Source organism: Phocaeicola coprocola DSM 17136 (genome assembly GCF_000154845.1).
GTDB lineage: Bacteria > Bacteroidota > Bacteroidia > Bacteroidales > Bacteroidaceae > Phocaeicola > Phocaeicola coprocola.
Genome location: NZ_DS981428.1, coordinates 1 through 57,671, shown reverse-complemented (window position 1 = coordinate 57,671; position 57,671 = coordinate 1). Strand labels below are relative to the sequence as shown.

General features: G+C 40.3%; 48 protein-coding genes and 2 pseudogenes (1 of these 50 running past the window's edge). 26 read left to right on the top strand and 24 right to left on the bottom strand.

Features of this window, described 5'->3' with window-relative positions; all coding sequences use genetic code 11:
• On the top strand, window positions 1–2,515 hold the 3' portion of the coding sequence (locus BACCOP_RS00255; protein WP_007564848.1) for a hybrid sensor histidine kinase/response regulator transcription factor. The gene continues 1,769 nt to the left of window position 1, outside the view; the window shows 2,515 of its 4,284 coding nt (coding positions 1,770–4,284); the start codon falls outside the window, past its left edge; it ends in the stop codon at window positions 2,513–2,515.
• Window positions 2,516–2,776: 261 nt separating this feature from the next.
• Here the strand turns inward: BACCOP_RS00255 and BACCOP_RS00250 are convergent, their stop codons facing one another.
• Window positions 2,777–3,907, bottom strand: a complete 1,131-nt coding sequence (locus tag BACCOP_RS00250; protein ID WP_007564846.1) for a glycoside hydrolase family 88/105 protein — start codon at window positions 3,905–3,907, stop codon at window positions 2,777–2,779.
• A 237-nt stretch (window positions 3,908–4,144) separates the two neighbouring features.
• Between BACCOP_RS00250 and BACCOP_RS00245 the strand changes: the two genes are divergently transcribed.
• The gene (locus tag BACCOP_RS00245) at window positions 4,145–5,500 is read left to right on the top strand and encodes a rhamnogalacturonidase (protein WP_050756930.1); all 1,356 of its coding nucleotides are present in this window, start codon (window positions 4,145–4,147) and stop codon (window positions 5,498–5,500) included.
• Between the two features lie 465 nt (window positions 5,501–5,965).
• Here the strand turns inward: BACCOP_RS00245 and rplS are convergent, their stop codons facing one another.
• The gene (gene rplS / locus BACCOP_RS00240) at window positions 5,966–6,319 is read right to left on the bottom strand and encodes a 50S ribosomal protein L19 (protein ID WP_007564838.1); all 354 of its coding nucleotides are present in this window, start codon (window positions 6,317–6,319) and stop codon (window positions 5,966–5,968) included.
• 199 nt (window positions 6,320–6,518) lie between these two features.
• Here rplS and BACCOP_RS00235 point away from each other — a divergent pair, with 199 nt between their 5' ends.
• The 5 genes from BACCOP_RS00235 to BACCOP_RS00220 all read left to right on the top strand — a co-directional run bounded on the left by BACCOP_RS00235 (window position 6,519) and on the right by BACCOP_RS00220 (window position 12,939).
• Window positions 6,519–7,274, top strand: coding sequence for a 5'-nucleotidase C-terminal domain-containing protein (locus BACCOP_RS00235; protein WP_007564835.1), 756 nt, complete (start codon window positions 6,519–6,521; stop codon window positions 7,272–7,274).
• Between the two features lie 13 nt (window positions 7,275–7,287).
• Complete coding sequence (locus BACCOP_RS00230; protein ID WP_007564833.1) at window positions 7,288–8,130, top strand: bifunctional metallophosphatase/5'-nucleotidase; 843 nt, start codon at window positions 7,288–7,290, stop codon at window positions 8,128–8,130.
• Between the two features lie 70 nt (window positions 8,131–8,200).
• The gene (locus tag BACCOP_RS00225) at window positions 8,201–11,173 is read left to right on the top strand and encodes a glycoside hydrolase family 3 N-terminal domain-containing protein (RefSeq protein ID WP_007564832.1); all 2,973 of its coding nucleotides are present in this window, start codon (window positions 8,201–8,203) and stop codon (window positions 11,171–11,173) included.
• A 119-nt stretch (window positions 11,174–11,292) separates the two neighbouring features.
• A complete protein-coding gene (locus BACCOP_RS19350) occupies window positions 11,293–11,460 on the top strand; it encodes a DUF362 domain-containing protein (protein ID WP_013618916.1) in 168 nt (55 codons plus the stop codon).
• Window positions 11,461–11,595: 135 nt separating this feature from the next.
• Complete coding sequence (locus tag BACCOP_RS00220; RefSeq protein ID WP_083779516.1) at window positions 11,596–12,939, top strand: PepSY-like domain-containing protein; 1,344 nt, start codon at window positions 11,596–11,598, stop codon at window positions 12,937–12,939.
• Window positions 12,940–13,028: 89 nt separating this feature from the next.
• Here the strand turns inward: BACCOP_RS00220 and BACCOP_RS00215 are convergent, their stop codons facing one another.
• Entirely contained in the window at window positions 13,029–14,231 is a 1,203-nt protein-coding gene (locus BACCOP_RS00215) for an ROK family transcriptional regulator (RefSeq protein WP_007564830.1), read from the bottom strand.
• Between the two features lie 169 nt (window positions 14,232–14,400).
• Here BACCOP_RS00215 and nagB point away from each other — a divergent pair, with 169 nt between their 5' ends.
• Both nagB and BACCOP_RS00205 read left to right on the top strand, forming a co-directional pair.
• The gene (nagB, locus tag BACCOP_RS00210) at window positions 14,401–15,192 is read left to right on the top strand and encodes a glucosamine-6-phosphate deaminase (RefSeq protein ID WP_007564828.1); all 792 of its coding nucleotides are present in this window, start codon (window positions 14,401–14,403) and stop codon (window positions 15,190–15,192) included.
• A gap of 31 nt (window positions 15,193–15,223) precedes the next feature.
• Window positions 15,224–17,209: a glucosamine-6-phosphate deaminase gene (locus BACCOP_RS00205; protein WP_007564826.1), complete on the top strand. Its 1,986-nt coding sequence runs from the start codon at window positions 15,224–15,226 to the stop codon at window positions 17,207–17,209.
• A gap of 106 nt (window positions 17,210–17,315) precedes the next feature.
• Here the strand turns inward: BACCOP_RS00205 and BACCOP_RS00200 are convergent, their stop codons facing one another.
• The gene (locus tag BACCOP_RS00200; RefSeq protein WP_007564824.1) at window positions 17,316–18,806 is read right to left on the bottom strand and encodes a PepSY-associated TM helix domain-containing protein; all 1,491 of its coding nucleotides are present in this window, start codon (window positions 18,804–18,806) and stop codon (window positions 17,316–17,318) included.
• A gap of 296 nt (window positions 18,807–19,102) precedes the next feature.
• On the opposite strand from BACCOP_RS00200, the gene BACCOP_RS00195 reads away from it, so the two are divergent.
• Entirely contained in the window at window positions 19,103–20,722 is a 1,620-nt protein-coding gene (locus BACCOP_RS00195; protein WP_007564822.1) for an ABC-F family ATP-binding cassette domain-containing protein, read from the top strand.
• 110 nt (window positions 20,723–20,832) lie between these two features.
• Here the strand turns inward: BACCOP_RS00195 and BACCOP_RS00190 are convergent, their stop codons facing one another.
• Complete coding sequence (locus tag BACCOP_RS00190) at window positions 20,833–21,315, bottom strand: cytidine deaminase (RefSeq protein ID WP_007564820.1); 483 nt, start codon at window positions 21,313–21,315, stop codon at window positions 20,833–20,835.
• A 121-nt stretch (window positions 21,316–21,436) separates the two neighbouring features.
• Between BACCOP_RS00190 and BACCOP_RS00185 the strand changes: the two genes are divergently transcribed.
• On the top strand, window positions 21,437–22,324 hold the full coding sequence (locus BACCOP_RS00185; protein ID WP_007564819.1) for a glucosaminidase domain-containing protein: 888 nt from the start codon (window positions 21,437–21,439) through the stop codon (window positions 22,322–22,324).
• A 152-nt stretch (window positions 22,325–22,476) separates the two neighbouring features.
• Here BACCOP_RS00185 and BACCOP_RS00180 read toward each other — a convergent pair whose 3' ends face one another.
• Genes BACCOP_RS00180 through BACCOP_RS00165 form a run of 4 tightly spaced genes read right to left on the bottom strand, consistent with a single transcriptional unit; the run spans window position 22,477 to window position 26,462 of the window.
• On the bottom strand, window positions 22,477–23,835 hold the full coding sequence (locus BACCOP_RS00180) for a dipeptidase (RefSeq protein WP_007564818.1): 1,359 nt from the start codon (window positions 23,833–23,835) through the stop codon (window positions 22,477–22,479).
• Window positions 23,836–23,844: 9 nt separating this feature from the next.
• Window positions 23,845–24,924: a chorismate synthase gene (gene aroC / locus BACCOP_RS00175; RefSeq protein ID WP_007564817.1), complete on the bottom strand. Its 1,080-nt coding sequence runs from the start codon at window positions 24,922–24,924 to the stop codon at window positions 23,845–23,847.
• 24 nt (window positions 24,925–24,948) lie between these two features.
• Window positions 24,949–25,875, bottom strand: a complete 927-nt coding sequence (locus BACCOP_RS00170) for a TPM domain-containing protein (protein ID WP_007564816.1) — start codon at window positions 25,873–25,875, stop codon at window positions 24,949–24,951.
• A 5-nt stretch (window positions 25,876–25,880) separates the two neighbouring features.
• Window positions 25,881–26,462, bottom strand: a complete 582-nt coding sequence (locus tag BACCOP_RS00165) for a LemA family protein (RefSeq protein ID WP_007564815.1) — start codon at window positions 26,460–26,462, stop codon at window positions 25,881–25,883.
• Between the two features lie 224 nt (window positions 26,463–26,686).
• Between BACCOP_RS00165 and BACCOP_RS00160 the strand changes: the two genes are divergently transcribed.
• Window positions 26,687–28,015, top strand: a complete 1,329-nt coding sequence (locus tag BACCOP_RS00160) for a leucine-rich repeat protein (RefSeq protein ID WP_007564813.1) — start codon at window positions 26,687–26,689, stop codon at window positions 28,013–28,015.
• A gap of 72 nt (window positions 28,016–28,087) precedes the next feature.
• On the opposite strand, the gene BACCOP_RS00155 is transcribed toward BACCOP_RS00160, so the two are convergent.
• The 5 genes from BACCOP_RS00155 to BACCOP_RS00135 all read right to left on the bottom strand — a co-directional run bounded on the left by BACCOP_RS00155 (window position 28,088) and on the right by BACCOP_RS00135 (window position 32,683).
• Complete coding sequence (locus BACCOP_RS00155; protein ID WP_007564812.1) at window positions 28,088–29,035, bottom strand: alpha/beta hydrolase; 948 nt, start codon at window positions 29,033–29,035, stop codon at window positions 28,088–28,090.
• Window positions 29,036–29,079: 44 nt separating this feature from the next.
• Window positions 29,080–29,823 (bottom strand): shikimate dehydrogenase family protein, encoded by a 744-nt coding sequence (locus BACCOP_RS00150; RefSeq protein ID WP_007564811.1) that lies wholly within the window; start codon window positions 29,821–29,823, stop codon window positions 29,080–29,082.
• A 23-nt stretch (window positions 29,824–29,846) separates the two neighbouring features.
• The gene (gene ubiE / locus BACCOP_RS00145; RefSeq protein WP_007564810.1) at window positions 29,847–30,587 is read right to left on the bottom strand and encodes a bifunctional demethylmenaquinone methyltransferase/2-methoxy-6-polyprenyl-1,4-benzoquinol methylase UbiE; all 741 of its coding nucleotides are present in this window, start codon (window positions 30,585–30,587) and stop codon (window positions 29,847–29,849) included.
• A 122-nt stretch (window positions 30,588–30,709) separates the two neighbouring features.
• On the bottom strand, window positions 30,710–31,654 hold the full coding sequence (locus BACCOP_RS00140; protein ID WP_007564809.1) for a phosphoribosylaminoimidazolesuccinocarboxamide synthase: 945 nt from the start codon (window positions 31,652–31,654) through the stop codon (window positions 30,710–30,712).
• 51 nt (window positions 31,655–31,705) lie between these two features.
• A complete protein-coding gene (locus tag BACCOP_RS00135; RefSeq protein WP_007564808.1) occupies window positions 31,706–32,683 on the bottom strand; it encodes a PhoH family protein in 978 nt (325 codons plus the stop codon).
• Between the two features lie 278 nt (window positions 32,684–32,961).
• On the opposite strand from BACCOP_RS00135, the gene BACCOP_RS00130 reads away from it, so the two are divergent.
• Complete coding sequence (locus tag BACCOP_RS00130; protein ID WP_007564805.1) at window positions 32,962–33,603, top strand: DUF5715 family protein; 642 nt, start codon at window positions 32,962–32,964, stop codon at window positions 33,601–33,603.
• Window positions 33,604–33,609: 6 nt separating this feature from the next.
• Window positions 33,610–34,368 carry a tRNA pseudouridine(38-40) synthase TruA gene (gene truA / locus BACCOP_RS00125; RefSeq protein WP_007564791.1) on the top strand — a complete coding sequence of 253 codons (759 nt, stop codon included), beginning with the start codon at window positions 33,610–33,612 and terminating at the stop codon, window positions 34,366–34,368.
• A 2-nt stretch (window positions 34,369–34,370) separates the two neighbouring features.
• Here the strand turns inward: truA and BACCOP_RS00120 are convergent, their stop codons facing one another.
• The 7 genes and pseudogenes from BACCOP_RS00120 to BACCOP_RS00090 form a co-directional block, all read right to left on the bottom strand.
• The gene (locus BACCOP_RS00120) at window positions 34,371–35,138 is read right to left on the bottom strand and encodes a TIGR03915 family putative DNA repair protein (protein WP_007564789.1); all 768 of its coding nucleotides are present in this window, start codon (window positions 35,136–35,138) and stop codon (window positions 34,371–34,373) included.
• Window positions 35,139–35,158: 20 nt separating this feature from the next.
• The gene (locus tag BACCOP_RS00115) at window positions 35,159–36,043 is read right to left on the bottom strand and encodes an aldose 1-epimerase family protein (protein WP_007564788.1); all 885 of its coding nucleotides are present in this window, start codon (window positions 36,041–36,043) and stop codon (window positions 35,159–35,161) included.
• 73 nt (window positions 36,044–36,116) lie between these two features.
• Window positions 36,117–37,092, bottom strand: a pseudogene (locus BACCOP_RS00110) (IS982 family transposase).
• A 147-nt stretch (window positions 37,093–37,239) separates the two neighbouring features.
• Window positions 37,240–37,779 carry a phosphodiesterase gene (gene yfcE, locus BACCOP_RS00105; RefSeq protein WP_007564784.1) on the bottom strand — a complete coding sequence of 180 codons (540 nt, stop codon included), beginning with the start codon at window positions 37,777–37,779 and terminating at the stop codon, window positions 37,240–37,242.
• 133 nt (window positions 37,780–37,912) lie between these two features.
• Window positions 37,913–39,076 (bottom strand): IS4 family transposase, encoded by a 1,164-nt coding sequence (locus BACCOP_RS00100; RefSeq protein ID WP_007564783.1) that lies wholly within the window; start codon window positions 39,074–39,076, stop codon window positions 37,913–37,915.
• Window positions 39,077–39,468: 392 nt separating this feature from the next.
• Window positions 39,469–43,017 carry a pyruvate:ferredoxin (flavodoxin) oxidoreductase gene (gene nifJ / locus BACCOP_RS00095; protein ID WP_007564781.1) on the bottom strand — a complete coding sequence of 1,183 codons (3,549 nt, stop codon included), beginning with the start codon at window positions 43,015–43,017 and terminating at the stop codon, window positions 39,469–39,471.
• 46 nt (window positions 43,018–43,063) lie between these two features.
• Window positions 43,064–44,242, bottom strand: a complete 1,179-nt coding sequence (locus BACCOP_RS00090) for an ATP-binding protein (protein ID WP_007564779.1) — start codon at window positions 44,240–44,242, stop codon at window positions 43,064–43,066.
• Between the two features lie 112 nt (window positions 44,243–44,354).
• Between BACCOP_RS00090 and BACCOP_RS00085 the strand changes: the two genes are divergently transcribed.
• The gene (locus BACCOP_RS00085; protein ID WP_007564777.1) at window positions 44,355–45,530 is read left to right on the top strand and encodes a hypothetical protein; all 1,176 of its coding nucleotides are present in this window, start codon (window positions 44,355–44,357) and stop codon (window positions 45,528–45,530) included.
• On the opposite strand, the gene BACCOP_RS00080 is transcribed toward BACCOP_RS00085, so the two are convergent.
• From BACCOP_RS00080 to BACCOP_RS00070, 3 genes are all read right to left on the bottom strand, one after another.
• Window positions 45,527–45,790 carry a hypothetical protein gene (locus BACCOP_RS00080; protein ID WP_007564770.1) on the bottom strand — a complete coding sequence of 88 codons (264 nt, stop codon included), beginning with the start codon at window positions 45,788–45,790 and terminating at the stop codon, window positions 45,527–45,529. The two genes, BACCOP_RS00085 and BACCOP_RS00080, sit on opposite strands and share 4 nt — an antisense overlap.
• Window positions 45,791–45,800: 10 nt before the next feature.
• On the bottom strand, window positions 45,801–46,172 hold the full coding sequence (locus BACCOP_RS00075) for a phage holin family protein (protein WP_040311657.1): 372 nt from the start codon (window positions 46,170–46,172) through the stop codon (window positions 45,801–45,803).
• 81 nt (window positions 46,173–46,253) lie between these two features.
• Window positions 46,254–46,457 (bottom strand): YtxH domain-containing protein, encoded by a 204-nt coding sequence (locus BACCOP_RS00070; RefSeq protein WP_007564760.1) that lies wholly within the window; start codon window positions 46,455–46,457, stop codon window positions 46,254–46,256.
• A 220-nt stretch (window positions 46,458–46,677) separates the two neighbouring features.
• Here BACCOP_RS00070 and BACCOP_RS00065 point away from each other — a divergent pair, with 220 nt between their 5' ends.
• The 11 genes and pseudogenes from BACCOP_RS00065 to BACCOP_RS00015 all read left to right on the top strand — a co-directional run.
• Window positions 46,678–47,178 carry an SPOR domain-containing protein gene (locus BACCOP_RS00065; protein WP_007564758.1) on the top strand — a complete coding sequence of 167 codons (501 nt, stop codon included), beginning with the start codon at window positions 46,678–46,680 and terminating at the stop codon, window positions 47,176–47,178.
• Window positions 47,179–47,296: 118 nt separating this feature from the next.
• A complete protein-coding gene (locus tag BACCOP_RS00060) occupies window positions 47,297–48,244 on the top strand; it encodes a PCMD domain-containing protein (RefSeq protein WP_083779518.1) in 948 nt (315 codons plus the stop codon).
• A 194-nt stretch (window positions 48,245–48,438) separates the two neighbouring features.
• Window positions 48,439–48,855 carry a Holliday junction resolvase RuvX gene (gene ruvX, locus BACCOP_RS00055; RefSeq protein ID WP_007564755.1) on the top strand — a complete coding sequence of 139 codons (417 nt, stop codon included), beginning with the start codon at window positions 48,439–48,441 and terminating at the stop codon, window positions 48,853–48,855.
• Between the two features lie 21 nt (window positions 48,856–48,876).
• The gene (def, locus tag BACCOP_RS00050) at window positions 48,877–49,431 is read left to right on the top strand and encodes a peptide deformylase (RefSeq protein ID WP_007564753.1); all 555 of its coding nucleotides are present in this window, start codon (window positions 48,877–48,879) and stop codon (window positions 49,429–49,431) included.
• Window positions 49,428–51,458, top strand: a complete 2,031-nt coding sequence (locus BACCOP_RS00045; RefSeq protein ID WP_007564751.1) for a tetratricopeptide repeat protein — start codon at window positions 49,428–49,430, stop codon at window positions 51,456–51,458. The genes def and BACCOP_RS00045 overlap by 4 nt, the downstream gene beginning before the upstream one ends.
• A gap of 122 nt (window positions 51,459–51,580) precedes the next feature.
• Window positions 51,581–53,521 carry a threonine--tRNA ligase gene (thrS, locus tag BACCOP_RS00040; RefSeq protein ID WP_007564749.1) on the top strand — a complete coding sequence of 647 codons (1,941 nt, stop codon included), beginning with the start codon at window positions 51,581–51,583 and terminating at the stop codon, window positions 53,519–53,521.
• A gap of 99 nt (window positions 53,522–53,620) precedes the next feature.
• Window positions 53,621–54,196 (top strand): translation initiation factor IF-3, encoded by a 576-nt coding sequence (infC, locus tag BACCOP_RS00035; protein WP_007564748.1) that lies wholly within the window; start codon window positions 53,621–53,623, stop codon window positions 54,194–54,196.
• Window positions 54,197–54,276: 80 nt separating this feature from the next.
• Window positions 54,277–54,474, top strand: a complete 198-nt coding sequence (gene rpmI, locus BACCOP_RS00030) for a 50S ribosomal protein L35 (RefSeq protein ID WP_007564747.1) — start codon at window positions 54,277–54,279, stop codon at window positions 54,472–54,474.
• A gap of 109 nt (window positions 54,475–54,583) precedes the next feature.
• Entirely contained in the window at window positions 54,584–54,934 is a 351-nt protein-coding gene (gene rplT / locus BACCOP_RS00025) for a 50S ribosomal protein L20 (RefSeq protein WP_007564746.1), read from the top strand.
• A gap of 484 nt (window positions 54,935–55,418) precedes the next feature.
• Window positions 55,419–56,827 (top strand): annotated as a pseudogene (gene ltrA, locus BACCOP_RS21270) (group II intron reverse transcriptase/maturase).
• Window positions 56,828–57,335: 508 nt separating this feature from the next.
• The coding region (locus BACCOP_RS00015; RefSeq protein ID WP_007564739.1) for an EFR1 family ferrodoxin at window positions 57,336–57,671 on the top strand (336 nt) is incomplete at its 3' end.

Sequence of the window (57,671 nt, the reverse complement as noted above, 5' to 3'; positions counted from 1 at the left end):
GGATAAACTTATTGCAGATCCGGAAGCCTATAAACATTATTCGTTGGAAAGTGGTGATTTGCAAAGTAATGATATCCGTGCGATAATACGTGACCGGAAAGGACATATGTGGCTGGCTGAGTCGGGAGCTGGATTTGGTATGTCTGTTGTCGGTCATAATTACGATAAGCTGGAGTTTACTCATTATACTTCACAAGATGGGCTGGTAAGCAGTATGGTACAGGCCCTAATTGAAGATGATAAGGGGATGATATGGGTTTCTACTGAATATGGCTTGTCTTGTTTTAATCCGGAAACTGTTACATTCGAAAATTATCTTTTTTCCGATTATATATTGGGTAATGTATATAGTGAAAACAGTGTTCTGAAGCTGCAAGACGGACGTCTGGCATTGGGTACAGGACAAGGTATTGTTATTGTAGACCCAAAGCATGTTTCGGTGAAAGATACTCCTATGCAAGTTACTTTTACGGATTTGAAACTGAATGGTATATCAGTCATTCCGGGAGATAAGGATTCTCCATTGGAAGCTTCATTGGCTTATGCAGAGTCTGTCCGGTTGAATTATGACCAAAATTCGTTTGTGATTGAATTTTCTACATTCAACTATTCAGATGCTGGATTGTCGAAGTTTGCTTACAAACTGGAAGGATATGACGATACTTGGAGTGCTCCTTCTTCTTTGAATTTTGCAGCTTACAAGAATCTGCCTCCAGGATCCTATCATCTTCATGTAAAGGCAAGGAATACAGCTGGTACATGGTCGGATGAGTCTGTCTTGAAAATCATAGTTGTTCCTCCATTCTGGAAAACGACATGGGCAATGCTGATTTATGTGCTATTGAGTATAGCTGTTTTATATGCGGCTTATCGAATAATATCGAAGATGAATACTCTACGTAATAAAATTAAGGTAGAAGAACAGCTGACAGAGTATAAACTGATGTTTTTTACCAATATATCGCATGAGTTCCGTACACCTCTGACTCTGATACAGGGGGCTTTGGAACGTATTCATCGTGCCAAGAAAATCCCTGCTGATATGGTAGGAGCTGTCCGTGTAATGGATAAAAGTACACAACGCATGCTGCGGCTTATTAATCAGTTGCTTGAGTTCCGCAAAATGCAGAATAACAAGTTAAGTTTATCGCTTGAAGAAACAGATGTGATAGCATTTCTGCGTGAAATTTATCTGATTTTCAAGGATGCTGCTGAGTCGAAAAATATGGAGTATGTGTTTTCTCCTTCTGTGTCAACGTATAAAATGTTTATCGATAAAAGTAATATTGATAAAGTAGCCTATAATTTATTGTCGAATGCATTTAAATACACTCCTTCTAATAAGAGAATTGAATTTAGTGTATCTGTTGACGAAGCGAATCATAAACTGATAATGAAAGTAATCGATACGGGAGTAGGTATTCCCGTAGAAAAGCGTGGAGAGCTGTTCAAACGTTTTATGCAGAGCAGTTTTTCAAGCAGCAGTATGGGGGTAGGTTTACACCTTACCCATGAACTGGTACAAGTACACAAAGGTACGATATCATATGCAGAAAATCCAGGTGGCGGTTCTGTGTTTACAGTTGTGCTTCCAACAGATGCTTCCGTATATGAGGGTAAGGATTTTCTTATACCTGACAATGCTTTGCTGAAAGAAGAGATAGAAGCTGAAAAAGCACACCAGGCAGAGGATAGTTGGGAGGTATCGGAAGATGAGAAAAACGAAAAGAACACCTCAACGGAGCCACTTAATAAGCGTAAGATTTTGATTGTAGAAGATGATAATGATGTACGTGAGTTTTTGAAAGAGGAGCTAAGCCCTTATTTTGAAGTGGTAGCAGAATCTGACGGAACTTCCGGACTGGAACGTGCGAAAGTTTATGATGCGGATTTGATAATAAGTGACGTTTTAATGCCCGGATGTTCAGGGTTTGAACTGACGCGTAAATTGAAAAATGATTTTAATACCAGTCATATACCTATTATTTTACTGACAGCTCTTAATTCTCAGGAAAAACATCTGGAAGGTGTTGAGGCTGGAGCCGATGCATATATAACGAAACCTTTCAGTAGCAGTCTGTTGCGCGCCCGGGTATTTAAACTGATAGAACAGCGCGACCGCTTGCGGGAAAAGTTCTCAAAAGATCCTCATGCTGTACGTCCGGCTATTTGTACAACAGACCGTGATAAGGAGTTTGCCGATAAATTGGCTGAAACTTTAGGAGAGCATTTGTCGGATCCGGATTTTACAATTGATGAATTTACTTCAATTATGGGACTTGGCCGAACTGTCTTTTATCGTAAGGTAAAAGGTGTGACAGGATATTCGCCGAATGAATACATACGAGTTATGCGTATGAAAAAAGCGGTTGAACTCTTGGCTGAAGGTAAATATACAGTTGCAGAAGTGACTTATCAGATAGGAATGAATGATCCGTTCTATTTCAGTAAGTGCTTTAAAGCTCAGTTTGGAGTACCTCCGTCATCTTATTTGAGAGGGGAGAAAGAGAAATAGTTTATTCTATCACTTTTTCTAGTATTAAGCTAAATTATTAAAACTGGAAAAGACTCTTTGGAGATGAGGCTCAAAATAAAAAACAGAGATAAGTTTACTTACAATCTATAAGCCGCAACATAAAAAATCTCCTGCCTTTAGTCCTATAATTGTAATAAATAAGGGTTAAAGCAGGAGTTTTTTATTGCGAAGTTTTAATCTATAAGATTTTTACTTTTGTACTTCATTTTGAGCCTCTTTTATAGAATGACGATTATCAACTTATTTCAATTTATAAATTTCGCTTCCAGCCAGAAGGAAACAACCTGTTCCAAAATCATCAAAATCAGGCTTGCTGTCGTAAGTTACGGGCTGTCCGTCTTTAGGCTCCTTTCCTGTTCCTTGTACATAACCTAAGAACCCATCAGGATGAACAGCGTCTTTCACCATTGCATTCCAGGCTTTGAGTACTATTGGCAGATATTCGTCGCGATCAAGCAATCCGTTGCGTATTCCCCATGCCATTCCATATACAAATAAAGAAGTTCCTGTCAGCTCTTTTCCGCCGAAGTGATTAGGATCGTGTAAGCTTACATTCCAGAATCCGTCTTCACGCTGGCAAGCTTTGATAGCCTTGCTCATAGTCAGAAAGTCGTTTATATAATCTTGGCGGTGAACTTCATTGGCAGGAATTTCATCGAGTACGCGGACTAGGGCAGCGTATACCCAACCGTTTCCACGGCTCCAATAACAGTCTTCTCCGTTAGGTTCTTTGTAAGGAGGGTCGAAGTCCTGATCTCTCCACCATAATCCGTCCTTTTGATTGAACATGCCATGTTCTCCATGCTGGTTGCGTGTGTATTCGTACATCTGCCACATCTTGTCGAAATACTTCTGCTCTCCGGTCAGTTTACCCATTTTGGCGAAACCAGGCATACCCATTTGTATGGCATCTATCCACCACCACTCATTGATTTGTGGAGTGTTGACCAACATGTTGAGGTTGGATTTTACATTTAGCAGGATTTCCGGTTTAGGGCAGAGGTTGTACATGTCGATATATACTTGTCCGCAGGCATAATTGTCGGCATGTCGGGTTGTTGTTCCTCTCCACATCCCCCACTTATGAAAATCCCCCCATTGATAAGCATATGCGTAATATTCAGTATCCGGATAAATGGAGTAAAGAGCCAGCAGTCCCTCGTAGTACACAGTGCGTGTCCAGATATTGCTGGGCCGCATCTTTCCTTTGACAAAACTGGGTAGTGTGCAGTCCGGATTATTCTTCATATAATGTTTGTTCACTTTGATTAAAGTGTTCAGAGTTTCTTTCTGGTCGGGCAAATTTTGTGCATGCAGAATATTTGTCCCTCCCAAAGCGAAAACTAAAGCTGCAATAAATAATTTTTTCATGGCCTTTGCTTGTTAGTTATTGTAATATAAGTTTGTTGACAAAAATAGTTGTCTGTCTTTATATATAGAATGGAAAATCATACAATAGTCTTTGATTTTATTCATTTAGCTCGTTTTAGGGTAAAAATGTATGAATTTATCAGGATAATGTATGATTTTCTATTTTGAGGTTATAGGCTTTTCTCTATTTTTGCCAATGTGAAAAGTAAAGATAATTTGTTTTATAAAAAATATACTATGAATAAAGTGTGGACAAGATGTGTTGTTTCTATTGCTTTAGCTTTGTTCGTTTTGCAGGCTTCAGCAAAAGAAGTTTTCCCGGACGGAACTCCTATACCCGACTGGTTTCGTCAGACAGAAATCGTTAAGTTGGAAGATTTAGGAAAAAGCTATCGTATTACAGATTATGGAGTATTGAATGACAGCACAATCATACAGACTCAGCAGATACAGGCCGTGATTGATAAAGCTTCTCAGGAAGGGGGAGGGGTGATTTATATTCCTCAGGGAACTTTTTTGAGTGGATCATTATTTTTTAAACCTAATACCCATCTTTATATAGAGAAAGAAGGAACACTGAAAGGTAGTGATGATATCAGCGATTTTGCAGTCATTGATACACGTATGGAAGGACAGAATCTGAAGTATTTTGCAGCGCTGGTCAATGCTATTGGTGTGGACGGATTTACGATTTCAGGAGAGGGACGTATAAACGGTAATGGTCTGCGTTACTGGAAGTCTTTCTGGTTGCGTCGTCAGGTGAATCCTAAGTGTACGAATCTGGAAGAACTGCGTCCTCGTTTAGTTCATATTGCCGATTCGAAAGATGTTCAGTTGTCTGGTGTTCGTCTGGAGAATTCTCCATTTTGGACTACCCATTTGTATCGTTGTGAAAATGTACAATTGTTGAATCTCCATATTTTTGCACCTCATTTCCCTGTAAAAGCTCCCAGTTCTGATGCTATCGACATTGATGTATGTACCAATGTCTTGGTGAAAAATTGCTATATGTCTGTCAATGATGATGCGGTTGCACTGAAGGGTGGAAAAGGTCCTTGGGCAGATCAAGATAAAGAAAATAATGGGGCTAACCGCAATATTATTATTGAAGATTGTGTATATGGTCTTTGCCATAGTGCGCTGACTTGTGGCAGTGAGTCAATACATAATCATAATATAATCCTTCGCCGTTGTCGGCTGGATAATGCGAAACGGTTGTTGTGGCTGAAAATGCGTCCCGATACACCGCAGAATTATGAATATATTACCGTAGAAGAGATTACGGGAACTGTTTCCAGTTTCTTGTTTGCAAAGCCATGGAAGCAGTTTTTCGACCTGAAAGGGCGTAAGGATACACCATACTCCTATTCTAGTCATGTGACAATGCAGAATATCACAATGGAATGTGATGTCTTGTTTGATGTGACCAAGGCGGACGATCAATATAAATTGTCTGATTTTACTTTTAAGAATTTGGATCTGAAGGTGAAAAAGAATGCGAAAATAGAAGTTGACTGTGTTGATAATTTTGTATTGGAAAATGTTAAAGTTAATGACAATATAATCAGGAAACAGGTTTTAGATTTTAAATAGGTATTAGTATTTTAAGGTTTAATTTTTTACTTTCTTCGGGCAGATTTCAGGCAGTCTGTCCGATTTTTTTGTTTCCCGACAAAGCTTTTTGCTGATATATATGGCTGTGTGTTTTGTGAAATTTGTACGAATTATCAGTGTGTTCATGGTTATAGTAAAGGATTTCTTTGGAAATATAAGGACGAATCATTCTTAAAAACTTGATTCATTCAAAAAATATGCTGTTGTTTTATGTATTTTTTGTACAAAAGGAACAGACATTCGTACAAATTTTTCGAAAAGAAGGTGATGTTTTTCCTGACTTTTCAAGATGTTTTTTGGGAAATACGACCAGCTGTGATGTTGAATTTCAATCAGATTGAGTGAGAAATTTGCAGTCTTCGATGAATAAAAGGGAGAAAAACAAAAAACCGACTCTCATAATGAGAATCGGTTTTCTGTATGTAAGGAATAATAGATTCAGTATTACAAGTTAACGCGTTTTTCCTGAATTCTAGCTTTCTTACCAGTAAGAGCACGCAAGTAGTACAATTTAGCACGACGTACTTTACCAACTTTGTTGACAGTAATGCTGTCGATAGCCGGAGATTCCAGAGGGAAGATACGTTCTACACCTACAGTTCCTGACATCTTACGTACAGTGAAACGTTTCTTTTCACCGTGACCTGAGATTTTGATAACAACACCGCGATACAACTGAACGCGTTCCTTGCTACCTTCAACGATACGGTATGCTACTGTAATTGTATCACCAGCTTTGAATGAAGGATGCTGTTTGCCAGTAGCAAATGCTTCTTCTGCAATTTTAATTAAATCCATTTTTTCTTTTTAAATTAAATTGTTTATCGTTACAACGTAACATATCAAGTAACTCTTCTTGACAGCGATTACGCGAAAGCGGTGCAAAGTAAGTAATTTTCTGTGATATAGGCAAATCTTTTTCGTGTATTTTAATACGAAATCTTGTGTTGCTTGGCTTTTTTCCCTATATTTGAACACTAAATATGAATAATTTTGTATGAAAAAGCATGTATTTTATACTCTCTTGGCAGGTTCTTTTATATTTACGGCCTGCAACTCCAGTTATTCTTTAGTATCGGTAGAAGGAGGAAGAGTACCCATTACCAGTGTTTATGACGAACAGCAGGATCAGGCTGCATGGAGAATTTTGCAACCTTATCGGGCTAAAATAGATAGTTTGATGACTCCAGTAATCGGACATTCTGCCCGTAAGCTCGAAGCGTATCGTCCGGAGTCGCCTTTGTCGAACCTGATGGCAGATATTCTTTGCGAGGGAGCAAAGAGTAAATTGGGAATAAGTGTTGACGTTGGGGTTATGAATGTAGGTGGTATCCGTAATATTCTTAATGAAGGAGATATTACATTCGGTTCTATTTATGAAATCAGTCCTTTCCAGAATGCTCTTTCTGTTGTTGTATTAAAAGGTGAAGATTTGTTGGAACTCTTTCAACAGATTGCGGCCGTACATGGTGAAGGCTTGAGCGGGGCCCGACTGGTTATCTCGAAAGACGGACGTCTGCTACGTGCGGAGGTAGGTGGAAAGCCTGTTGATCCGGCAAAAGAATATCGGGTAGCTACGATTGACTATCTGGCTGAAGGAAATGATCGTATGGAGGCTTTTAAGAAAGCAACATCGAGAACTGAACCACAGGATGCTGTGTTGCGTGATTTGTTTATCGATTATGTAAAGCAGTGTGAGGCCAAAGGTGTTTTTGTAAACGCTGAGATAGAGGGACGTATTGTAGAACAATGATAAAGAAACTGATATGAAAAGAATATATTTCGTTTTATGGGTCTGCCTCTTTGCAGGAGTATTGTTTGCCCAGTCTACCAAAGAATTGTATTTGTTCCATACAAATGATATGCACAGCCGTGTAGAACCTTTCCCGGAGGATTTTCAGGATACGATGCTGGCTGATAAGGCTGGACTTTTACGCCGTGCAACTTTTATCAAGCAGCAACGCAAAATACATGAGGATTTGCTGTTGTTCGATTCAGGAGATTTTTCGCAGGGTACTCCTTATTATAATATGTTTAAAGGGGAAGTGGAAATAAAGCTGATGAACGAAATGGGCTATGATGCAGGAACCATCGGCAATCATGAGTTCGATTTCGGGCTGGATAATATGGCAAGGTTGTTTAAAATGGCGAATTATCCGATAGTATGTGCAAATTATGACGTGACGGGCACTGTGCTCGAAGGACTGGTTAAAGAATACACTATCATTCAGCGTAACGGCATAAAGATTGGAGTTTTTGGTTTGGGAGCGCAACTGGAAGGATTGGTTGCTTCCGAATGTTATGGGAATGTAAAGTTTGAAGATCCGGTTTCGGAGGCTCAGCGTGTCACGGATTTGCTGAAAAATCAGGAACATTGCGATTTGGTGATTTGTCTTTCTCATCTGGGATGGGAGGGAGAACCTTATTCCGATATTGAACTGATAGAAAATACGCGTGATATTGATGTCGTATTGGGTGGACATTCTCATTCGTATTTTGATGCGCCGAAGTATTATAAGAATTTAGACGGAATAGAGGTTCCTGTACAGCAGATGGGAAAGAACGGAGCCTTTGTTGGACAGATGATTTTGAAACTTCAGAAGAATTGATTGTTAGAAAACACTTGCTTGTATAAAGATAAAATTTACGGCAAAGGTTTATAAAAATAAAGAAAAGATTATGAATAGACGTGTTACGGGATTATTGGTTTGTATATCGTTATGGATAGGTGCATATGCTTCGTCTGTAAGAATATTGGAGCAGGCAGATGATTCTGTGGCGTGTCGCCGTTGGGTTGACGGGCAGCTTGCCCGAATGACATTGAAGCAGAAAATCGGTCAGTTGTTTATTCATACGGTTGCACCGATAACCATACAGAAGAATAAAGATAACATAGAAAGAGCTGTTAAAGAGTATGGAGTCGGAGGCTTGCTTTTCTCCAAAGGAGAACTGAAGAAGCAGGTGCAGCTTACCAATCAGGCTCAGCAGTGGGCAGATATACCTTTGATGATTACATTCGATGGTGAGTGGGGATTGGGCATGCGTCTGGAAGATACTCCGGAGTTTCCCCGAAATAGAGTATTGGGATGTGTGCAGAATGATACATTAATATACCAGTACGGACGTGAGGTTGCAAGGCAGTTGCGTGAAATAGGTGTGCATGTAAATTTTGCTCCTGTAGCCGATGTTGATAATAATCCCAATAATCCGGTTATCAATGTCCGCTCTTTCGGAAGTGATCCGAAAGTGGTAGCCGATAAGGTTGTAGCTTATTCTCGCGGGCTGGAAGACGGGGGAGTAATGGCGGTATGTAAACATTTTCCGGGACATGGTGATACGGATACGGATTCTCATCATGTGTTGCCGGTGCTTGATTTTGACCGTACCCGTTTGGATAGCGTAGAGTTATATCCTTTCAAAAAGGCAGTCGAAGCAGGAGTCGGAGGCGTAATGATTGGTCATTTGCATGTCTCGGAACTTGATGAGAAACCAGCCTCGATATCTTCGGAGGTCATTACTTCGTTATTGCGTAAAGAACTGCACTTTTCGGGACTGGTGTTTACAGATGCACTGGAGATGAAAGGTATTTCAAAAAATGCCGATGATCTTTGTGTACAGGCCTTGATGGCTGGAAACTATATGTTACTGGTTCCAAGAAACTTGAAAAAGAGTCTTGAAAGTGTAATGCGTGCCGTAAAAAGCGGCAAGCTTACAGAAGATGTCATTACGGAAAAATGCCGGAAAGTGCTTACTTATAAATATGCCTTAGGCTTGAGTCATAAGCAACAGGTAGCGGCCGAAGGAATTGAAAACCGTATTTGCTCTGCTAAAAGCGACAGTCTGATGATTGCTTTGGAGAAGGCTGCTGTTACAGTTCTAAAAGATTCTGTAGATGTGTTGCCTCTCGATCTGTCTTTATCTGAAAATATCCTGTTGAGTTTATCCTCTTCATTGTCGGAAGCATATCCTTTTTATAAAGAGTTGAAAGAATCGGTTTCGCTGAGTTGGTTGCATGGCAATGCTGATTCTCTGCAACAAATTCAGGAACGTGTAGCTCCAGCTCATCAGGTTATTGTAGCTGTTCACCAAACAAAAGATTTGTCTGCTTTTCTTCCTTTTTTAGAAAAGGTGGCGGCCGATAAACCTCTTGTCGTTGTTTGTTTTGCGTCGCAAAAAGTTTTGCAGGAGATGTCTTCTGTATTGAAGAAGGCTTCGGCTGTGATCTTGGCACATACAGATAAAGCCGAAATTCAACGTTATGTAGCAGATGTTATGACTGGGCAGGATCTTGTTGATGGCCGTCTTTCTGTTGATATGAACGGTTTATGGAAAAGCGGCACAGGTCTTACTATCGATCCGGATAAACCTCGTTCTTACAGTCCTGAAGAGCTGGGCATGGATTCTAAGATTCTTCTGGCTATCGATACCATTGCAGAAGAAGGTATTCGCCAGCAAGCATATCCGGGATGTCATGTACTGATAACCAAAGGTGGTTATCCTGTCTATAATAAATGTTTCGGTACATTGACTTATGATGGAAAAGAAGAAGTGAAAGAGCATACAATATACGATCTGGCTTCACTCTCTAAGGCTGCGGGAACTTTGCTGGCAATAATGAAATTATACGATGAAGGTAAATTCGGCTTGACGGATAAAGTCAGCATTTATTTGCCGGAATTGAGAAAAACGAATAAGCAAAATATAACCATACAGGATTTGCTGTTTCATGAGTCGGGACTTCCTTCGTATCTTCCATTCTATGAGGAGGCTATTGACCTGAAAACGTGCAAAGGAGGATTGTTCCGTAAGAAACCTGATGCGGGACATAAATTGCAGATTGCTTCGAATTTATATGCATGTACCGATTTCTCTTTTAAAAAAGAATGGATGTCTTCTACTCCTTCTGAAATCTATTCATTGCAACTTGCTGACAGCATGTATCTGAATAAGGAATATCAACGCGTCGTTATGCAACAAATCATTAATGCACCGCTGAAGGGACATTCATATCGGTATAGTTGCTTGAACTTTATGCTGCTGAAAGAGGTTGTTGAGAGAATTTCGAAAGTACCTATGGATGTATATCTGGACAGTGTTTTCTTTAAACCTATGGGGCTGAAGCATACTGCATACAATCCGTTGAAACGTTTCCCTAAAGAGGAAATTGCCCCTAGTGCGAAGATTGATTTCCTGCGTGGCGGTCCGTTGCAGGGCTATGTTCATGATGAGGCTGCTGCATTTGTGGGAGGTGTATCGGGTAATGCAGGACTTTTTTCTACAACACATGATCTTGCTGTGATTTTCCAGATGTTGCTTGATCGGGGTATATGTGGTGACCGTCGTTATCTGAGCCGTGCTACTTGCGGTTTGTTTATGGGTATGAAAGCCAAAAGCAGTCGTCGGGGATTGGGTTTTGATAAACCTGATATTGAGAGTGATGATAATAGTCCTTGTGCTCCTGAAGCTCCTGCCTCTGTTTTTGGGCATACTGGGTTTACCGGAACTTGTGTCTGGGTTGATCCGGATAATGAATTGGTGTTTGTCTTTTTGAGTAATCGTACTTATCCTGTTGTATTTGGTCATGATAACTTGATGAAGCTGGATATTCGTTCTCGTATTCAACAAGCAATGTATCAATCTATAATGTATTAATACTATTTAGACATAATACAAATTAGGGAAATATTGTAATGTAGATATTACAAATCTCACCAAAAAGATTACCTTTGCATCATCAAATTAGTACTAATAATAATTTAACTTTTACTACAATGGCTTACGTAATTAGTGACGATTGTATCGCTTGCGGTACTTGTATCGATGAATGCCCAGTTGGCGCAATCTCTGAAGGTGATAAGTATTCTATCAACCCGGATATGTGTACAGAATGTGGAACATGCGCAGATGTATGTCCTTCTGAAGCAATCCACCAGGGATAATCGAATCGTCTTATGACAAAATTCATAATAGGTCATCTTTAAAAAGATGGCCTATTTTTTTATATTTTTCCTTGTTTTCAGATTCTTTTCAGTTTTGTTCCTTTATTTTGTACTGTAACAATAAAATGATTTCTTATGATAAAGCCCCGATTATTATTTGGAGTATGTATGGTTGCAGGTACATTACTTTTTGCATCATGTAGTAACGATGAAAATAATCCTTTGCCCGATGGTACTTCGGGAGAGGTTCCTGCTCTAGTCTTGGATGAGTTTAATAGCTTATTTCCTGGTGCTACCAATGTTGTTTGGAGTACTAAGGGAGAATATGCTGTAGCCAGTTTCTATTGGGATGGCTCTCGTGCAGATAATGTCGTTCGTAACCATACTGCTTGGTTTGCATTGGCAAATGGAGTATGGGGTATGACAGAGAAAGAGATCAGATTTGCAGATTTACCGGAGGCTGTGAAAAATGCTTTTGGAGCAAGTGAGTATGGACAGGCTCCGTGGCGTGCGGATGATGAAGTTGATGTGCTGAAAAGAAACGGTGACTCTGAAATCTTATATGTTATTGATGTCGAAAAAAATGAAGGAGGAAAAGAAACGGATGTTGATTTGTATTACACGGCAGAAGGTGTTCTGGTAAAAGAAGTCATTGATGCGGAAGATGAAAAGGATTATCAGGATTATTTGCCGCAGACACCTTCAGGAACAGTGGAAAGCTGGTTGAAAGAAAAATATCCGGATGCCAGGATTATAGATGTGGATAATGAAGATGGAGGAACAGAAGTAGAGTTTATTTCCGGTAATATGAAGCATGAGGCTTTCTTCGATCGTTCTCAAAACTGGGTGTATACCAAGACTGAGTATCGATTCAGAAATATAGATGAGGTAACCGATATTCCTTCTCAAGTTCTCGCTGCCTTAAAAGCAACTCCCGAATATCTGGAAGCTGGATGGGTAGAAGATGCTGAAAAGTATGAAACAGAGAAAGCAGGAACCTTTTATTGCTTTGAACTGGAGAATCGTTTCGACGATGATGTGAAAGTATATATAGGTAGTGATGGAACTGTTTTACAGGGGTGTCCTGGTTTTGGAGGAGAAAGCTCCGGAGGTGTTGCCGTTGCTACTGATATAGAAAAATTCATTCAGGAAAATTATTCGGGTGCAGTTATTATTGAACGTGGATATGATGATGGTTATATAGAAGTGGATATCCGTCACGATGGAAAGGAAAAAGAACTATTATTCAATGGAAAGAATGAATGGATACGCACTTCTTGGGAGATCAGATATAATGAACTGCCTTCGGTTGTAACTTCTGCTTTAGGGGCTGAAGGATATCAAAGAGATGATGACGAAGTGGAAGTAGTTCAAACTCCCGATGCTTCATGGTATGAGGTAGAAGTTCGTCGTCAGGGAAAAGAATACAAAGTCTTTATAGATGAGTCTGGTAAGATAATTAAAGTCGTAGAAGATTGAAATCAATATACTATAAGCAGAAAGCTTGGGTGAGTCACAACATCCAAGTTTTCTGCTTAATTGTTTTTTATTATATCTCATAAATACTTCTATGCTTCAAACAGTTTACTTCTTGACAACAGACATGAACCTATGACGCATGCCTGATCTTTCAGTTTCGATAGTACAATTTCAGAATCACGGCTCATCAGGCTGAGGGTATATTTTCTGATTGCAGAGATAACCGGTTGTAAAAGAAAATCTCCCGCACGTGACATCTCTCCACCGATAATGACCATATCCGGATTGAATGTGTTGATCAGACTTCCGATATGGAAACCTAACTGCTGGCCTATTTGTTCTACCAGTTCTATGGCGAGTAAGTCTTCACGGTTTATTGCACTGAAGATATCATCGAGTGTTATTTCTTCTATATCCTTTTCTGAAAGAATGATTGAAGTTTCTCCTGCTTGTAGATGTTCGATAAACTTACGGTAGAGCGCAGAACATGAAACTTCCGTTTCTACGCATCCTTTTTTTCCGCAATGACAGATAATCTGGTTGTCGTAGCCGTATGTGTGACCGATTTCTCCTGAGAATCCTGATTTTCCTTTGTAAAGTTTCCCGTCTATCATAATTCCCATTCCCAGTCCCCATCCGATATTGATGAAAAGAACGTTTTTGACTCCCTTGACAACACCCTTTATGTTTTCACCATAAAGCATGGTCCGGCTGTCATTGTCAATAGATGTTTCTATCTTCAAGCGTTCGGTCAGGATTTCTGCAAGTGGGCGTTCGCCGAAATTGAAGAAACTGTGGATATAGCCCAGTTCCGGATTGACTCTTCCGCAAAGAGTTACATTGATATGTAATATCTTTTTTTCGTCTATTGTTAATCCCGCAATGAAATGTTCGATGTGGTTACATAGTTCATCGATGCATTCTAATGTGTCTCTTCGTTCAAAAGGAATTCCCATTTGTAGTTTCAAAACCTCACCTTTAAAATTGATAATTCCTATATTGATACTGTTCCACGTTACATCTACTCCAACAAAATATCCTGAATCTGTATTCAGTCCATATAAAATAGGATGACGCCCACCGTTGGTTTCCAGCTTTCCATACTCATCTATATACCCCTGTTCATGCATTTCGTCGATGATTTTTGTTACGGTAGGAATACTTAAATCCATATCTTTTGCTAAATCGGTAATGGTTGAATTCTCATTATATATCAAATATGTAATGATATGTTTCTTCATTACCGCCCCTTTTGACCCCTTTTGTATTTCCTCTAATAATCGTTCTTTCATGCGGATGTGGTTTTAAAAATATACAATTACTTAATTAAAAACTTTAAAAATCGGATGTAATTACTTATTGTTATAGTTGCTTTTATCTATAAATACAGATATCTTTGTAGCGAAAACAATAAGAATATCAATTCTTGTTACAAATATATTAATTAAATCTGGAAAAACTATGAGAGTAATTATCGAATCTGACTACCAAGCTCTTTCACAATGGGCAGCAAACTATGTAGCTAAGAGAATCAATCAGGCAAAACCTACAGCCGAAAAACCGTTTATTTTGGGCTTGCCTACCGGTTCTTCCCCTCTGGGTATGTATAAAGCGCTGATTGAACTGAACAAAAAAGGTGTAGTATCATTCGAGCATGTAGTGACATTCAATATGGATGAATACGTAGGATTGCCGGAATCACATCCTGAAAGCTATCATTCGTTCATGCATAATAATTTTTTCAACCACATTGATATCCGTAAGGAAAATATTCACATTCTGAACGGAAATGCTGAGGATTTGGAAGCAGAATGTGCTAATTATGAGAAACAGATCGAGTCATTTGGTGGAATCGATCTCTTCTTGGGAGGTATTGGTCCTGACGGACATATTGCTTTCAATGAACCGGGATCATCATTGACTTCACGCACTCGTGTCAAGACTTTGACAACTGATACTATTATTGCAAACTCTCGTTTCTTTGAAAACGACGTGAACAAAGTTCCTAAAACAGCGTTAACTGTAGGAGTAGGTACTGTAATGGCAGCAAAGGAAGTACTTATTCTGTGCAACGGCCATAACAAGGCACGTGCTTTGCAGCATGCTGTAGAAGGTGGCATTACACAAATGTGGACTATCAGCGCTTTGCAGTTGCATCCTCATGGAATCATCGTTTGTGATGAGGCTGCTACCGATGAATTGAAAGTAGGTACTTACAAATACTTCAAGGACATCGAGCGCAATAATCTGTAATTAACATCTATATTATTAAGGAGAATTACCTATGAGAACTAACCTTAGTTCACAGATATCTCTGAACAGAGTATCTACCAGATATTATAAACCAGAAAATACGATTGAACGTTCTGTACTGACACGTTTCGAGAAGATTCCTACCAATATCTATGAAACAGTAGATGAAGGAGTGTCATGCATTGCCGATGAAATCATCCGCAAGGTACAGGAACGTCAGCGTGACGGTAAGTTTTGCACTATTGCCGCAGGTACTGGTGCATCACTTCGCCCGCTGTTTGCGGAACTGGTTCGCAGACATAAGGAAGAAGGTGTGAGCTTCCGCAATGTTGTAGTATTCAACTTGTATGAATACTATCCATTGACAGAGCCTAATAACAGCAGCTTCAACCAGTTGAACGAACTGTTCCTGAAACAAGTTGATATTGATCCGCAGAATGTATTTACATTGAACGGCACTATTCCTCAAGAAGGTGTAATAGATCATTGTCACTTATACGAGCAGCGCATTAAGACTTATGGTGGTATCGATATTGCTGTAATGGGAATAGGTCGTGAAGGAAATATCGGAATGAATGAACCAGGATCGGCTGCTACTTCTCAGACAAGACTGATTTTGATAGACGCTACTTCACGTTCTGAAGCTGCTCATAATCTGGGAGTAGACAATCTGCCTCCATGTTCTATCACAATGGGTATCGGTTCTATCATGGAAGCCCGTAAGGTATTCTTGTTGGCATGGGGAGAAGAAAAAGCTGACATCATCAAGAAAGCAGTAGAAGACAAAATCTCTGATTCACTTCCTGCTTCTTATTTGCAGATGCATCAGAATGCAACCGTTTGTGTTGACCTGCCTACTGCTGCACACCTTACTCGTATTCAGCGTCCTTGGCTGGTAACAAGCTGCGAATGGAATGACAAGCTGATTCGTAGTGCTATCGTTTGGTTGTGTCTGCTTACCAAGAAGCCTATCTTGAAGTTGACTAACAAGGATTATAACGAAAACGGTTTGAGCGAATTGTTGGCGTTGTATGGTTCTGCATATAATGTAAACATTAAGATATTCAATGACCTGCAACACACAATTACTGGCTGGCCGGGTGGAAAACCGAACGCAGACGATACTTATCGTCCGGAACGTGCTAAACCATTCCCGAAGCGTGTAGTTGTATTCTCTCCGCATCCGGATGATGATGTGATCTCTATGGGAGGAACATTGCGTCGTCTGGTACAGCAAGGACATGAGGTTCATGTGGCTTACGAAACTTCAGGAAACATTGCTGTAGGCGATGAAGAAGTTGTACGTTTCATGCATTTCATAAACGGTTTCAACCAGTTGTTCGATGAGAACAAGAATGAAACCATTAAGAACAAATATGCGGAAATCAAGAAGTTCCTGTTGAGCAAGAAAGAAGGCGACATGGATACCCGCGATATTCTTACTATCAAAGGTTTGATTCGCCGTGGTGAGGCTCGCACTGCTTCTACATACAACCAGATTCCGTTGGAACGTGTTCACTTCCTCGACCTTCCGTTCTACGAAACAGGACGTATCGAGAAGAATCCTATCAGCGAAGCTGACGTAAACATTGTGATGAATTTGCTTCGTGAAGTAAAACCTCATCAGATTTATGTAGCTGGTGACTTGGCAGACCCGCACGGAACACACCGAGTTTGTACTGATGCTGTACTGGCAGCTATCGACGAAGAAAAGAAAGCTGGAGCTGAATGGCTGAAAGACTGCCGCATATGGATGTATCGTGGCGCATGGGCTGAATGGGAAATTGAAAACATCGAGATGGCTGTACCATTGAGTCCGGAGGAATTGCGTGCTAAACGTAACTCTATCTTGAAGCATCAGTCACAGATGGAAAGTGCGCCTTTCCTGGGCAACGACGAACGTTTGTTCTGGCAACGTAGTGAAGACCGTAATCGTGGTACTGCATCGTTGTACGACAGCCTTGGTCTGGCATGCTACGAAGCTATGGAAGCTTTTGTAGAGTATAAACCTCTGTAATGTAAACTTATTCCGGGAAAATATTCCACGGAAGTGCAGATAGTATGACAAAGGCGGTATTTTCTTTTCCCGATGAAAGGGAAAAAGAAAATGCCGCTTTTCTTTTCTATGATTTTCTCCGTCTGATGATATATCCCGTAATCAGGCTCCATAACACTCCCAGTCCGGCAAAAAAGATAAAGACCAGTGTTCCTTTACCTAAAACTGTATAAATGCGTCCGGTATGGATTTCCTGGGCAAAGTTCCATAGCGACATGGGAAGCGTTTCCATGTTGGCAGGCATCGATGCAAAATCGCTGCCTTTTTCGTATTCGGCAATACAGAGTTTACCGTCAAAATCACTGCTGTATCCGGTGATGGCATGATTGCCGAACGGTGGTCCTGCTGTTTCTGGAGCTGTTTTTCCGGTAAAGAAATCGGTAATGTTTCCCAAATGTCTGTTCCACACATACATTCCACTGAAAGAACCTGTAAGCCAGTTTCCCTGTTTGTCTTGTTTTAGGACATTGATTCCCATGACGCTTACGGGAGGTGTCTTGGATATTTTTACAGGAGTACTCTGAAATGATTTAAGAGAATAAAATCCTTCCGAAGTAGCAAGTAGCCAGTCGTTTTGCTGCTCATCGTAGCGGAGCATCCGTAATTTATCGTTCCATGCATTCGGCGAGTCAAGCTGTGTGAAAGGTATGGCAGGTATTCTTCCGTAAACCAGTGCCAGCAGTACCGGAGGGCGCAGACACCATCCGGTCAAGGCTATAAAGAGTGTCAGCACGATAGTCGTTCTGCCTATCTTGTCGTGCCACGATAGAGATGTTTTCAGTAAGGCAATACTTGTTGTTGCTGAACGTCCGGTTTGTTTTATCCGGCGAATATACTTGGGTAGAAACCAGTAGAAGATTCCGCTTACCGAAAGGATGATCAGTATTACTGCCAGCGTATCCATGACCAGTTTGCCAGCAGTTCCAAACAGTTCACCACTGTGCAACAGCCAGATGGTGCGGAATAATGAAACTTTCCCATTGTATTCTTCGGGAGCTTGCAGAATGACTGGGCTGAAATGACGGTAAGGCGATGTCGCGTAATACAAACAGGAACGCCCGACGACTATCAAGGTGTCACCGAGCGTAGTGATGTCCGATAATTTTTCCCCTTTTTGCAGAGGAAGCCTGACTGCTTGCCATCCTGCCTTTTTGCTGTAGCGGTAAAGTCCGAACTGAGCGGCGGCGAATAAATCTCCTTGAGGAGTAATCGCTATTCCCCGTATGTTACGCCAGTCGACTCCGTGAGGAAAACCACGGTTGAAATCATCAAACGTAGTAGTATCATGGTCGGTCAGAAAAATGCCGGCATTGCCAAACAATAAGATAGCGCTGTCTTCTTGACAGATACCGGGAGGACAGGAGAGAGTTCCCCGCAACATTCCGTTGTTCCAGCTCTTGTACCGGTAGGCGTCGGGTAGCCATTTCCGGCTGATCTGATAATCAGAAAAGAGCTGCCGGTGGTTCAAGACAATGCCCGAAGCACCAAACAAGATAATAAAAAAGGCAAATATCAGCCCGAACCATTTATGATGTTTTTTCCAGGTAGATTTCTTCATTTGTTTCAATTTTTGTTGCTATTAATTCTTCAGCATCTTTTATACAAAACATCGAGATCTTTTTTTATTTTTTGTACGAAAAATAATCCTTTCTTGCTGAAGTTTTTGACACCTTATCGGCAGGTCTTTTTGAAAGTATTTTGCAAAAGTATCAGTTCCGATTGATTCCTCCAAATTCCCCTTGGCTGACTTCCTTCTTTTTATTATCCTCAATCATTACGCTTTGCTTTGCTCTGTATCTCACTTTTTTATATTATCTTTGCATCCGATTAATTTTTAAATAGGTATAGAAAGAAATGATTACAGTTTCAAACGTAGCCGTTCAATTTGGAAAAAGAGTGTTGTATAATGATGTGAACATGAAGTTCACGAATGGTAATATATATGGTATTATCGGTGCTAACGGTGCGGGTAAGTCTACTTTTCTGAAAGTGATTTCGGGAGAGCTTGACCCTACGAAAGGAAGTGTGACACTGGGACCGGGCGAACGCCTTTCTGTCTTGAGTCAGGACCACTTTAAGTTCGATGCCCATACGGTGCTCGATACCGTGTTGATGGGACACACTGTACTGTGGGACATCATGAAGCAGCGTGAAGCCCTTTATGCAAAGGAAGATTTTACCGATGAAGACGGTATTAAGGCGGCGGAACTGGAAGAAAAATTTGCTGAATTGGAAGGATGGAATGCTGAAAGTGATGCAGCTATCTTGCTGAGCGGTCTGGGAATAAAGGAAGACAAACATTATACACTGATGGGTGATCTGAGTGGTAAGGAAAAGGTGCGTGTGATGTTGGCTCAGGCATTGTTTGGAAATCCTGACAACCTGTTGCTGGACGAGCCTACCAACGACTTGGATATGGATACGGTAACTTGGTTGGAAGAATATCTTTCTAACTTCGAACATACTGTGCTGGTTGTGAGCCACGACCGTCACTTCCTCGATTCAGTTTGTACGCATACGGTAGATATTGACTTTGGCAAGGTAAATCTCTTTGCCGGTAACTATAGCTTCTGGTACGAATCTAGTCAGCTGGCACTTCGTCAGCAGCAGAACCAGAAAGCAAAAGCTGAAGAAAAGCGTAAGGAGCTGGAAGAGTTTATCCGTCGTTTCTCTGCCAATGTGGCTAAGTCGAAGCAGACTACCAGCCGTAAGAAGATGTTGGAGAAATTGAATGTGGATGAAATCAAACCGTCATCTCGTAAATATCCGGGTATCATCTTTACGATGGATCGTGAACCGGGAAATCAGATTCTGGAAGTTTCTGGTTTGCGTGCTGAAACAGAAGACGGCGTAGTCTTGTTCAATGATGTGAACTTTACTGTAGAAAAAGGAGATAAGATTGTATTCCTGAGTCGCGATCCGCGTGCCATGACTGCTTTGTTCGAAATTATCAACGGCAATCGTAAGGCACAAGCCGGACACTATAACTGGGGTGTGACTATTACAACAGCTTATTTGCCGCTCGATAATACAGATTACTTTAACTGCGACCTGAATCTGGTAGACTGGTTGAGCCAGTATGGTCAGGGCAATGAAGTAGAAATGAAAGGCTTCCTGGGACGTATGCTGTTCTCGGGTGAAGAAGTGATGAAGAAAGTCAACGTACTTTCGGGAGGTGAAAAGATGCGTTGTATGATTGCCCGCATGCAGCTTCGCAATGCGAACTGTTTGATTCTGGATACTCCGACCAACCACCTGGATTTGGAATCTATTCAGGCATTCAACAATAACTTGAAGATTTATAAGGGTAACGTACTCTTCTCTTCACACGACCATGAGTTTATCGAAACAGTAGCGAACCGTATTATCGAATTGACGCCGAATGGTATCATCGATAAGATGATGGAATATGATGAATATATCACTTCCGATCATATTAAAGAAATGCGTGCACGCATGTATGGTGATAAATAAGAAGGAAATGAAATAACAAAGAAACGGAGAAGTGGAACTTGTTTCGGGGTCACTTCTCCGTTTTTTTATTTTGTTTTCATCGGACTTAATGACTGCCGATGGAAAACTCTTCAGACTTTCAGGTATTCACCTCCGAATGAAAGCGGAAGCAAGTCTTTGGTTCCTTCCAGTACATAAATGTCGTTTTTACTGTAAAGCAGTATCCGCATGGGCTGGTGGAAACGTTGTTCTGTTTCCAGAAGAACCTGACGGCAGGCTCCACATGGGGGAATAGGGGAGTCGAGATAACCCGTTTCGCTGCGGGCTGCAATGGCAAGTGTGTCTACTGCCTGATCCGGATATTGTGAATTGGCATAAAAGAGCGTGGTACGTTCGGCACATGTTCCTGACGGGTAAGCAGCATTTTCCTGATTACTTCCGGTTACTACCACACCGTTTGCCAGTAAAGCTGCTGCTCCTACCGAAAAGTGTGAGTAAGGGGCATAGCTTCGTGCCGTAGCTTCTTTGGCAGCATCTATCAGCTTACGGTCTTTTTCGTCCAGTTCTTCGTAACGTAAAGCGCGGATATTTATTTCAATCTTTATTTCTTTCATAGGCAGTGGGGTTTAAAGTTTATACGAATGTAAGGAAAAAAAGGGAGATTTCCTATCATCTGTGGTATTATTCGTGTAAATAGTTTATCTTTGCCCTGCTTTAATTTAAACGGAAAGAAGAATGAAACTATCTCATTGGTTGATATTTATGTGCCTGATGTGTATTACGGTTTCTACGTCGGCACAAAAGCGTAACAAAGTATACGAAGACTATATACATAAATACCGGGGTATCGCTGTAGATGAAATGAAGCATTACCGTATTCCGGCAAGTATTACGCTGGCACAGGGACTGCTGGAGTCGGGAGCTGGAAAAAGTGAGTTGGCGCGGAAATCGAACAATCACTTTGGTATCAAGTGTGGCGGTTCATGGGACGGACGTTCCGTACGTCATGACGATGATGCGCGTAATGAGTGTTTTCGTGCTTACAAGCATCCGAAGGACTCTTATCGCGACCATTCAAAATTTTTACGTTCGGGTGCGCGCTATGCGTTTTTGTTTCGTTTGAAAATTACCGATTATAAAGGCTGGGCAAGGGGATTGAAAAAAGCAGGTTATGCTACCGATCCGCAGTATGCCAATCGTCTGATTAATATCATAGAATTGTATGACTTGGATAAGTACGACCATAAAGGGGGACTGGAATGGGCGGAAGAGTTCCCGAATCCTCATCAGCCTTATCTGGCAAACGAACTTCTTTATGTCGTAGCACGTCGTGGAGATACATTCAAGTCATTGGGAAAAGAGTTTGATATCAGTCACCGTAAGTTGCGTAAATATAATGAACTGCCTAAGGACTATGTATTCCGCGGTGGTGAAATCGTATATTTGGAAGAAAAGCGTCGTCGTGCTACTAAAGATCATATTGCATATGTTGTTCGTAGCGGTGATTCGATGTATAGCATTTCACAGAAGTTTGGTGTACGACTGGAGCGTCTGTATAAGATGAACAATATGGACCCTGATTCTCCAGCACCGAAAGTTGGAGATATCTTACGCTTGCGTTAACAGCTGCAAAACTTTGGGGTACAGATAAAAAAACTCTCCCTGTTTTAGTCTTGCATAATAAATGAGGACTGAAACAGGGAGAGTTTTTTATAAAGATGAAGCAAATGCTTTCGTTTTTCAGAAAGTCTCTTTGCTACTTAATGTATTTGTTGTTATTTGCTGAACTCTTTGTGGAATTCTACTACAGCTTCTATTCCTTTACGGAAAATGTCGAGCGAGAAGTTCTCATTGGGTGAGTGAATGGCATCACTTTCCAGTCCGAATCCCATCAGGACAGTTTTGATTCCCAGAATCTGTTCGAAATCGCTGATAATAGGAATACTTCCTCCGCGTCGTACAGCCAGTGGTTTTTTACCGAATGCCTTGGTAAATCCTTTTTCGGCAGCCTGATAAGCTGGAAGAGATATCGGACATACATAGCCTTCGCCTCCGTGCATAGGAGTAACCTTTACCTGTACATATTCAGGAGCGATGCTGTTAATGTAATCGACAAACAGTTTTGAGATGACTTCATGGTTCTGATGAGGAACCAGACGACAAGATACTTTGGCGTATGCCTTCGATGGAAGAACGGTTTTTGAACCTTCTCCCGTATATCCTCCCCAGATTCCGCAAACATCGAACGACGGACGGCAACTGTTGCGCTCCAGAGTAGAATAACCTTTTTCACCTTTCAACGCTTTTACACCGATGGCTTCCATGTATTTCTTTTCATCGAAAGGAATATGGGCAATCATGTCGCGTTCAGCTGCTGGTACTTCCTCTACATCATCGTAGAAGTGAGGAATGGTGATACGGCCGTCTGCATCTATAACCTGTGCAAGCATGCTGCATAACGTGTTTATCGGGTTGGCAACAGCTCCTCCAAAGTGTCCGGAATGCAAATCACGGTTCGGGCCGGTAACTTCTATTTCCCAGTAAGCCAGTCCGCGTAGTCCGGTTGTCAGCGATGGCAGGTCGGCTCCAAGCATACTTGTGTCTGAAACGAGGATAACGTCGGCTTTCAGCAATTCCTTATGCTCTTTCAGGAAAGCATTGAGGCTGGGTGAGCCGATTTCTTCTTCTCCTTCGAAAATAAATTTCACATTGTGCTTCAGCAGCCCTTCTTTTACTACGTATTCGAATGCCTTTGCCTGAATCATAGCTTGTCCCTTATCGTCATCGGCTCCACGTGCCCAAATGTGTCCGTCGCGCACTTCCGGTTCGAAAGGTTGGCTCTTCCATAGTTCAAGCGGTTCGGCAGGCATGACATCGTAGTGAGCATAAATAAGTACGGTCGGTGCATCGGGACTGACACGCTTTTCTGCGTAGACAAGCGGATTGCCCTGTGAAGGCATAATCATTGCTTCGTCTGCTCCTGCTTCCAGAAGCAACTGACGCCAGCGTTCGGCACAGGCAAGCATATCATCTTTATGTTGAGGCAGGGCACTGATACTGGGTATGCGAATCAGGCTGAAGAGTTCCTCTAAAAAGCGGGATTCGTTTTCTTTGATGTATTGTTTGATTTCCATGGTTATGATTTATAATGTTGAGGCTTTATCGAGTAAATAATAATCGAGTAATGTCATGGCAGCCATAGCTTCTACGATGGGTACAGCACGGGGCAGTACACAAGGATCGTGTCGTCCGCGAGCCTTCAGAATGGTTTCATTTCCGTGAATGTCTACCGTAGGCTGTTCCATGAGAACGGTTGCCACAGGTTTGAATGCTACCCGGAAATAGATATCCTGTCCGTTGCTGATACCTCCCTGAATACCTCCCGAGCGATTGCTGCGGAAGCCTATTTCTCCATTATTGTTATAAAAGATATCATTCTGCTGACTTCCCTTCAGTTCCATGTTGCTGAATCCTTGTCCATACTCGAATCCTTTTACGGCATTGATGCTGAGCATCGCATTTCCCAGTGCGGCATGCAGCTTACCGAATACTGGTTGCCCGAGTCCGACGGGACATCCTTTGATGACGCAGCTTATTACACCGCCGATGGTATCGCCTTCTCCTTTTATACGGAAAATGTAATCGGCCATCTGGCGTGCCAGATCCTGATCAGGACAGCGTACCGGGTTGTTTTCTATGCTGGTTAAATCGTAAGCTGTATAGTCTTTATCCAGTTTAAACGGACCGACCTGTGAAGTAAATGCCATAATGCTGATACCTAACTGACGTAAGGCAAGCTTGGCCAATGCTCCGGCCACTACACGGGCTATTGTTTCGCGGGCAGATGAACGTCCTCCGCCCCGATGATCGCGTATGCCATATTTCTGGGTGTAAGTATAATCTGCGTGCGAAGGACGATAGACATCTTTCATGTTGTCATAATCGTTTGAGTGCTGATTGGTATTCCATACGGCAAATCCGATAGGGCATCCTGTTGATACTCCTTCGTATATGCCTGAAAGAAACTCTACTTCATCAGCTTCTTTACGTGCAGTTGTAATGGCAGACTGTCCCGGACGGCGGCGGTTCAGTTCTTTTTGTATAAATTCCATGTCTATGGTAATGCCTGCCGGAAATCCGTCTATCACTCCGCCAATAGCTTTTCCGTGTGATTCGCCGAAACTAGTCAGACGGAATATGTTTCCAAAAGTGTTATTGTACATAGATTCTTTAATGTTCGTTTTTAGTTAGAATTTGCTTCCAGCTCCTCCTCCTCCGAAGCTTCCTCCGCCAAAAGAGCCACCACTGAAGCCTCCACCGCCGCTACCTCCGAAACCTCCTCCGAAGAACGGTCCGCCAAGGAAAGGGCCTCCGTTGCCTCCACGGTGATGGAAATCGTCTTCGTCACGTACTTGTCTTTGTCGGCGGACAATGTGTCCACAGTTTGTGCAGTGTAGCACGATTTCTTCAGTGCGGATGCCGTTCATACGTGATATCGTTCGTATGGAAAGCTGACGAAGCGTATGTTTATGGCACTGTGGACATCTCTTGCGTTGTCGTACGCTGAACCATAAAAGTGTAGGCACAATGATGAAACAGCATATCAGGATGATGAGAAGTAAATAATCTGTTTCTTCTTCCTTCCGGGGAACGGGAGGTTCACCTGTTCCGTCCAGTTGGCGGCTGATAGCTTGAATACCTGCCAGCATACCGGCATCCCAGTTGCCTTCTCCCAGGTATTTGTTCATGTACCTTACTTGTATCTGTTTGCAGACAGCATCAGGAAGAACACCTTCCAGACCATATCCTGTGGCAAACTGAATGCAACGTTCTTCTGTAACCAGCAGGACAACCAGTCCGTTGTCTTTTCCTTTTTCTCCCACACCGTTCTTTTCTCCCAGCTGATAAGCAAATTCGAAGCAGTCACCTCCGTCTATTTGCTTTACGGCTACGACTAGCGTTTGAACACCAGTCCGTTGCTCCAAAGCAAAAAGTGTAGTGTCCATCGCAGCTACTGCATCGGCACTCAATATTCCATCGGGATTGCTGACATAGCGGGTGCGGTTCTGCAGGTGAACCATCGGTATTTCTTCTACCTTATAGGCATGCGACTGTGCCCACAGTGTGGTGAAGATGCTGCAAAGCAGCAGTGCAAGCGATATGATTCTTCTCATTCTTGTTAGAATTTAACTTCAGGAGCTTGTTCGGCTCCTTCCTGAGCTTCGAAATAAGGACGCTTTTCGAATCCGAACATACCGGCAAAGATATTTTTCGGAAAGCGACGTATTGCTGTATTGTATTTGCGTGCTACATTGTTGAAGTTACGGCGTTCCACACTGATGCGGTTCTCAGTCCCTTCCAACTGTGCCTGAAGTGTCTGGAAGTTTTCATTGGCTTTCAAGTCTGGATAATTTTCTGTTACGGCAAGCAGACGGCTCAAAGCACTGCCTACTTCACCTTGTGCACGCTGATATGCTTCCATCTTTTCTGGAGTCAGATCGTCGATGCTTACCGTTGTCTGGGTTGCTTTGGCACGAGCAGACACAACAGCGTCGAACGTTTCCTTTTCGTGTGCTGCATATCCTTTGACGGTATTGACCAGATTAGGTATTAAGTCAGCACGGCGCTGGTATTGGTTTTCTACATTACTCCATGCTGTTCCTACAGCTTCTTCCTGTGATACCATTGAGTTATACGAAGAAATTCCGTAAACAGCAATAACAGCTATTACGGCAATAATGATAATCCATGTCTTTTTCATAAATGTAAATGTTGTATTTGGTTTCTGTTACAAACATACATAAAATTATGCGGAAAACCGAAAGGCTTATTGAAAAAACTGTTAGTTTGCTTTATAATGGAAAGCATGATTACTAGGATGGAGGTATTTTTGAATAAAAAAGGAAAAGCTGCTGAACAAAAGTTCGCCGAAATGGTTATTATACATTATTGTTTTATCATTTTTTTTTATTTAGTGAAGATTTTATGAAGCGATTTCTTTGTTATTCCTTACTTCTTGTAATCTCAGTATTACTTGTCGTTGCTTGTAAGAAAGACCCGATAGTTGAAGAGCGGAAACAGACAATATCTCCGTCGGATGGAAGCTCGGACGAGCATGGAAAAGATGATTCTTCTTCAACTCCGGAAGGTACTCTTACACGTATAGAGATTGTGTCTCTTCCTGTGCAAACGACTTATTTACTTCATGCTGATACTGGTTTAAACCTGGAAGGACTTGTTGTGGAAGGTATATACGATAATGGTAAGCGGGAAAGGCTGTCTGTTTCGGCTGATAATATTTTAGGGTTTTCGACAGAAAATGTATCAGAAGAACTTCCTGTAACAATTGTTATAGATGGTAAGCAAGCCAGCTTCACAATTAAAGTGGTTGACTATGTAATCAAAGACGGAGTACTGACAGAAGTTTTAATGAAAGAAGGGGAGGAATATCGTCTTCCAACCGATGTAAAGGTAATTGCCTCTTCTGCTTTTGCTTCTTGTTCTTTCAATAAAATCATTTTAAATGAAGGATTGGAGGAAATTCAGGCTGATGCCTTTTCAAACAATCCGGTGAAGGAAATAGTCTTTCCTGAAAGTCTGAAAAAGATAGGTGAATATTGTTTTTATGGTTGCCGGAATCTGATTCAGCTCGATTTAGGACATACCCAAATAAAAACTATACCGATGCGGGCACTTTCGAATGTTGCTGCAGAAACGATTGTTTTACCTGCTTCATTGGAGGAAATAAGCAGTCAGTCGTTATTGCATACAGACAACTTACGTTCGATAGCTCTTCCTGAATCTCTGAAGAAAATTGGGATTGAAGCTTTCCGTGAATCAGGATTACGTGAAGTGACTTTACCGAATAGTATTGAACTGATAGAAGAAAGAGCTTTCTATTTGTGTCGTAATCTGCGTCAGGTAAAAAGTACCGGTATCTTAAAGCAGGGAGTGACAGGTATTATGCATCATGGTATTTTCCAATATTGTCCGGATTTATCTGTTGTAGAACTTCCGGAAAGTGTTGAATCTGTAGGGCAGACTCTTTTCTCTGCCAATGTTCACTTTGATGTTCTTACTCTTGGTCGAAATCTGAAGCATTTAGCTTTTAATGCTTTAGGTAACAGTTCTGTGAAGGTGTTTACCGTGAATGCACCGGAACCTCCTTCTTTAGAAATTTATTCTTTACCGGAACAAGTTGAACAGGTTGTCGTTCCCAAAGGTGCGTTACAAGCATACAACCATAAAGTTGACAATGAGAGCCTTCGAAATAGTTGGGGAACATTAGTCGGCAGAATGAAAGAAAATAACTGATTATTTTGATAGATATAAAAATTCCTCCAAGGGCATTTCTTTGTTTTTGCTCGAGGAGGAATAAAAACCTTCTTAAGGAATATACTTTTTGATGAAATGTTCTACACGTGAGGTATATTCTTCAGGATAATAGAAATAAGAGGTAGCATGGTCAGCTCCCGGAACAATCCAAAGTTCCTTGGGCTGAGGCTTTGCCTCGTAAACTTTATGTACCATATAAGTGGGTACGAAATTATCTTTATCACCGTGGATAAAGAACATTGGTTTTTGGCATTTGGCAACTTGTTTTACAGCAGATGCTTCTTTGAAGTTCCATCCATTTTGCCATTCACACAGCCAGCTGGCAGTATATAGTAAAGGGAATGCGGGAAGTCCGAATTGTTCTTTTAATTCTTTTTTGAACTGATCCCATACACTGGTATATCCACAATCCTCAACGAAGCAACGTATATATGCTGGAAGCTTTTCTCCTGAGAGCATCATGGTAGTGGCAGCTCCCATTGATATACCGTGTACTACTGCTTGTAAGGAATCACCAAACAATGCAGGAGCAATGTCAATCCACTGCATGACATCTTTTCGGTCTAACCATCCCATTTGAATAGCGTCACCTTCAGATAACCCTGTATAGCGTAAATCAGGGAGTAAAATGTTATAGTTTAATGAATGGTTATACAGATAACCGATGTGAAACATGCGGATAGCATTGTCTGTATATCCATGTACGATAATTGCCGTATGCGAGGTGGGCTTCATGGCTCTGGCATAGAAGGCATGCATCCGTATACCATCGGGAGAGATGATAAAAGTATCGCGTAGTGCATGATGATTCTGAAGGCTGTCTACCCATGGGATAATTTGCGGATATTTTTCTCGCATAAAAGTGAAAGAGCCTTCCATATCTTTTCCTCTGTTTTCAGGGCGGAGTGAAAAGTTTATCATGTATATGCTTCCTCCGGCAAGTAAACCCACTAGAACCAATAAAAAGATTCCTGTGCCAATGGCAATTCGTTTTTTCATATATAACTTACTGATTGATTTACTTTAATAACAAGTTATATGCCTTATTTGTTCCAGATATCCCATGCACCGAAAGCTTGCAAGAGTAACATTTCGAGTCCGTTCTTTACTACAGCTCCATGTTCACTTCCTTTTCTCATAAATAGTGTTGTATTAGGATTATACAGCAAATCGTAAAGCAAGTGACGTGGAGTAAGATATTCGTAAGGTATTTCCGGACATTTGTCTGCTTGCGGATACATTCCTACGGGTGTACAGTTTACAATTATTTTGTATTCGTCCATTATTTCCGGTGTCAGTTCCGAATACGTAATGGTATGCTCATTGTGTGCACTTCGTGAAACAAAAAGTGTTTCTATGCCAAGTGTCTTGAGGCCGTAATTGATGGCTTTTGATGCTCCTCCTGTTCCTAAGATAAGAGCCTTAGTATGAAAAGATTCTAAAAGTGGCTCGATAGATCGGGTAAAACCGATAACATCCGAATTGTGTCCTATCAGTTTAAGTTTTCCTTTATTGCGCTCGAATTTGATAACGTTTACAGCTCCTATAGCTGCTGCGTCTGGGGTTAATTCGTTTAAGAAGGGAATGACCTTCTCTTTATAAGGAATTGTAACGTTTAACCCTTCTAGTGTGGGGTTGGATACAATAACTTGTGGAAAATCTTCTATAGTGGGGATTTCGAAGTTTACGTACTCCGCATCGATATTCTCCGACTGAAATTTTTCATTGAAGAAATTCCTGGAGAAAGAATGTCCGAGCGGATAGCCTATCAAACCGAATTTTTTCATAAAAAAGATATTTAAGTTCTTAATTATTTAGTCGCAAAATAAAGTGTGCAGATGCCTAAGGTCAGTCTTTGGAAGTGTACTTGACTAAAACCAGCCTTGCGGATGATACCTTGCATGATTTCTCCTTGTGGAAAGGCTTTGATGGACTGGGGTAAATATGTATAGGCACTGCGGTCTTTAGAGAAAAGTTTTCCCAATGTGGGTATTACAATTTTAGAATAGAGGGCATATAGTTGTTTCATCGGAAACCATTCAGGTTCTGATAATTCTAAAATAACGAGATGTCCTCCTGGTACTAGTACACGATGCATTTCCTGTAATCCTTTATCCAGATTCTCGAAGTTACGTACTCCAAAAGCTACTGTTATGGCATCAAAGCAATTGTCGGTAAAAGAAAGATTAGTACAATCTTCCTTGGCAAAGGATATGTGTTCGGAGAATCCGGCTTGCTTAACTTTTTCCCGTCCTATGTTCATCATGCCTTCCGAAATGTCTGTACCTATCAATTCCTGCGGATGAAGCATTGTAAAGGCTTGTATGGCGAAATCTCCTGTGCCGGTAGCTACATCCATGATACGTTGAGGATGATAGGGTTTCAGACAGTTGATAGCCTTGCGCCTCCAGCTTTTATCTATTCCCCATGAGAGTACATGGTTCAGGTTGTCGTAAGCAGGAGCAATGTTGTCGAACATTTTTTCTACTTGTACGGCTTTACTTTCGCTTTCGTTATAAGGTTTGATTTCTTCTTGTGGATAATGAGGCATAAGTTTAATAAAATAAAGGATTGAAGAATGGAAAAAGAAGAATGAAGAACTTGTTTCTAATAAAGATTCCGTTGTATAGAAAGAATCTTCATTGATTGTTCTTCATTCTCCGTTTTAAAATATTATCCTAAGTATTCAGTAACGTTCTTTTCGATGCGTTCTGCCAATTGATCTGTATCAGCTTTAACGAATGTTTCACCTGTGATGTGCTCATACAATTCAATATAGCGGTCGCTGATAGAAGATACGATTGCCGGAGTCATTTCAGGAACTTTCTGTCCTTCTTTACCCTGGAATCCGTTTGCCATCAACCATTCGCGAACAAATTCTTTTGATAACTGCTTCTGAGGTTCACCGTTTTCAAAACGTTCCTGGTATCCTTCTGAATAGAAGTAGCGACTTGAGTCAGGAGTATGAATTTCGTCCATCAGATAGATTTCTCCATTGTGCTTTCCGAATTCATATTTAGTATCTACAAGGATCAAGCCACGTTCTGCTGCCATCTGTGTACCACGTTCGAACAGAGCCAGTGTATAACGTTCCAGAGTTTCATATTCTTCAGGTGTAGCAAGTCCCTTAGCCAGAATTTCTTCTTTGGAAATATCTTCATCGTGCATACCCATTTCAGCTTTAGTTGTCGGGGTAATGATCGGGTGAGGGAATTTTTCATTTTCACGCATACCTTCCGGCAGACGTACGCCACAAATTTCACGAACTCCACTCTTGTAAGCACGCCATGCACTTCCGCACAAATAGCCGCGTACAATCATTTCTACAGGGAATCCTTCACACATAACACCTACGGTTACCATAGGGTCGGGAGTAGCTAATTTCCAGTTGGGGCAAATATCTGTCGTTGCATCGAGGAATTTGGCTGCAATCTGATTCAGCATTTGTCCTTTGTAAGGAATACCTTCAGGCAATACTACATCGAATGCAGAAATACGGTCGGTAGCAACCATTACTAACTTTTCATCCTTGATGTTGTAAACATCGCGCACTTTGCCGTGATATACACTTTTCTGTCCCGGAAAGTGATAGTCTGTTTTAGTTAAAGCTTTACTCATTTTCTTTCTATATTTAGTAATGAATATATTTTTCTTTACTTACAACTCCAGTTATTGGAGAGAGGGTTTGTCTGTATTTTTCAGGCTTTTCGTTTTCTCTTCAAATTTTTCGTAAGCCTCTACAATACGGGTTACCAGCTTATGGCGTACAATGTCTTTCTTGTTCAGTTCTATGAAGCTGATACCTTTTACACCTTTAAGAATCTTGATAGCCTGTACCAGTCCCGATGTTTGTGATGAGGGAAGGTCTATCTGTGTCATATCCCCTGTAACGATCATTTTGGTATTCATACCCATTCGGGTAAGAAACATCTTGATTTGTTGTGTGGTAGTGTTTTGTGCTTCGTCAAGAATGACAATTGCATCATTTAATGTTCGTCCACGCATGAAAGCAAGAGGAGCAATCTGTATGATGTTCAGTTCCATGTATTCCTTCAGTTTGGCAGCAGGTATCATATCCTGAAGGGCATCGTACAATGGTTGCAGATAAGGGTCTATCTTGTCTTTCATATCTCCAGGCAAGAAACCTAACTTTTCGCCTGCTTCTACTGCCGGACGGCTTAATATGATTTTTTTGATTTCTTTATTCTTAAGAGCACGTACTGCCAATGCGATAGCAGTATACGTTTTACCCGATCCGGCTGGACCGATAGCAAAGATCATGTCATTCTTATCGAATTCTTTTACCAGTTTCAGCTGGTTGGTACTTCGGGGGGTAATGGGTTTTCCGGTGACGCTATATACAATTACATCGCCGGTCTTTTCGATTTGCGGTTTGTTTCCTTTTATGATGTCCAATATCGCTTCTTCGTTCAGCGAATTATAACGTGCGCAATGTTTTTCCAAAGCGAGTATTGCTTCTTCGAATGCACACATTTCTTCTTCATCCCCCATTACTTTTATGACATCTCCGCGTGCCACAATGCGTAACTTGGGGAACAATGCCTTAATCATTTGCATATTGGCATTGTTTACACCGTAAAAAATAACCGGATCAATATCTTCTAATACAATATGTTTTTCGATCATTCAGATTATTTTGATATGCTCGTTTGTTTATTTTTCTGCAAATTTAATCATTCCTTTTTATCTGTACACGATATACGGTAAATTAATTTCTGCTTTCTGCCAGCTGTTTTCTGTCTATTTGTTGTACGATTACCGCAATGTGAGGTGAACTAAGGAAGTTTCTCTTCATGAATTTTTAAAAGACAGCTTTCTTTTTTATCTTTGTGCCCTTGTATTTTCTATGAATTTTGGGAAAAAGATTGACTGGAAACATGAAAAGACTAACAGGAATAACATGTATGATAGCTTTGGTTGCAGCTGGTATATTGGGTAGCTGTGGCCATGAAGACAAGTCTATCAAACTGAATAATCCACGCAATATTCGTGGGGTGGTGAGTTACAAAAGAAGTTTTGGTGATTTAAATGATGTACAGCTGGCTTCTGCACGCCGTATAGGGATACGTCCTATATCCTCGCGTGAAGCAGCAGTCGACTTGGATGGTGATTTAAAAGAGATCGTATCGTGCGAACGCTATGATGTAGATTCTCTGACTCACTCCATACCGTTTCTTGTTCCTCGTGCAGCAGCTTTACTGGATACCCTTGGTATAAATTTTCTGGATTCTCTGGAAAGTAAAGGACTGAACCCTAATAAAATAATCGTAACTTCTGTTTTACGTACTAAGGATGATGTGAAAAAACTGCGTCGTACTAACGGAAATGCGTCGTTGAACTCCTGTCATTTTTATGGTACTACTTTCGATGTAAGCTGGAAACGTTTTACTAAGGTGGAGGATCCAGACGGACGTCCGATGCAAGATGTGAGCGCCGATACACTGAAACTGGTCCTGTCGGAAGTCTTGCGTGATTTGCGCAAAGCAGAACGCTGCTACGTAAAGTATGAATTGAAGCAGGGATGTTTTCACATAACGACAAGATAATCAGAAATGTTCAGATATTTTATTTATTTAGCTTACGATGGTGCCAATTATCATGGCTGGCAGATTCAGCCAAATGGCAATAGTGTGCAGGAAACATTGACTCGTGCACTTATCACTTTTTTGCGTGATGATGCAATAGAAGTAACTGGTGCCGGAAGAACAGATGCTGGAGTACATGCCCGCCTGATGGTAGCTCATTTTGATATCGAGCGGATGCTGGATTGTGATAGTGTGACAGACAAACTGAATCGTTTACTGCCTCCAGATATATCTGTATATCAGGTTCGCAGGGTAAGACAAGATGCTCATACCCGTTTTGATGCGACTTATCGCACTTATAAATATTATATCACAACCCGTAAAGATCCCTTCAACCGGAATTATGCCTGGAGAGTTTTTCAGTCATTGGATTTTGATAAGATGAATGAGGCAGCAAAGGTTTTGTTTGAGTATACAGATTTTACCAGCTTCAGTAAATTGCATACAGATGTAAAGACAAACAATTGCCGTATCATGCATGCACGTTGGGAACAGATAGGGGAAGATGAATGGGTATTCACTATTCAAGCCGACCGTTTCTTGCGTAATATGGTTCGTGCCGTAGTTGGTACACTGGTGGAAGTGGGACGAGGTAAACTTACTGTAGAGGGATTCCGTAAGGTAATAGAAGAAAAGAATCGCTGCAGTGCAGGTACATCGGTTCCGGGACATGCCTTATTTCTTGTTGATATTGGCTATCCCGACGACTTGTTTGCTGTCTGTTGAGGCTAATTCTTTTCTGTCAGATATTTCCAGTATCGTACCGGCATGTCTTTTTTATGCTTGACAGGATTCAATCTTTCTTTGATACAGATAGATTTAAAATAGCTTTTCCATAATGTTTGGAAAAGCTTTTCGTTTTTATCCAGCAGACTTTCGTCCAGTTTTCCTGTCAGCAGATGCGTCTGTTTAGGATCTGCAAATGTGATTTCATTTACTTCTTTTCCATCATAATAGTAACCGTAATGTCTTTTTACATCATAAATAAGCCATTTCTGATCGGCAAAACGATCACGAAAATGCCGGATAGTAAGAGGAAACACATCATATAGCGGTTCCATGGCTCCGTAATATATGCTTTCGGTAGTTTTCTGGAAACGTATGAACTGTAAAATGCGGTAACGTTCGTCGGCTACTTTTTTCCCTAATTTGGAAACGGCAAGAATATCAGGATCTGCAAAATTAGTTTCTATTGAGCGTGAAGCGTCAGTTATTTTCCGTATATAACGGAATAGCACGATAGCTATGTCGGACGCTTCCGACAGCCAGCTGTAAGTTAGCATGGAGAGTGCTCCTTTTGATAACTTTTTTCCCAATGATTTCCAGACTCGTTCCGCTTTTTCATCATCAGTTATAACAGTATATGTTTCATCATAAAAAAGAGGGAGAGTGTCTCCCTCTTTTATGATAGAATCGGGGAATTTCTTAAGTCTGTATGCCTCAAATACAGCTGTAAGAAGTCCCTCAAATGTTTTATCGTACTGGAAAATTATCATAGATTCCGGATAGATAGGTGTTATTCGATATCTTCCAGAATGATAGAGTAACTTGCTTCAAAGCTTTTTCCGGGAGCAAGATGCTGCATCCATTCTCTGTCTTTGAATTCTCCTTCATAACCTACTGTGTCACAACGTCCGTACCAGGGTTCGATACATACAAAAGGAACATTGGGATAAGTTGCGCTTGGTGACCATACTGCAACCAGCGGACTGTTGAATTCCAGACTGATGTATGGTTGTTGCTTTTTATCCAGAAGAGTTATTTTTTTCAGCTGGCTATTGTCGAACATGTACGTATCGCATGCAAATGTATCTCGTCTTAATTCCATCAGGCCTTCATGCAAGGTCAAGGTATGACGCTGAGGTAGTACACATCCTTTTTCTGCAGGAGAAATATACTCTAATGTTTTGATTTTTTTGCCAAAATCGAGGAATCCTCTTTCATTTGTTTCAGGATTCAGGTCACGGTAGTAAAATGCCGGATGAGCACCTATCTGAAAATGAAGATCTTTGTCGCCAGTATTTTGTACACTCCACATTACTTCAATACGGTTGCCTTTCAGACGGTATCCTATTTCGAGCACGAAAGGAAATGGATATACTTTCATTGTCTCTTCGTTGCTTTCTAAGGTATAGATTGCTGCATTTTCTTCCTCGTATGCAAGCTGGAAGTCCATGTCGCGGGCAAATCCGTGTTGTCCTAACGAATATGTTTGTCCTTTATGACGGTAGGTATTATTCCATACTCGTCCTACTATCGGGAACAATACAGGAGAATGACGTCCCCAAAATTGAGGATCGGCTTGCCATAAATACTCGGTTCCGTTTGCATAAATACTTACCAGTTCTGCACCGTGATCGGCAATTTGAATACTGATTTTATCGTTCGACAGGTTTTTCATATATTCTATTTTTTATTGTTAGTTTATTCTTGTTGTTCATTGATTGAAATAGTGTAGTTACCTGTTGGCGGAATTAAAATAGCTCATATTTAACTCTGCCAATAGGCTTTTCATTTTTGTAGTTAATATATTGGAGGATTGTAAGTGCGCTAATCTTCCCGATAATCCGGGCAAACAATCCATCTGTATCTTTCGCATAATTCCTTATAATCATAAACTGGTCACACAATTGCGAGAATATGGTTTCAATTCTTTTTCTCGCTTTGGCAAAAGCTGGGAATGTTGGCTTCCATTCTTTTTGATTACATCTGTATGGTACCTCCAATCTGATATTGGCAGTTTCAAACAGATCCAATTGCACTTGGGCACTTATATATCCTCTGTCCCCTATGACTGTACAATTACTATAATCCACTTTCACATCCTTCAGGTAATGAATGTCATGCACACTTGCCTAAGTGAGGTCAAAGGAATGGATGACACCACTTAACCCACAGACTGCATGGAGTTTATACCCATAATAATACATGCTTTGTGATGCGCAGTAGCCTACCCCAGGTGCTTTACTAAAATCCTTCTTTCCCATACTGCAACGTTTGGAACGGGCAATACGACATACTTCTATCGGCTTCGAATCAATACAGAAATAGTCTTCACCACCATCCATTTCAGAAACCATTCTTTCTCGGATTGCATTACATAGGGAGGAAGTTGTTTTACGCCTGTCATTGTATTGTCGGTGGGAAATAAGGTTGGGTATTTCAACCCTATATTCCTGTAGCTTTGCAAACAACAGAGATTCACTGTCAATACGGGGCAGCCTCTGATGCCATGTTCAAAGCCACTACTTCAAGGTCTGAGAATTTAGGGACGACTCCTCGTCTTGGCACATTCCCAGATTCATTGACTAAATTGCCGGCAATTTGCTTGCATATGTTCAGTAATTTTGCGAATATTGCATATAAGTTGTGCATACGATATTTGTCTATTAAAAGTTTGGTCACCTTTAATTTGCTAAATATCAACAATATGCACAACTTTTTAAACATAAATCTTTTATAATTTAATTCCGCCAATAGGTTTATATCCTAAGATTTTAGTTGGTTGATTTTTATAGAGGGGCTGTCTGCTCATTTCATGGTTCTTGTTCTTGTCTGTCTTAGAACTATGATAATAAGAAACAGCCTTCTCTTTTTTTATTTACTTACTTCTTTCAGTTTCGTACCGTTTAAGTCATAAATAGAAACCTTTCCATCTTCGAATATTGCAAACGTAGGTACATTTCCACCTTTGGGGAAAGTGACAGAACCTGTGTTACATATCACCATATTTTCTTTCTTTTCAAGTTTCCACAAGTGAGTGTGTCCGTAGAAGAAGTAATCATGTTTTCCCTTTGGAAGTTTCTCCTCATTATATACATGTCCATGTGTCAGGAAAAGTCGTTTTCCGTTATCTGCTACCAAAGCGTAATCCGCTAGAATAGGAAAATCGAGCAGCATCTGATCTACCTCAGAATCACAGTTGCCTCGTATGGCAATAATTTCATCTGCCATGCTGTTGAGGCGTTCTGCTATTCCTTTGGGATTAATTCCTTCAGGGATGCTGTTTCGGGGGCCATAATTCAAGATATCACCTAGTATGAACATCATGTGGCAAGTTTGCTCTTTATAAAACTCTAAGACTTTTTCCAAGGCTGGCAGTGAGCCATGTATGTCGGATACAATTAAATATTTCATGATAATGTTATTATAAATTTGCGCAAAAATAGAAAGTTTTCTGAAAACATACAGAAGTATTTTTACGATATTTTCGGTGTTATTAGAAATAAACAGACATTAGTGTCCCGTTAAAATCGGGACGAATTAAATATTAATCAAACAACCCCGGGAAAAGGGGATTTAATTGCTCTTTGACATCATTGAAATTAGTCTTATTGAACAACTCTTGTAAAGGTGTTTTATCCGTTAATGAAATGCTCAAAATCTGTAGGACCTCATAGGTCGAACGGCTTAAGTGCAAATCATGTTGGATAATAGCTACCAAACAATAAGTGATAATAGCCACACTTATCTGAATACGGACTGCGTTTTCTGTGGTGCCCCAGAACCTTTTGATTTTAAGGTGCTGCTTCAACCATTTGAAGAACAGTTCTACAAGCCATCTCTTTTTATAGAGATTAGCTACATCAAGTGCAGATATATGTTTGGCATTTGTCAGGAAGGTAAATTCACGATCATCTTCTTCATCATAGAACCTGATAATCCTGAATGATTCCGGATACTTCTTTTCAGAGGTATATCCTGATAATTTCACTTCAGCATCAGATAGTATATTCTTTGGTAGTCTGCGTTTCCATTTGCAGAACTTAAATTTAAGATTCGACTTGGCTCTTACGACAAAGAAAGAGCCAGTAAGATGAATCCGATATAGTTCCTTAAACGAATCATACGCTCTATCAAAAATATAGTATGCATTTGGTTCATAATGAATTGCAGACATTGCTGTTGAGTCATGTTTTGAAGCTGTGGTTACTGTAAAAAAAGCCGGAACCTGAGCCTCAATGTCATAAAGGACATGTGCCTTGACTCCACCTTTTTTACTTCGAAATTTAGCCCAAGGAAATGTTGCCAAACATAACGGAATGGTGGTTGAATCAAAAGCGTACTTCTTTCCTTCGATATCCAGAATATGAGTAGCTCGTTTATCACTGGCTTCTTTCATCATGAAGAATGCAAAATCTTCAAAGATTCTGTAATCCCTATTTTGGTTAGCTGATGCAAGTGTGGTTTTGGCCAAGGGTTCACGACCCAATCCCAAATGATAACACTTGGCTTGATGTGCTTCCAATGCAACAATCAGGTCGCGTAGGCTCTCACGATTGCTTAGCTGTCCGAACATCATAGCAAGAAGCTGGTTCCAGCAAGTGAAATGTTTGACGTAACGATTTCCATCGTATTTGTCCACGATTCTTCTGAATTTATTGTTGTTCAAAAACTCTACCAATTGAGCGAAAACATATTTGTCTTGATTCATTTGAAGCCATTTGATTTGGTTTCAAAGGTACAATTTCAAATCGTCGCGCTTTACAAATAGAGTATAATAAGCTATATTTCAGTTATTTCAAAGAACTATTTATCCACTTTTACGGGACAGTAATGATAAACAGATATTATTAAAAAGTATTGTTTTTATAGATAAGTTCCCTTGTTAAAGTTACTGTTTAATTTTATTGTGTCAATAAGTTATTGATGATTAGAAAAATATCGCACAACAATGATATCTTATTATTATGTTTTTATAGTAATCAGTAGCTGTAATATTGGTGAGGAAATGAGGAGAATGGATAAATAAAAAAGAGATTCAAGAAATAGTTCTTGAATCTCTTTTATTATTTATCAGAATACTTGTTTAATAAAACAGGAGAATTATTCTTCACTCCAGTCCATTGCAGCCATACGCTTGTAAGAAGCATAACGTTTCTTAGCCATGTCTTCACAAGCTGCGAACAAGTCTGCAGCTTCAGTAGGATACTGTTTCATTACAGAAGCGAAACGAACTTCACCCTTCAAGTAGTCTTGGAAGCCTTCCCAGTTTGGTTCTTTAGAGTCAAGTGAGAACGGATTCTTACCTTCTTCTTCCAATGCTGGGTTGAAGCGCCACAAGTGCCAGTAACCACATTCTACAGCCTTAGCTTCTTCAGCCTGAGATTTACCCATACCAGCTTTCAAACCGTGGTTGATACATGGAGCATATGCGATAACCAATGATGGACCTGGATAAGCTTCTGCTTCGCGGATAGCTTTCAAAGTCTGAGCCTGGTCAGCACCCATAGCAATCTGAGCTACGTAAACATAACCGTAAGTAGTAGCAATCATACCCAAGTCTTTCTTACGTACTCTCTTACCTGAAGCAGCGAACTTAGCGATAGCACCCAGCGGAGTAGCCTTAGAAGACTGACCACCTGTATTAGAGTAAACTTCAGTATCCAATACCAGGATGTTTACATCTTCGCCAGAAGCAATCACGTGATCCAAACCTCCGTAACCGATATCATAAGAAGCACCGTCACCACCGATAATCCATTGAGAACGTTTTACCAAGTAGTCTTTGAATTGGTAGATAGTAGCGCAAGAAGCACATTGGTCCTTAGTAGCTTCTACCAGCGGAATGATCTTTTCAGCAGCAGCCTTGCTCTTGTCAGCATCGTTACGGCCTTCAATCCATTCCTGGAATGCAGCTTTGTGTTCTGCCGGGCAGCTATCGCTGGCAATAGCAGTCTTCATAGCTTCTTCCAGACGGCTACGCAATTTCTTGTTCGCCATTTCCATACCCAAACCGAATTCGCAGAAGTCTTCGAACAATGAGTTAGCCCAAGCCGGACCCTGACCCTTTTCATTGGTAGTGTAAGGAGTTGAAGGTACAGAACCAGAGTAGATAGAAGAACATCCGGTAGCGTTAGCAACCATTTCACGGTCACCGAACAACTGAGAAATCAGTTTCACATACGGAGTTTCACCACAACCAGAGCAAGCTCCAGAGAACTCGAATAACGGAGTAGCGAACTGAGAGTTCTTCACGTTAGCCTTGATGTCAACCAAGTGTTGTTTGCTCTTCACATTGTCAGAGCAGTAAGTCCAGTTAGCAGCTTCAGCCAACTGAGTTTCAAGCGGCTTCATAGTCAAAGCCTTGCCACCCTTCTTCGGGTTACCCGGACATACATCGGCACAGTTACCGCAACCCAAGCAGTCCATAACGTCTACCTGAACACGGAATGTCATACCGTCGAACTGTTTACCAACAGCCTTCAATGTAGCGAAGTTTGCACCTGCTTGTTCGTTTGCATCCAATACGAATGGACGGATAGCAGCGTGAGGACAAACATAAGCACACTTGTTACACTGGATACAAGTTTCAGGATTCCATTCAGGAACGAATGCAGCTACACCACGTTTTTCGTATTTAGCTGTACCCTGATACCAAGTACCGTCTTCGATGCCTTTGAATGCAGATACCGGCAACAAGTCACCATCCTGTGCATTGATCGGACGAACTACTTCGTTGATGAAAGCAGGATCGTTATTGGCAGCTGCTGCTTCTACTTCAAGGTTAGCCCAAGCAGCATCAACAACCAGCTGTTTGTATTCACCACCGCGGTCAACGGCAGCATAGTTCTTGTTAACCACATCTTCACCCTTCTTACCGTAAGATTTCACGATGAACTTCTTCATCTGTTCTACAGCCAGGTCTACAGGGATAACGCCTGTGATACGGAAGAATGCAGACTGAAGGATGGTATTGGTACGGTTACCCAAACCAATTTCCTGAGCAATCTTAGTAGCGTTGATATAGTAAACAGTGATATTGTTTTCAGCAAAGTATTTCTTCACCTTGTTCGGCAGGTTCTTAGCCAACTCTTCGCCTTCCCAGATTGTATTCAGCAAGAAGGTACCGTTCTTACGCAAACCACGGGTTACATCATACATGTGCAAGTATGCCTGAACGTGGCAAGCTACGAAGTTCGGAGTATTTACCAAATAAGTTGAACGAATAGGATGGTCACCGAAGCGCAAGTGAGAGCAAGTGAAACCACCTGACTTCTTAGAGTCGTATGCAAAATAAGCCTGGCAATATTTGTCGGTATTGTCACCGATAATCTTAACAGAGTTCTTGTTAGCACCTACTGTACCGTCAGCTCCCAAACCGAAGAACTTAGCTTCGAACATACCTTCACCGCCCAATGCGATTTCTTCTTTCTGAGGAAGAGAAGTGAAAGTAACGTCGTCTACGATACCTACGGTAAAGTGATCTTTCGGCATAGCCAATGCCAAGTTTTCATATACAGCCAGAATCTGAGCCGGAGTAGTATCCTTAGAACCCAAGCCGTAACGTCCGCCTACGATAAGAGGCGCATTTTCCTGTCCGTAGAAGCATTCTTTAACATCGAGGAACAAAGGTTCGCCGGTTGCACCCGGTTCTTTGGTACGGTCGAGTACAGCAATACGCTTAGCAGTCTTAGGAACAGCTGCCAAGAAATGTTTAGCAGAGAACGGACGGTACAAGTGTACAGAAACCAAACCTACTTTTTCACCGTTAGCCATCAAGTGGTCGATAGCTTCGCGAGCAGCTTCTGTTACTGAACCCATTGCGATGATAACGCGTTCTGCATCTTCAGCACCATAGTAGTTGAACAAGCCATAGTTACGTCCGGTAATCTTGTTGATTTCGTTCATGTATTCTTCTACGATAGCCGGAACTGCATCGTAATACGGATTACATGATTCTCTGTGCTGGAAGAAGTGGTCAGGGTTTTCAGCCATACCGCGTGCCACCGGTTTGTTCGGGTTCAATGCACGTTCGCGGAATTCAGCCAAAGCTTTCTGGTCAACCAGCGGAGCCAAGTCTTCGTTTTCCAGCATTTCAATTTTCTGGATTTCGTGAGAAGTACGGAAACCATCGAAGAAGTTCATAAACGGAACGCGAGACTTGATAGTAGCCAAGTGAGCTACACCAGCCAAGTCCATAACTTCCTGTACAGAACCTTCGCACAACATAGCGAAGCCAGTCTGACGAGCAGACATTACGTCCTGATGGTCACCGAAGATACACAAAGCGTGAGAAGCCAGTGTACGAGCTGATACGTGGAATACGCAAGGCAAGAATTCACCTGCAATCTTGTACATATTCGGGATCATCAGCAACAATCCCTGAGAAGCAGTATAAGTAGTTGTCAATGCACCAGCCTGAAGAGAACCATGTACAGCACCAGCAGCACCACCTTCAGATTGCATTTCTTGAACCAAAACAGTTTCACCGAAGATGTTTTTACGACCTGCGGCTGCCCATTCGTCTACATATTCAGCCATTGTAGAAGATGGGGTGATAGGATAAATAGCTGCAACTTCTGAGAACATATATGAAATATGTGCTGCAGCTTGGTTACCATCACAAGTGATGAATTTTTTTTGTTTAGTCATACAATTACTAATTATATTTAGGTAATAAAATCTGTGCCGTTAAACGTTAATAAAGAAAACCGAACAACCATAAAGGTATTTGGTTTCCATGTCCTAATTCTGATTTATGCATGGCATAATAGATATTAGGATTGTTCTTGAACTTATATCCTTCATTGCAAATGCGGAAGTTTAAATTTTCGTCTACTATGAAAGATGTTCCTTTTTCTCCTTTGTTTACTTTATGGTCTTTCCATAGTGAATTAACGAAAAATGTTTCCAGAACATCTTGCTCTTCTACTTTTACCGGATAAATACTGTACATCAGATTTGTATTATGCATCATGATTTTAGCCGGCTTTTTGGGGAAGACCTCACCTTTGGGATAAACCATATTTATGAGTCGTGCGTCGGCAAGATACTTGATATAGTTCATTACTGTAGCACGAGAGGTTTGTATGTCGGTAGCCAGTTGACTGACATTAGGGGCAACTGGACCATCCACTGCCAACAAATATAATAATTTTTTTATTTTGGATAGATATTTTAGTTCAATTTGTTTGATAAGAAGTATGTCTACTTCTATCATCATATTCATGGTTTTTAATAAGTTTTCTGAGAAGTTTCTTTTTTCCAGAAAAAAAGGATAAAATCCATGATGTATGTAGTCTTGAAAATAGTTAAGCGGATTTGTGTGAGGTAATATTGTTTTAGCTATATGTTCGTGGTTATTCAATATTTCTTCCAATGAATAAGAAGAAAAATGATTGCCTGTTTGGAGATTTAAGAACTCTCTGAATGAAAATCCGCGTAGATTGTAGGAACGGACAATTCCATTCAGCTCTGGATTTTCGTCTTTCAGGCGCATTACAGAAGAACCCGTAAAAACAATTTTTAAATTAGGGTAGTGTTCATAACAAGTACGCAAATCATGACTCCAATGAGGCAACTTGAATACTTGGTCGATAAGCAGCACTTTACCTCCTCGCTTAACGAATTCGCCGGCAAAATCGACCAGACTGCATTGAGAGAAATAGAAGTTATTCATGTTTACGAACAAACATGAGCGATCAAAACCAAATTTTTCTTTTGCATATTGCAATAAGAATGTTGTTTTACCTACTCCTCGTGTACCTTTGATACCTATCAAGCGAGCACTCCAATCTATTTCATCCATCAGGTCGCGTCGCACAGGGGCATTGGTATGTTCGACCAAATAATTATGTGTTCTGTAAAATACTTCCATGAATCTCTGTTTCTTCGGTGCAAATATAGTAATAGTTCATCAATTTGCAAACTGGAGTTGACAAAATATTCTTTTTTACGTTAACTTTGTATCTTGTAAAAAAGGTATTTTTATGCGAAACGAAATTTATCTCTTTAACCCGGAAAATGATATGGCTTTAGCCAATTTTACTCCTTATTATAAAGCTCCTTCTGAAATAATTCGTATGGCGAATGATTTATCTGTGCTTCCCGCATGGTATGCACCAGAAGGAAGTACGATAAAAGTAGACTCCTTGTCACGTGTGTCTTTGTGGAGAGAACAGTGTCCGGCGTCAGATTTTCTTCCTGATGTAATATGGAGTGCTGAATGGGAAAATATGCCTTATAAACCATGGGGCTGGAGTCCTTCTTTGCTTTATACTTTAAGGAAGGCTGGGGTAAATGATAGCTTTCTTTTGTCGGATATGCAGATGGGGCAAATAAGAGTACTTTCTGGACGGCAATGTTGTGTGAAAATATTGGAGAGCTTTTCGCGCATGGATGGTTTATGTGGTAAGGCAATGACATGTAATTCTATGACCCAAGTGAAAAAGTATATTACTTCTTTGGAAAGATGTGTCTTAAAAGCTCCGTGGTCCGGAAGTGGAAGAGGTATTATGTATGTGTCTTCTAAGGAATGGAATGACTCTGCTGAGGGATGGGTGTCGCGTGTATTGCGGGTGCAGGGCGAAATTATGGTAGAACCTTTATATAATAAGGTATGTGATTTTGCAATGGAGTTTTATGCGGACGGAAATGGTAGTGTTAGTTTTGTTGGCTACTCTCTGTTTGATACTGACGCACATGGAAACTACAAGGGGAATTTTTTATTATCAGATGGACAGATAAAAAAGATTCTGTCGCAGTATATACCTGATGAGGTTTTTGATAATGTTTGCCGGACTATGGAAGGAAGTCTTGCCTCGCTGTTGAATAAAGATTATTGTGGATTCTTGGGAGTAGATATGATGATCTGTTTAGAAGATGGAAGATATTTACTTCATCCTTGTGTAGAGATTAATTTGCGTATGAATATGGGAGTCGTATCACATACGATATTCAATCGTTATGTGCATTGCTTAAGCCATGGTAAGTATATTGTGAAATATTATTCTGAAGATGGAGAGGCTTGGGATGCATTTTGTCAAATGAAAGCAACTTATAAATTGCATTTATGCGATGGTAAACTCGCTGAAGGATATATGCCTCTTACTCCTGTGAAGCAGGATACGCATTATCATGCATTTTTGTTACTAGACAGGATTTAATATTTTTTATTCTTTCCTCCAAAGAATCCCCGTACTCTACGTAATATTTTGATACCGGTCATTAAACCATCATATGCAGCAATACCCATATTGATTTGTTGCATTAAGCTGTCTATTTTGTTCTGACCTTGCTGAGGGATAAATAATTGTTGTGACAGATTATGCATTCGGTCTTTGGAAAGTTTCAATTCTTTTTGTTTGGCAAGTCTACGTTCTCTGATACTTTCAATACTGTATGTAATAGGCTGTTCTGTTTTCATTGTTTGAAACTTAAAGTGAGTTGTTGGAAGAGTCATCTAAAAATAATCTTGCTAAAAAATTAACCATTGGCTGAAATATTAATTTTTGGCGCAATCTGTAAATTATAAACGCAAGTAATATGAGTATTCCGCCTATAATAGCATATCCGGCAACTAAACTGTCTGTAGCCGATGCTAATACATATACCAGCATAAAAGAAAGGTAGAATGCTGCCATTGTGCCTAATATAATAAGGACAAATATAAGGGTCAGAGTAGATAACAGAATAGTTAGCTTTTCTACTAAGTCTAACTTGGCATATTCTCCTTGTAATTTTAGATATTTCTTTACTTCTTTAAATAATTCAGTTAGATTGTCGATGCTTTTATCATTAGCAAACATAGGCATTGGTTTTTAGATGAAGAAAGGCAGACTTTTTCATTCGTTTCTGTAAAAGTCTGCCTTTAGTTTTCATTAATTCGGTTATTCTGCATCTTTTACTTCTGATGCGATTTGGTCTACCAAATCATCCATTTCTTCACGGTTCAGTCGGATTCCCTTTTTACGTAAAAGTTCTGCAATTTTGCTACGAGTATCTTCACCTTTTTCTGGTGCGAATAAAACACCTGCTGCTGCTCCTAATGCTAGTCCACCTAAGAATGCAGCTACTACGTTTAATGCTTTCATAAGTATGGTCTTTATTGTTATTACATTTACAAATATAAGTAAATCTTTGAGATATTATTTCTTTTGTGCGGAAAAAACTTTTATTGCTGCTAATCCTATTTGGATATTAACAGATTTTAATATTATAAGTACTATCAGGTGCTTTTATATTACTACTTTTGCAAGTAAATTTTGAAATGCTGAAAATTGAACAATAAACTTAAATAAAATTTCAGTCAACATGAAAAAGATCGTTGTATTGGGAATGGGATTATGCGTTGCTTTAGCATTCTCTTCCTGCAAATCAAGTGAAAGTGCTTACAAGAAAGCTTACGAAAAAGCTAAACAGCAAGAGTTAGCTGATGCTTCGGCTGCTAGCACTACTACAGAAGCTCCTGCAGAAATTGTAGCTCCGGTAGAAACTGCTCCTGTAGCTCCTGTAACTTCAGCTCCAGTACGTGAAGAAAAGGTAGAATTGGTATCAGGTGAAGGACTTCGAGCATATAGCGTGGTTTGCGGTAGCTTCGGTGTTAAATCGAACGCAGATGGCTTGAAGGCTCAAATGGATAATGAGGGTTATAATGCAAAGGTTGTTTATAATGCTCAAAATAACATGTATCGTGTTATCGTAGAGTCTTTTGATACTCGTAGCGAAGCTGCCCGTGCTAGAGATGCTTTTAAAGCAAAATACCCAAATCGTAAAGATTTCCAGGGAGCATGGTTGCTGTATAGAGTTAATTAATATGGCCGATAAGTAAGAAATATTATTCTATAAAGCGTATTTGAAGCGATAGCATTTAGGCTATCGCTTTTTTTTGTACCTTTGTTCGGCAAAAATGAATAATGTAGTAATTATGAAAATGAAACTAGTAGCTGTGATGGCTCTCATAGCTTTCCCTTTTATTGCGTATGCACAAGAAAAAGTTGTGCCTTTGAAATATGGTAATATGGATCAGTGGGTTACACGTAAGATACATGAATCGGGTGTAATTGGAGGTGATACTAAATTATTATATGAGGTAGGGCCTGCAAAAGTAATAGAAGGGAATGAAGCATACGTAAATCAAGGTGGATCTCCTTGGGCAAATTCCAATGTTATGGCAAAAGTTATGGGTATTGTAAAGACAAATACCAGTGTTTATCCGGAGCGTCGGGGAAATGGGTATTGTGCTCGTTTGGAAACTCATATTGAAAGCGTGAAAGTATTAGGATTGGTTAATATAACTGTATTGGCTTCAGGTTCTATGTTTTTAGGAGATATGAAGGAACCTATTACGGGAACAAAAGATGGAGAAAAAGCTTTAAATTCTGGTGTAAAGTTTACTTCTCGTCCTAAAGCAGTACGTTATGATTATAAGGTGCAGATGTCTGGTGAGGCAAATCGTATAAAACAGACAGGTTTTAGTCGTAAAAGTGTTGTTCCTGGACAAGATTGCGCTATTATGACTTGTTTGCTTCAGAAGCGTACGGAAGATGCTAATGGAAATATTATTGCCAAACGTGTGGGTACAGCTGTTGTGCGTTATAGCCGTACTGAAGGATGGAATGATAAGGCTACTTATGAAATAAAGTATGGTGATATAACTCATGATTCTAGCTATGATCCAGAACTCATGAAATTGGGAGTTGGAGGATATTATGCGCGAAATAGTAAAGGCGAAAGTGTGCTTATACAAGAAAATGGCTGGGCAGATTCTGATGAAGCTCCTACACATCTGATATTGCAGTTTACTTCTAGTTTGGGAGGAGCGTTTGTCGGATCTCCAGGTAATAAATTTTGGATAGATAATGTGTGCTTAGTGTATTAATTAATTTTAGAGGAGGATGATGATCTTCCTCTTTTTGTTTTATATGGTCGTAAATATTCGGTGAATATTGATTAATAAGTATGGCAAAAGTTATTGCGATATATGTTGCTCTTTTATTTTCGTGGTGAAAAAATATAAAAAGCTGCTGGCTGTATGTCCGGTATTCGACAAATTTTGTATTTTTGTCGGCAACTATGAGTAGAATTTTAGCAATAGATTACGGAAGGAAGCGTACGGGAATAGCTGTTTCAGATCCATTGCAGATTATCGCTAGCGGATTGACAACTGTACCCACGCATCAGTTAATGGATTTCTTGTTGAATTATATCAAGCAAGAGCAAGTAGAGTGTATCATTATTGGGCATCCGAAACAATTGAATAACGAGGATTCTGAAAACATGAAAAATATTATTCCTTTTATAAATCGCCTGAAAAAGATACTGCCTGATATGCCGGTACAGTTGGTTGATGAACGTTTTACTTCTGTTTTAGCGCATCAAACAATGTTGGCTGGTGGGCTGAAAAAAAAGGATCGACAGAATAAGGCATTAGTCGATGAAATAAGTGCTACTATTATTTTGCAATCTTATCTCGAGTCAAGAAGAATTTAAAAACTAAAAAATAAAAAAGAAATGATTTTACCTATTTATGTATATGGTCAGCCGGTTCTTCGTCAAGAGGCTGAAGATATAACTCCAGATTATCCTAATTTGAAAGAACTGATTCAGAATATGTTCGAAACAATGGATCGTGCAGATGGTGTTGGACTTGCTGCTCCTCAGGTAGGCTTGCCAATCCGTGTAGTAGTGATTAATTTGGATGTATTGTCTGAAGATATGCCGGAGTTTAAAGATTTCCGTCGTGCATATATTAATCCACATATCCTTGAAACAGGAGAGGAACTTGTTTCTATGGAGGAGGGATGTTTAAGCTTACCTGGAATACATGAAGCTGTAAAGCGTCCTGATAAAATACATGTTACTTATTTAGATGAAGATATGAATCCTCATGATGAGTGGGTTGAAGGTTATCTGGCTCGTGTAATGCAGCATGAATTTGATCATTTGGATGGTACAATGTTTATTGATCATTTGTCTGCGTTGCGTAAACAGATGATAAAGGGTAAACTTAATAATATGCTGAAAGGAAAGGCGCGGTGTGCCTACAAGGTGAAAACTGTAAAATGATTCGAAAGCTTCTATATATATTATATATAATAGGTGTATATTGGCCATTATCTCTACATGCTCAGATCAATACAGATAGGGTAATGACAATTGGACGAAACGCTCTGTATTTTGAAGATTATGTACTTTCTATTCAGTATTTTAATCAGGTAATAAATGCTAAACCTTATTTGGCTGAACCTTATTTTTATCGAGGTTTGGCGAAAATGAATTTGGATGATTACCAGGGTGCTGAAAATGATTGTACCGAAGCTATCAAGCGTAATCCTTTTGTGCCGAATGCATATCAGATAAGAGGTATATCTCGTATTCGTCAGGAAAAGTTTAAAGATGCTATACAAGATTATGAAAAAGCATTGAAGCTGGATCCAGAGAATATTAGTTTGTGGCATAATTTGGCTTTATGTCGGATGCGTGAAGAGGATTATGCTTTGGCAAAAGCAGACTTGGATACGTTGATTCGCATTGCTCCGCGCTATACAGATGCCTATTTGATGCGTACAGAGGTTTCGTTGAAACAAAAAGATACCCTTCAGGCCATGACTGATGCTGATAGAGCCATAGAAATGGATCGTTATAATTCTGATACATGGGCTTCGCGAGGGATGTTGTTTATGCAGCGCGAAAAATATGCTGATGCAGAAACTGATTTAACAGAGGCAATCCGTTTATCTGTTCGAAGTGCAGGTTTGTTTATTAATCGTGCATTGGCTCGTTATTATCAAAATAATTTGAGGGGGGCTATGCAGGATTATGATTTTGCATTAGATATTGACCGTAATAATTTTATCGGGCATTATAATCGCGGTTTATTACGTGCTCAGGTTGGTGATGATAATCGTGCTATAGAGGACTTTGATTTTGTTTTAAAGGTAGAGCCAGATAATATGATGGCAATATTTAATCGCGGTTTGTTGCGTGATAAAACAGGAGACTACTCTGGAGCTATGGAAGATTATACTGCAGTTATAGATGAATATCCTAACTTCTTGACTGGATATCAGTATCGTGCTCAGGCGCGTCGTAAGATTGGAGATTTGAGGGGCGCGGATGAAGATGAGTTTAAGGTATTAAAAGCTCAGCTTGATGCTCAGAATGGTAAGACTTCTCAGAAACAAACGGCTTCGGCGGATGATAAAACCCGTAAGAAGTCGGATAAAAATATGAATAACTATCGTAAAATTATCGTAGCTGATTCTGAGGATGAAACAACAAAATATAAGACGGATTATCGTGGTCGTGTTCAGGATAGAAATGTAACGATTCTTCCACAACCGATGTTTGCGTTGACATATTACGAGAAAGGTGAGGAGGTAAAACGACAAATTAACTATTCTAAATACATCGATGATTTGAATAATCGTCATGTGTTGCCATTACGTTTATTGATTATTAATAACGAAACTTCATTGACCGAAGAGCAAGTGAAACTGCATTTTGCATCGATTGATGAGGTGACGGAAAAGATAGTAAAAGACCCGGATAATGTGATGCACTATTATGCTCGTGCTACAGATTTTTATTTGGTGCAGGATTTTGATAACGCATTAAGTGATCTGGATGCAGCAATAGAATGTGATTCAACTTTCTTTCCTGCTTATTTCATGCGCGCACTAATTCATTATAAGCAATTGGAGTATCGTAAGCGTGATACCGAAGCGGAGTATGAGATGAAAGTTGATAATAATAGTCAACAGCAAGTTAGAGTTTTAGATTATGCAGCTATTCGTCGTGATTTGGATGAAGTGATTCGTCTGGCTCCTGATTTTACATATGCTTATTATAATCGTGGTAATATCTTGGCTGTGATGAAGGATTATCATGCTGCATTAGTAGATTATAACAAGGCTATTGAGCTTGATTCTCGCTTTTCTGATGCGTATTATAACCGCGGACTGACGAATGTCTTTTTGGGTAATAATCGTCAAGGAATACAAGATTTGAGTAAGGCTGGAGAACTTGGTATATTCTCGGCGTATAGTGTGATAAAACGTTTTACTTCGGTGACGGAGACAAAAGATAAATAAAATGTAGAGAATGAGGAATGGAGGTTTTACGGCTACTAGCTTAAAATTCTTCATTCTTCATTCTTTATTCTTCATTTATTTGTTTAATTTTGCGATTCAATAATAGAACAATACAAAAAATTATGATTAAAATAACTTTTCCTGACGGCTCTGTTCGTGAATACAACGAAGGAGTAACTGGTCTGCAAATAGCAGAAAGTATCAGTTCGCGTTTAGCGCAGGATGTTTTGGCTTGTGCTGTAAATGGCGAAACTATTGATTTGACAAGACCTATCAACGAAGATGCTGAATTCGTACTTTATAAGTGGGAAGATGAGCAAGGTAAGCATGCTTTTTGGCATACAAGTGCCCATTTGCTGGCTGAAGCATTACAAGAATTGTATCCAGGAATTCAGTTTGGTATTGGCCCGGCTATTGAGAATGGGTTCTATTACGATGTTGATCCGGGAGAGGCTGTAATAAAAGAAGGTGACCTGCCTGCTATTGAAAAGAAGATGGCAGAGCTGGCTTCAAAGAAAGAAGAACTGGTTCGTAAGAGCATATCTAAGGAAGATGCCTTGAAAATGTTTGGTGAAAGAGGTGAAACTTATAAGTGTGAGCTGATTTCAGAACTTGAAGATGGACATATTACTACTTATACTCAGGGAGCTTTCACAGATCTTTGTAGAGGACCGCATTTGCCTTCTACTGCTCCTGTTAAGGCTATCAAGTTGCTCTCTGTAGCAGGTGCTTACTGGAGAGGACAGGAAGACCGTAAGCAGATGACCCGTATTTATGGTATCACTTTCCCAAAAAAGAAAATGCTTGATGAGTATCTTGCACTTCTGGAAGAAGCAAAGAAACGTGATCATCGTAAGATCGGTAAAGAAATGGATTTGTTCATGTTCTCTGATACTGTTGGTAAAGGTCTTCCTATGTGGTTGCCGAAGGGAACAGCGTTACGTATCCGTTTGCAGGACTTCTTGCGTCGTATCCAGGCTCGTTACGATTATCAGGAAGTAATGTGCCCGCCTATTGGTAATAAATTGCTTTATGTGACTTCAGGACACTATGCTAAGTACGGAAAGGATGCATTCCAGCCTATTCATACTCCAGAGGAAGGTGAAGAATACTTCTTGAAACCAATGAACTGTCCTCATCACTGTATGATCTATAAGAATACTCCTCGCTCATATCGCGATCTACCTTTACGTATTGCAGAATTTGGTACAGTTTGCCGTTATGAACAAAGTGGAGAACTTCATGGATTGACTCGTGTTCGTAGCTTTACTCAGGATGATGCGCATATTTTCTGCCGTCCTGACCAGGTAAAAGATGAATTCTTGCGAGTTATGGATATTATATCTATTGTATTCAAGTCTATGGGACTTGAAAACTTCGAAGCGCAAATCTCTTTGCGTGATAAAGTTAATCGCGAGAAGTATATTGGTAGTGATGAAAACTGGGAAAAAGCAGAACAGGCAATTGTCGAAGCTTGCGAAGAAAAAGGTTTAAAGGCTAAAGTTGAATATGGCGAAGCTGCTTTTTATGGACCGAAATTGGACTTTATGGTTAAGGATGCCATTGGACGTCGTTGGCAGCTGGGTACTATTCAGGTAGATTACAATTTGCCAGAACGCTTCCAGTTGGAATATATGGGATCAGATAATCAGAAACATCGTCCGGTGATGATCCATCGTGCTCCTTTTGGTTCAATGGAACGTTTTGTCGCAGTTCTGATTGAACATACAGCTGGTAAGTTCCCGTTGTGGTTGACTCCTGATCAGGTAGCAATTTTACCAATTTCTGAAAAATTCAATGATTATGCAAATCAAGTTCGCTTAGAATTGAAGAAGAGCGACATTCGTGCTATTGTGGATGACCGTAACGAAAAAATCGGTAGAAAGATCCGTGATAACGAAATGAAACGTATTCCGTATATGCTGATTGTTGGTGAAAAAGAGGCTGAAAATGGTGAAGTAGCTGTACGTAAACAGGGAGAAGGTGATAAAGGAACCATGAAAATTGAAGATTTTGCAAAAAATGTTGCAGAAGAAGTTCATAATATGATAAATAAATGGTAACTTTGCAACCGTTTCGGAAGAAAAGTATTTACTTCGCTTCTGAAATTAGGCAAAATAATTTATAATTTTAAAAAGCAAACAAGGAAGAAAAGAATTTTAATGAAGAATGACACTTTAAAAGGGCAACACCGAATCAATGAACAGATTCGTGCCAAAGAAGTACGTATTGTGGGAGATGATATCGAATCAGCTGTATATCCAATAGCTCAGGCTTTGAAATTGGCTGAAGAACATGATGCTGATTTAGTTGAAATTTCACCCAACGCTGTTCCTCCAGTTTGTAGAATTATAGATTATTCTAAATTCCTTTATCAGTTAAAGAAACGTGCAAAGGAACAAAAGGCGAAGCAGGTAAAAGTCAATGTGAAGGAAATACGTTTCGGACCTCAGACTGATGAGCATGATTATAACTTTAAGCTAAAGCACGCTATTGGCTTTTTGCAAGATGGTGATAAAGTAAAGGCTTATGTGTTCTTTAAAGGACGTTCGATCTTATTTAAAGAACAAGGTGAAGTGTTACTTTTACGTTTTGCTAATGACTTGGAAGAATATGCTAAAGTTGAACAGATGCCGCTTTTGGAAGGTAAGAGAATGACTATTTCTTTATCACCTAAAAAGGCTACAGCTCCTAAAAAAGTTGTAAAACCAGCTACGCCAAAACCAGAAGAAGCTTAACTTAATAGGAAAAAAGAGCGTGTAATGCGCCGGTATAGTGCGTTACCGCCATTCAGTAATAATAATTAAAATTTAATAAGATGCCAAAGGTAAAAACTAACTCCGGTTCTAAAAAAAGATTCGCTCTTACCGGAACAGGTAAAATCAAGAGAAAGCACGCTTTTCACAGTCACATTTTGACTAAGAAAACTAAGAAACAGAAAAGAAACCTTGTACACTCAGGATTGGTACATAGTGCTAACCTGGCTCAGGTTAAGGAACTTCTTTGCATGAAGTAATCTTAGTATAAAAAGCGTAAACGTATCATTTTAAATTATCAACCGAATGTATTAGCTTTAAGTTCGATTGTAAAATATCGGCGCTATCATTCAAAAAAGAATTAAAACTATGCCAAGATCAGTAAATCACGTTGCTTCTAGAGCAAAAAGAAAGAAAATTTTAGGTTTAACCAGAGGTTATTTTGGTGCAAGAAAGAATGTTTGGACCGTTGCTAAGAATACTTGGGAAAAAGGTCTGACTTATGCATACCGTGACCGTAAGAATAAAAAACGTAACTTCCGCGCATTGTGGATTCAGCGTATTAATGCTGCTGCACGTTTGGAAGGTATGTCTTATTCAAAATTGATGGGTGCATTGCACAAAGCAGGTATTGAAATCAATCGTAAGGTTTTGGCTGATTTAGCTGTAAACCATCCTGAAGCATTCAAGGCTGTTGTTGCAAAAGCAAAAGCTGCTTAAATAGGAACGATTAACGTATAAGAAAAGAGTATCACTCAAAAGGTGGTACTCTTTTTTGTATAGTATGCTCGGCATGAGTATTAGCTAACGGGTGCAAGTCCCCAATGAGCCCTAATAGCGGGAATCATACAGCCAATAGCAAGGGTGTCCATCGTGAGGTGGAATCTGAAAGAAGCTGGCGGCAAACATCTGGTCTGACGAACAGAAACTTCATATAAGGCATAAAAACCGTGGGTAAGGTTGCTACCCAAACCAAAGCCCTATAGCTATTCGGAACGGTTAATGTAGATGAAGCAGACATAAGATTGAAAGTTAATACCCTTATCCGAGGAGGTCTCACGGACGCATGAAAATAGAAAAAAATCGAAATCAGCGGAGTAAAGCTTGCCGTGAGAAGTCAGCAGAAGTCATAGTAGCAAACGAGCCGATAGGTTTGCGAAGGACTGAACCTAATAATTAAACGATAGTAATTGAAACATACCTAATGAAAGAACGAATGCAGAAAACATTATCCGAAGTTAATGACTGCCCTCAAAGAGATAGGTCGGAAACCGAATGGTATGAGGGAGTGCAGACTTTCATGTGGATATGTGAAGACAACATCGTGGAAGTACCATTCGACAAGGAACACCTTTTCGAGCAAATCCTGAGTCCTGCGAACCTAAACCGATCCTATAAGGCAGTGATTGGAAACAAGGGCTGTGGCGGTATCGACAATATGTCATGTGAACAATTGTTTTTATGGCTATTAGCCAACAAAGATGCGCTCATCCGTTCCTTGATGGACGGTTCTTACCGTCCGAACCCCGTCAAAAGGGTAGAAATCCCCAAGGACAATGGCAAGATGCGTCTATTAGGAATCCCCACTGTGGTAGACCGTTTGGTGCAACAAGCCATTAACCAAGTTCTGAGTCCTATATATGAGAAACAATTCTCCAGGAGAAGTTATGGCTTCCGTCCGAGAAGAGGTTGTCATGACGCGGTGAGAGGAGCCCAAGAGATAAATCAATACAGGCTACACGTACGTTGTAGACCTTGACCTTGAACGCTTCTTCGATACCCGTGAACCATAGCAAACTCATAGAAATTCTCAGCCGCACTATTAAAGACGGCAGAGTTGTCAGTCTGATACACAAATATCTCCGAAGCGGTGTAATGAACAAAGGTCTGTTCGAAGTGAGCGAGGAAGGAACTCCCCAAGGAGGACCACTAAGTCCATTGTTAAGTAATATTATGCTCAATGAGCTGGACAAGGAACTCGAACGCAGAGGACTTCCTTTTGTGCGGTATGCCGATGACTCGATGATATTCTGTAAGTCCAAAAGGGCAGCAAGAAGAGTCAAAGAGTCCATAACCCGATTTATAGAGGGAACTCTATATCTTAAAGTCAACAAGGAAAAGACTGTAGTATCGTATGTTCGAGGAGTGAAGTATCTCGGTTATTCCTTTTATGTAATGAAAGGCAAATATCGCCTTACAGTACACCCTAAATCCAAAGCAAAGATGAAATTGAGCCTCAAAGAGCTGACTAATCGTAGCAATGGATGGGGATACGTCAAGAGGAAACAGAAGCTGAAAGATTACATACGTGGGTGGATTGGATACTATCACCTTGCCGATATGAAACGCTTTCTTCTTGACACAGATGAGTGGTTAAGACGTAGAATACGTATGTGTATATGGAAAGCTTGGAAGAAACCCAAGACCAAGGTGGGGAACCTCATTAAATGCGGTATAGAAAAATATAAGGCATGTGAATGGGGTAACACTCGCAAAGGTTATTGGCGTATCGCTGACAGTCCTATATTGAAAGTGGCGATAAATAATGATAGCCTGCGAAAAGCAGGATATCCTACCTTAATGGGCTCGTATCTCGAATGGTACCCAAAATAGGAACCGCCGTATGCCGAACGGCACGTACGGTGGTGTGAGAGGTCGGTGAACATGAAAATAGGAGATAAACACCTATGATTAATGTTTACCTCCTACTCGATTTTATCGAAAATATTAAGAGTAGATTGCTGTAGATAATAATAGTATGTCTGTGCCTGCTACATATAAAATAACTGACTAATATTTTGTTTTTTCAGATTAAAGTATTATTTTTGTAATACAAGAATGAAGCCGCACTTGCAGAATCGGGAAACTCATCAAATTATAAGAAATACCGAGAACAGCTTCATCTTCCAATGGCGGGCCACGCCTTCGGGTAGCATTTATGCCGGTGGATTACAAAGGGGGAGAGCACTCAAATCATGTTTATCGGAGTTTCGTCACGCCTCTGGTGCGGCTTTTCTTTTATAGTAAGCGAAAGATTTTATATCGATTTGATATATAATCTTCGCTTTATTTTTTTTATCATGCTTTTTAGGGATTCCTTTGATTTTTAATTGCAGTTTATATGATATTTTATTTTTCTGGAACAGGTAATTCGCGATGGGTGGCTGAATCTCTTGGAAAAAGATTGGGGGATGCGGTAGAGGATATAGCAGATGTGAAAATTGAGAAAGAAGAATATACCCTGTCAGAAGGAGAAATATTAGGGTTTGTTTTTCCTGTTTATGCATGGGCACCTCCTACTATTGTGATGGATTTTATTTCTTTGCTTCGTCTATCTTCAGCTCCTAAGTATGTATTTTTTGTATGTACTTGCGGTGATGATTCAGGTAAGACTGCTGATATTTTTTGTAAAGCAATTAAAGAGAAGGGTTGGGAATGTAACGCAGGATTTTCTGTA

Bases quoted from the DNA above. Each gene is read 5' to 3' on its own strand.
- BACCOP_RS00245 (WP_050756930.1), top strand. From the start codon at position 4,145: ATGAATAAAGTGTGGACAAGATGTGTTGTTTCTATTGCTTTAGCTTTG.
- BACCOP_RS00180 (WP_007564818.1), bottom strand. From the start codon at position 23,835: ATGGAAATCAAACAATACATCAAAGAAAACGAATCCCGCTTTTTAGAG.
- infC (WP_007564748.1), top strand. From the start codon at position 53,621: ATGAAGAATGACACTTTAAAAGGGCAACACCGAATCAATGAACAGATT.
- def (WP_007564753.1), top strand. From the start codon at position 48,877: ATGATTTTACCTATTTATGTATATGGTCAGCCGGTTCTTCGTCAAGAG.
- BACCOP_RS00085 (WP_007564777.1), top strand. From the start codon at position 44,355: ATGCGAAACGAAATTTATCTCTTTAACCCGGAAAATGATATGGCTTTA.
- BACCOP_RS00075 (WP_040311657.1), bottom strand. From the start codon at position 46,172: ATGTTTGCTAATGATAAAAGCATCGACAATCTAACTGAATTATTTAAA.
- BACCOP_RS00195 (WP_007564822.1), top strand. From the start codon at position 19,103: ATGATTACAGTTTCAAACGTAGCCGTTCAATTTGGAAAAAGAGTGTTG.
- BACCOP_RS00090 (WP_007564779.1), bottom strand. From the start codon at position 44,242: ATGGAAGTATTTTACAGAACACATAATTATTTGGTCGAACATACCAAT.
- BACCOP_RS00220 (WP_083779516.1), top strand. From the start codon at position 11,596: ATGATAAAGCCCCGATTATTATTTGGAGTATGTATGGTTGCAGGTACA.
- BACCOP_RS00045 (WP_007564751.1), top strand. From the start codon at position 49,428: ATGATTCGAAAGCTTCTATATATATTATATATAATAGGTGTATATTGG.
- BACCOP_RS19350 (WP_013618916.1), top strand. From the start codon at position 11,293: ATGGCTTACGTAATTAGTGACGATTGTATCGCTTGCGGTACTTGTATC.
- BACCOP_RS00070 (WP_007564760.1), bottom strand. From the start codon at position 46,457: ATGAAAGCATTAAACGTAGTAGCTGCATTCTTAGGTGGACTAGCATTA.
- BACCOP_RS00120 (WP_007564789.1), bottom strand. From the start codon at position 35,138: ATGATAATTTTCCAGTACGATAAAACATTTGAGGGACTTCTTACAGCT.
- BACCOP_RS00140 (WP_007564809.1), bottom strand. From the start codon at position 31,654: ATGAGTAAAGCTTTAACTAAAACAGACTATCACTTTCCGGGACAGAAA.
- BACCOP_RS00200 (WP_007564824.1), bottom strand. From the start codon at position 18,806: ATGAAGAAATCTACCTGGAAAAAACATCATAAATGGTTCGGGCTGATA.
- rplT (WP_007564746.1), top strand. From the start codon at position 54,584: ATGCCAAGATCAGTAAATCACGTTGCTTCTAGAGCAAAAAGAAAGAAA.
- BACCOP_RS00205 (WP_007564826.1), top strand. From the start codon at position 15,224: ATGAGAACTAACCTTAGTTCACAGATATCTCTGAACAGAGTATCTACC.
- rplS (WP_007564838.1), bottom strand. From the start codon at position 6,319: ATGGATTTAATTAAAATTGCAGAAGAAGCATTTGCTACTGGCAAACAG.
- BACCOP_RS00170 (WP_007564816.1), bottom strand. From the start codon at position 25,875: ATGAGAAGAATCATATCGCTTGCACTGCTGCTTTGCAGCATCTTCACC.
- BACCOP_RS00135 (WP_007564808.1), bottom strand. From the start codon at position 32,683: ATGATCGAAAAACATATTGTATTAGAAGATATTGATCCGGTTATTTTT.
- BACCOP_RS00250 (WP_007564846.1), bottom strand. From the start codon at position 3,907: ATGAAAAAATTATTTATTGCAGCTTTAGTTTTCGCTTTGGGAGGGACA.
- BACCOP_RS00115 (WP_007564788.1), bottom strand. From the start codon at position 36,043: ATGAAAAACCTGTCGAACGATAAAATCAGTATTCAAATTGCCGATCAC.
- aroC (WP_007564817.1), bottom strand. From the start codon at position 24,924: ATGTACAATAACACTTTTGGAAACATATTCCGTCTGACTAGTTTCGGC.
- BACCOP_RS00185 (WP_007564819.1), top strand. From the start codon at position 21,437: ATGAAACTATCTCATTGGTTGATATTTATGTGCCTGATGTGTATTACG.
- BACCOP_RS00100 (WP_007564783.1), bottom strand. From the start codon at position 39,076: ATGAATCAAGACAAATATGTTTTCGCTCAATTGGTAGAGTTTTTGAAC.
- ubiE (WP_007564810.1), bottom strand. From the start codon at position 30,587: ATGCCTCATTATCCACAAGAAGAAATCAAACCTTATAACGAAAGCGAA.
- rpmI (WP_007564747.1), top strand. From the start codon at position 54,277: ATGCCAAAGGTAAAAACTAACTCCGGTTCTAAAAAAAGATTCGCTCTT.
- thrS (WP_007564749.1), top strand. From the start codon at position 51,581: ATGATTAAAATAACTTTTCCTGACGGCTCTGTTCGTGAATACAACGAA.
- BACCOP_RS00065 (WP_007564758.1), top strand. From the start codon at position 46,678: ATGAAAAAGATCGTTGTATTGGGAATGGGATTATGCGTTGCTTTAGCA.
- BACCOP_RS00215 (WP_007564830.1), bottom strand. From the start codon at position 14,231: ATGAAAGAACGATTATTAGAGGAAATACAAAAGGGGTCAAAAGGGGCG.
- BACCOP_RS00130 (WP_007564805.1), top strand. From the start codon at position 32,962: ATGATAGCTTTGGTTGCAGCTGGTATATTGGGTAGCTGTGGCCATGAA.
- nagB (WP_007564828.1), top strand. From the start codon at position 14,401: ATGAGAGTAATTATCGAATCTGACTACCAAGCTCTTTCACAATGGGCA.
- BACCOP_RS00230 (WP_007564833.1), top strand. From the start codon at position 7,288: ATGAAAAGAATATATTTCGTTTTATGGGTCTGCCTCTTTGCAGGAGTA.
- BACCOP_RS00080 (WP_007564770.1), bottom strand. From the start codon at position 45,790: ATGAAAACAGAACAGCCTATTACATACAGTATTGAAAGTATCAGAGAA.
- yfcE (WP_007564784.1), bottom strand. From the start codon at position 37,779: ATGAAATATTTAATTGTATCCGACATACATGGCTCACTGCCAGCCTTG.
- BACCOP_RS00155 (WP_007564812.1), bottom strand. From the start codon at position 29,035: ATGAAAAAACGAATTGCCATTGGCACAGGAATCTTTTTATTGGTTCTA.
- BACCOP_RS00060 (WP_083779518.1), top strand. From the start codon at position 47,297: ATGAAACTAGTAGCTGTGATGGCTCTCATAGCTTTCCCTTTTATTGCG.
- BACCOP_RS00165 (WP_007564815.1), bottom strand. From the start codon at position 26,462: ATGAAAAAGACATGGATTATCATTATTGCCGTAATAGCTGTTATTGCT.
- nifJ (WP_007564781.1), bottom strand. From the start codon at position 43,017: ATGACTAAACAAAAAAAATTCATCACTTGTGATGGTAACCAAGCTGCA.
- BACCOP_RS00150 (WP_007564811.1), bottom strand. From the start codon at position 29,823: ATGAAAAAATTCGGTTTGATAGGCTATCCGCTCGGACATTCTTTCTCC.
- BACCOP_RS00160 (WP_007564813.1), top strand. From the start codon at position 26,687: ATGAAGCGATTTCTTTGTTATTCCTTACTTCTTGTAATCTCAGTATTA.
- truA (WP_007564791.1), top strand. From the start codon at position 33,610: ATGTTCAGATATTTTATTTATTTAGCTTACGATGGTGCCAATTATCAT.
- BACCOP_RS00225 (WP_007564832.1), top strand. From the start codon at position 8,201: ATGAATAGACGTGTTACGGGATTATTGGTTTGTATATCGTTATGGATA.
- BACCOP_RS00190 (WP_007564820.1), bottom strand. From the start codon at position 21,315: ATGAAAGAAATAAAGATTGAAATAAATATCCGCGCTTTACGTTACGAA.
- ruvX (WP_007564755.1), top strand. From the start codon at position 48,439: ATGAGTAGAATTTTAGCAATAGATTACGGAAGGAAGCGTACGGGAATA.
- BACCOP_RS00235 (WP_007564835.1), top strand. From the start codon at position 6,519: ATGAAAAAGCATGTATTTTATACTCTCTTGGCAGGTTCTTTTATATTT.